We start from the raw sequence: 57,671 nt of genomic DNA on the forward strand, positions 1-57,671 counted from the left end.
GGGCTGGAGATTGCACGCGGTGGGCGCGAGGCAAGCCGCTTCAAGCACCTGCGCCAGCTTGTCCTCCTCCACGGTATCAGGCTTATACGACCTTACGCTGTACCTTTTCTTGATTAACCCGGTAAACATCTTAACGCGACCTCCCTGGATAATTATTGGGGCTTTTGAGGATTTGCCCGTGCCATAAATATTTGATATGGTTATTACGTTTATTATATTTATTATATTATAGTAAAACACTATGTGCTGATTTATAATTACTCATAGTTACTATTTTAATTGTTGTTGAGGCATTGATGAAAATACAGTACATGATCTTTTTCGGGGTATTCTTTACGGTTTACGGTTCAATTAATCTGTATATAGGGGTTCGAGGCTGGCAGGCTTTCGGCAGGTTTTTCCCGCATGGGTCCGGGGTAATCTACTGGGCGGTATTCACTGTGCTGGCTTTGTCATTTATTGCCGCCAGGTTTGCTGAGAATTACCTGCCCGGCTCCCTTGCCGGCTTTTTAACCGGCGTTGGTTCATACTGGCTGGCGGCCATGAACTTTTTGTTTTTGGCTTTAGTCCTGGTCGATTTAACCAGGCTTTTGCACCGGTGGCTAAATTTTATTCCCGCGCCGGCTATACAGCGCCCGGAACTAACCGGCCTGGCTGTCTTATTGCTGGTCGCAGGCATTATTGCCTATGGCGCCTGGAACTCCAGGCACCCCCGGCTTGTCCACTATGACATAACCATCCCAAAATCTGCCGGGAGTTTGACTAAACTGCATGTCGTAGCGGTTTCTGATATTCACCTGGGAAAAATTATGCACAACGGCAGGCTCCTGCCTTTAGTACAGCAGGTCAACAAACTTAACCCCGACTTGATCCTGCTGCCGGGCGATACTATCGAGGAGAGCGTCAGCACCTTTGTGAAGCAGAACATGGCTGACAGCCTGCGCATGTTAAATTCAAAATACGGTTCCTTCGCTGTCTTCGGCAACCATGAATATATCGGGGGACAGCCGGAGGAAGCAAACCGACATCTGCGGGATGCCGGTATAACAGTCCTGCGCGACGAGTACCGGGAAATTACCGGCAGTTTTTACCTGGTGGGACGTGACTACCAGTCCGGGGAAAGATTTGGGGGAGCGGCCCGTAAGGAACTGTCGAAACTGATGGATGGCCTGGACCGTTCGCTGCCGGTGATCATGATCGACCACCAGCCTTCAAACCTGAAGGAAGGACAGGAGCAGGGGGTCGACCTGCAGGTCTCAGGACACACCCACCTGGGGCAGTTGTTTCCCTTTAACCTTTTTACAGGGCGGCTTTTTGAGACTGACTGGGGCTACCTGCGCAAAGGTGATTTTCAGCTCATCGTCTCCTGCGGGTTCGGTACCTGGGGCCCGCCGATCAGGGTGGGCAACGTGCCTGAAATAGTGGATATAGACGTACACTTTACCGGCTCCGGGGGACAGAGCGGGCGTAACGTTGAACCGGTGATACGGACGATGGGCAGGCTGTATTAAATAATAAGAGGAGTAATCAAAAATGCTGAACACTGAAGAAGTTGTTTCTATTTTTAAAAAAACCGGGGCGATGCTGACAGGCCATTTCAAGCTTACTTCGGGAAGGCACAGCGACCGTTACTTCCAGTGCGCCATGGTCCTGCAGCACCCTGAACATACCGGGGCGCTATGCCGCGAACTGGCCGCCAGGTTTGCCGGGGAGGATGTTTCAGCAGTCATCGGCCCGGCCACGGGCGGGATCATTGTCTCCTACGAGACAGCCCGGGCGCTGGGTGTGCGCGGTATTTTCACCGAGCGGGAAAATGGCGTAATGTCCTTAAGGCGCGGTTTTTCAATTGAACCCGGCGAAAGGGTGCTGGTGGTGGAAGACGTAATTACGACCGGCGGCTCGGTCCTGGAAGTTATTGATGTTGTGCGCAGCCTCGGCGGTGTTGTAGTGGGCGCCGGTGTGCTCGTTGACAGGAGCGGCGGCAAGGTCGACCTGGGAGTAAGAAAAGAAGCGCTGCTGGTAACCGATGCTGTATCCTACGATCCGGAGCAATGTCCTCTCTGCAGGGACGGGATACCTGCTGTTAAGCCGGGCAGCAGGAACATTTGATAACCGGCAAGATTTTTTACGCGCCTTTCTCGTAGATTTCAGCGATTAAGTCAAGGGCGTCAACTGTACCTGTACAGGTATTATCAATCTCAGATACAATAACTTTTGTATGCTGTTTTTCGATCATCCTGCTTAATACCGCCTGTAAATCATCATCACACTTCACGATCACCGGCGCCTGGGGAGGCAGGTCTCCGATCCTGCAGTCCGCCAGGCGTTTTTGCAGGCTTACGGCAGCCTGGCCGCCTGTTGTATTATCCCCGGACGCCTCTTCTCTCAGGCTCCTCAACTCTTCCTGCAGCTTTCTCAGCAGATCAGCGCATGTAATAACTCCTTTAACCTCGTTTTTATCCCTATCGACAACAGGTAATATCGAAATCCTGGAGGATATGATGTCGTCGAGAGCCCAGGTGAAAGGAGTATCTTCATAGACCACGGCGCCGCTGCGGATTTTTGTTTTAATAGTGGCGCTGCTCATTTTAATGTCCTTCAATTTATTTTCCAGGATGGTCTTGAACGGCAGTTCCTTTGCCATGATCGCCCCACGCGCGTAACCCGCCGTTGCCGCGATCAGTACCAGAAGATAGAGCGCCACGAAAGGCACGCTGGCCAGCAAAGGGAGTATATCGCCGTTGATTTCAGTTTGAAAATTGATAAGATTATTTATTTGCAGCAGCCACAGTGATCCCACCAGCAAAAAGTAGGCGCACAGCAAAATAAAAAATGCCCCGATCACCTGCTTTGAGTATTCCCATTTCATGGGGCCCACCCCTCCTTAAGCCATAAGACAGGATATTGTTCTTCAGATTACCCGGTTTAGTTATTATATTAATCAATAAAGAAGGTGCTCACCTGGTGAGCACCTCAAACAAAAAATAATCATATTGATTTAGTTTGTAATTATGGTTTGAAACCTGCTGTAGGGTCGGCTTTAGCCGACCAATGTGCGGTTAAAAGTTAAATTTTTTCAGCTGGAGGAGGGCTCAGCCTTTCTGCCAGTTCTTCATCAGGCGACGCCATTATTGTTTTCTGGTGTTCGTAGATCACCATCCCCGGCCTGGCTCCGTTTGGCTTGTGCACGTGTTTTTTCAGTGTGTAGTCTACCGGCACGTTTTTAGACTTCCTGGCCTTGCTGAACAGCGCCGCCAACCCGGCCGCCTCCGATAATGTTGACGGGGGCGTCTCTTTCCCTTCAGTCCGGATTATTACATGGGCGCCCGGGATATCTTTGGCGTGCAGCCAGATGTCTTCCCCGCGGGCTATTTTTGTTGTCAGGACGTCGTTCTGCCTGTTGTTTTTGCCGACGAACAGCTGGAAACCGTCAACGGATACAAATGACAGCGGTTTCGTTATGTGCTTTTCCTTTTTTTGTTTAGCAGTAACCCTGCCGGGCGGGGGCTGTTTAAGGTAACCCTGCTCGACCAACTCCTGCCTTATTTCGTCCAGCTCACGCAGATCGGACGCGTAATCCGCCGCCGCTTTTATGCCTTCCAGGTACGCCAGTTCGTCCCGGGCCTGCCCCATGAGTGATTCTAAGGCTTCCCGGGTCCTTTTAGCCTTGCTGTATTTTTTAAAACAAGCCTGGGCGTTTTCCACCGGTGTTCGCTGCGTGTCTAAAGCGATAGTGACAGGGGGCGAACTCTCTTCATAGTAGTTTTCCAGGGTGATTTCAGCCATGCCTTTCGCCAGGCGGTATAGGTTTGCTGTCAGCAGCTCGCCGAAAAGCCTGAGTTTTTCAGCCCCGGCGGTGTTGTCATAGTCTTCGGTGTAGAGGTTGAGCTTCTTTTCCAGCTTGGCCGTTTCTTTATTCAAAAGTGAAGTGACAGCGTTCTTTGCTCTAACCAGTCTTTCCTGGTTGTCCCTGGCCGTGAAAAAAGTGTCCAGCAGGCTGTTCATTTCACCGTGCTTGTTTGTTTGTTCCAAATGGATGAGGTCTAAGGCCGCAAAATCAAGCGGCTCCCCTTTTTTGCCGGCGGCCAGGCAGGGTTCAAACACACCGCGGCCGGCCCGGCTGATGATTTTATGGAAAGCCTCCCAAATAACCCTGAATTCGTAGTCGCCGCAGTGGTCCAGGATGATATCCGGTGAAAGGCCGGCGCGGTAGATTATTTCCCTGCAAGTTACAGTGCTTAATCCCTCAAACTGCTTTTGCAGCACGTTTGGCAGCGGGGTGTTTAAGTTTGCTTCCAGGCAGGCCCGGCGAAACTGATCTTCTTCCAGAGCCAGCGGGTTTAATTTGCCCTGGGAGGGAGGGGACAGGTAGGGCCGCCCCGGCAGTACCTCCCTGAACCTGCTCACGGCGTGTGAGTAACGTTTAATACCGTCAACCACTGTGTCTGACGCGGGATCATACAGTATAATATTGCTGTGCTTGCCCATGATCTCACAAATAAGGTGTTTCTCCGAAAGGAAGCCCAGTTCGTCCCGCGACTCAATTTTTATAACGATCACCCTTTCCAGTCCAGGCTGAAAAAACCCTGTAATCCTCCCGCCCTCAAGGTGTTTGCGCAGGACCATGCAGAAAAGAGGGGGGGTGGACGGGTTTTCCCTGGCGGCGGTTGTCAGGTGTGCGCGGGCGTTTTGGGGGTCTGCCGAAAGGAGCAGTTTCTGGCGTGCTCCGGGTTTGTATACCAGGACCACCAGTTCCATTTTACCGGGCTGGTAGATCCTTTCGATCCTCCCGCCGGCAAGTTTATTTTTAAGTTCGCCGCATACCGAGGCAAGGACGAGACCGTCAAAAGGCATTATTATCCTCCGCTTGAAGCAGTTTTTGTGTGCCAAAAGTGATTACGCGTCTGTTGATTTGATTCTGTTTCATTATATACAAATGGATCAGCCATTAAAAGCAGTTAAAAAAAAAGAAAGCCCTGATACCAGTCATTATGATAGCTGCTTGATGTGTAAATTTGGAGATAGCATCTTTTTTGTCGGCAAAGCAGGAATAAGGGTACAAAAAGAAAAATACTTCTGTGTGGAGGTAATACAATGATTGAAATTAAAAACCTCAGTAAAATCTATGCCGTATCAGGACAAGAAGTATTAGCGCTGGATGATGTCAGCCTCACAGTGCCAAAAGGTGAGATATTTGGAATTATCGGCCTCAGCGGGGCAGGCAAAAGCACGCTGATCCGGTGCATCAATATGCTGGAAAAACCTACTCGGGGCTCTATCGCGGTCGATGGCCAGGAGATTACCACGCTGGGCCAACAAGAGCTGCGTTTAGCCCGGCAGAGGATCGGCATGATCTTTCAGCAATTCAACCTGTTGTCTTCGAGGACAGTCTTTGATAATATCATGTTTCCGCTGGAGATCGCCAGTATCCCGCGGCCTGAAGCGGCCAAGCGCGTCCAGGAGCTGCTGGATCTGGTGGGCCTCACCGATAAAGCCGGGATGCACCCGGCCCAGCTGAGCGGCGGTCAAAAGCAGAGAGTGGGCATCGCCCGGGCGCTGGCCAACGGCCCCAAGCTTCTTTTGTCCGACGAGGCCACCTCGGCCCTGGACCCTCAGACGACCCGATCGATCCTCAAACTGCTCAAAGATATCAATCGACAGCTCAATTTGACGATTTTATTGATCACCCACGATATGAACGTAATTAAAGAGGTGTGCGACCGGGTTGCGGTTATCGACAACTCCCGGATTGTAGAGGTCGGCGACGTCCTGGAGGTTTTCTCCAACCCGCGGACGCCTACCTCGCATAGTTTTGTCAATGCGGTAATCAGCAGGGATGTCCCCGGCGAGCTGCTGCATAGTTCCACCGGGCGCAACGGCGGCACTGTCAGCAAACTGATCCGTGTTTCATTTATCGGCGCTTCTGCAGGAAAGCCCCTGATATCCTCCATGGTCCGGCGCTATAACCTGGATGTCAACATTATTTATGGCAACATCGACCGGATTAAAGATACCCCCTTTGGCAATTTGACCCTTGAAGTAATCGGTCATCCCGATTTATTGCGGGAGGCGTTGGATTACCTTCGCGATCAGGGTCTGGAAATAGAGGTGTTGAGTAATGCTTGAGCTTTTGGGGGATAATTCCTGGATGGCCGGGAAGGTACTTGTAGCCACCTGGGAAACCATCTACATGGTCCTGATATCTACTTTTCTAAGCTATGTGTTTGGCCTGCCCCTTGGGATTATCCTGGTTACCACCGCCAAAAACCACATTATGGAAAACAAGGGCTTAAACCGGGCTCTCGGGTCGATTGTCAACGCTGCCCGGTCCATCCCGTTTATCATTTTCCTGATCTTGCTCATACCGTTTACCCGCTTTTTGATCGGTACCTCCATTGGCACGGTGGCGTCCATTGTGCCGCTTACGCTTGCTGCCATACCCTTTGTTGCCCGCATGGTGGAGACTTCGTTAAAAGAGATTGAACAAGGGCTTATTGAGGCGGCTATCTCGATGGGGGCTAATGCCCGGCAGGTCATATCCAAAGTTTTGTTGCCCGAAGCAATGCCTTCCTTATTGCTGGGGGTTGCCATAACCGCCATTAACCTGGTCGGCTATTCAGCTATGGCGGGAATTGTGGGAGGAGGTGGACTGGGTACCCTGGCTTATTATTATGGCTACCAGCGTTATGAGGACACAGTGATGTGGATTACCGTTATCGTCCTGATCATCGTGGTCCAGGGGGTGCAAATGCTCGGTGACAATCTTGCTAACAAAATAGTAAACAAAAGGAGGTAAAAAATGAAAAGATTTTTGGTGATCATAGGTTGTTTAATATTTACCGCCGGTATTTTAGCAGGCTGCGGCAGCAAGCCGGCCCAGGAAAATGCAGGGAAATCCAACACTCCTGCCAAATTGGTGGTGGGCGCTACCGCCAAACCTCACGCTGAAATATTGGAAGTCGTAAAGCCCATTTTACAAAAAGAGAATGTTGATCTGGAGATCAAGGTGTTTACTGATTACGTGCTGTTGAATCCCGCCCTGAAGGACAAGCAAATAGACGCTAACTATTTTCAGCATTTACCCTACCTGGAGGATTACAACGCCAAAAATAACGCCAACCTGAGCTGGACAGTGAAAGTCCATACCGAGCCTATGGGCGTGTATTCCAAAAAAATCGCTAAACTTGACACGCTGGCCAACGGCGCCAGTGTGGGCATCCCTAATGACGCCACCAACGGCGGGAGGGCATTGGCGGTCCTTGAGCAAGCCGGACTGCTTAAACTTAAGGACGGCGCCGGCGTAACTGCCACGGACAAGGATATCGTCGAGAACCCAAAAAATCTTAAAATCAATATGATGGACGCGGCGATGCTGCCAAGGGCGCTGGAGGACTTGGACGTCTGCGTCATCAACAGCAATTACGCCCTTGAAGCGAATCTCAATCCTGTCAAGGACTCTATTTTCACAGAAGTAAAGGATTCGCCTTTCGCCAATATCCTGGCGGTGAGGCCTGAAGACAAAGAAAAAGACAGCATCAAGAAGTTGAGCCAGGCCCTGCAGTCGCCCGAAGTTAAAAAATTCATTGAGGATAATTACAAAGGCAGTGTAATTCCAGCCTTTTAGGGCGATCGGGGACATTTAAATCGGGGACATTCCTCGCGTGCAGGAATGCCTGTGAGAAAGGGGTGTCCCCGTTCCTTATTCCGACGCTCCTCATTTGGGTCGTGAGATATGTGACGTGTGACGTGACTTACGACTCATGTCCAACGGCTCAAATGCCAAGCGGTTTCAAACCCCATGGAGACTTTGTCTACAACCTGACCCCGGATTTCTCCGGGGTTTTTTTGCTCGCGAAATGGCCAAGGGAGGAAAAGTATCGGGGTATTCTGCCTTAAGATGCGGATACCCCAAAGAGCACTTCTGAAAGACATATAAACCTGCTGCGCAGTACATTTTGTCCTCTTACATAATATGGTAATTTATTGATTGCCATTAATGAAAATGGTTATATATTAAACCACCGGCGAATATGATTGGAATAATCAGGAAAAATGTTACAAGAGGTGAATGGTTATGTCCAGCCGCTGGTATACTCTTAGCGTACAGGAGGTTTTAGCGAAACTTAAAACAGATCCTCAAAAAGGTTTGTCTGATAAGGAAGCCAAAGAACGGGCGCTGAGATTTGGGCCCAATGAATTAGCCAAAGCTCCCAGAGAGCCCGCCTGGAAGCTTTTTATGGCCCAGTTCAAGGACTTTATGGTACTTGTGCTCTTGGCCGCGACCGCTATCTCAGGTTTTCTGGGAGAATACGCCGACGCCATAACCATCGCCATTATTGTGATAGTCAACGCCATACTGGGTTTTGTCCAGGAGTACCGGGCCGAGCGTTCCCTGGAAGCGCTGAAGAAACTGACATCGCCGGAAGCAAGGGTAATCAGGAACGGCCAGGAGCGCAAAATGCAGGCTGCGGACCTGGTCCCGGGCGATATCGTCCTCCTGGAAGAAGGCGACAGGATCCCGGCTGACATGCGGCTGCTTAAAACATCAAGCCTGGAAATAGAGGAGTCCGCCCTTACCGGCGAGTCCCTGCCGGTATTGAAGCTGGCAGGAGCCCTGTCCGGGTACGGCCTGGCGCCTGGCGACGCCTCGAATATGGCCTACCTGGGCACTGTCGTTACCAGGGGGCGTGGACGGGGTGTCGTGGTGCACACCGGTATGGCTACCGAAATGGGGCAGATTGCAGGGATGATCCAGGAAGCGGCCAGGGAAGAGACCCCCCTCCAGCATCGCCTGGCCCAGTTGGGCAGGTGGCTGGTAGCATTTTGTTTTTTAATCTGTGCCGTGGTAATTTTATTGGGGATAATGAGAGGCGAGGAAGCCTACCAGATGTTTTTGGCGGGAGTCAGCCTGGCCGTCGCCGCCATACCGGAAGGCCTGCCGGCCATAGTAACAGTGGCGCTGGCCCTGGGCGTGCAGCGGATGATCAAGCGCCAGGCCATTATCCGCAAGCTGCCCGCGGTGGAAACTTTGGGCTGTTCAACGATAATCTGCTCCGATAAAACCGGGACACTTACGCAGAACGAGATGACGGTGCGAAAAATAATCATTAACGGGCGTGTCATAGACGTAACGGGAGAAGGGTACGACCCCAAGGGTGAATTTACAGGCGGGCTGGACAAGCATGACCAGCATTTTAATTTAATGATGAAAGCTTCCGCACTCTGCAGCAATTCAGTCCTTGAGCGCGGCAGCGTCAGCGTTACCGGCCTTTTCAGGGGCCTGGCCAAGGGCCAGCCGGCCAGGGAGTGGTCCGTTTTAGGAGATCCCACCGAGGGAGCGCTTATGGTAATGGCCATGAAAGCCGGCTTGTGGCGGGAAAAGCTCGAGATGAAAGAGGTAAGGGAGGCTGAAATCCCCTTTGATTCCGACCGTAAGCGGATGAGCGTGTTATACCGCCAACCTGCCGGAGAACTGGCTGTATATGTGAAAGGCGCGCCGGACGTGATCCTGGATCTGTGCACCCACAGCTTAAAGGGAGGCCTGGCCGTACCGCTTTCAAAAAGGGAGCGGGAGGAAATACTGAACCAGAATTCCGAACTTGCCGATAAAGCCCTGAGGGTAATAGCCTTCGCCTACAGGGAACTTCCAGCCGAGACCACGGACTTTTCGGAGGAACGTGTTGAACAAAGGCTTATTTTTCTTGGCATGGCCGGCATGATCGACCCCCCCAGGCCGGCGGCCGTCAGGGCGGTGCTGACCTGCCGCAGGGCCGGCATAAATGTGGTAATGATCACCGGTGACCACAAACTTACAGCGCGCGCCATCGCCAGAGAGCTGGGGATCCTCTCCAAGGGCGGTGAAATCCTTACCGGCCGGGACCTGGACGGTATGTCTGACGAAGAGTTTGCCGATCAGGTAGAAAAAGTATCGGTTTATGCCAGGGTTTCGCCAAGGCACAAGCTGAAGATAGTAAGGGCGCTGAAACAGGCGGGCCACGTGGTAGCCATGACTGGTGACGGGGTAAACGACGCTCCGGCGATCAAGGAAGCGGATATCGGCATTGCCATGGGTATCACCGGGACTGACGTCACCAAAGAGGCCTCGGCGATGGTCCTCGCCGACGACAACTTCAGCAGTATCGTGGCCGCGGTGGAGGAAGGGCGCGGTATCTACGACAACATACGCAAATTTATCCGCTACCTGCTTTCCTGTAACGTGGGCGAAGTGCTTACCATGCTCATTGCCGTCATGGCCGGCCTGCCTCTCCCGCTGGTCCCGATCCAGATCCTGTGGATGAACCTGGTTACCGACGGGCTTCCCGCCATGGCCCTGGGAGTTGACCCCCACGACAGTGACATAATGTCCAGGCGCCCGCGCCATCCAAGAGAAAGCGTCTTTTCTCACGGTATGGCCTGGCGGATTATTACCAGCGGGACCATAATCGGTCTCGGCACTCTGGTCGCTTTCCGGTGCGGGTTGTTCATGGGAGATGTTGAGCTGGCGCGCACCATGGCTTTTAATACGCTGGTCTTTTTTCAGCTGTTTTACGTGTTTGCCTGCCGCTCGGAGTCTCATACCATCCTTGAGATAGGCCTGTTCACCAACCTCTACCTGGTGGGAGCGGTGTTTATCTCGGCCGCCCTGCAGTTGTTGGTCAACTATGTGCCGTTTCTGCAGGCTGTCTTCCACGTGGTACCCCTGAACGGGCTGCAGTGGATGACAATACTGCTCATTTCCTCCGCCCCCACGGTCCTGGGCACCATTTATCACCACTTTATCGGGGGGGCAAGGAAAAAAGTTATGTACCTCAAGGTCTAGGTGGTATAAAATAGTGTTGCTATCTAAATAAAGTAAACTGCCTGGCCGCAGGCGGTGAATGGAGGATCAAAACTTGCGTTTTACTAAGGTGCACGGTCTGGGCAATGACTTCATCCTGGTCAATTGTTTTGAAGAAAAGATAGATATGGGCAGAGCGCCGGACCTGGCTGTGAAAATGTGCAGCCGCTGCTTTGGGGTCGGGGCGGATGGCCTGGTCCTGCTGATGCCTTCGGAGCAGGGCGATGTGCGGATGCGCATTATTAATTCCGACGGCAGCGAGGCGGAGATGTGCGGCAACGCCATCCGCTGTGTGGCAAAGTATATGTACGAGCACGATATGATAAAAAAAGAAAAAATTAGGGTGGAAACACTGGCCGGGATTATAATTCCGGAACTGATCCTGGAAAACGGCCGCATTAAGTCGGTGCGCGTCGATATGGGCCAGCCAAGGTTTGAGCGTTCGGAGATCCCGATGGCAGGTGCGCCGGGCCGTGTCGTCGGCGAGCCCCTGGCAGTGGGTGACTTAAACTTTAAGGTAACGGCTGTTTCCATGGGCAACCCGCACTGTGTAATTTTCGTGCCGGACGCGGAAAGCGTCGCCCTGCGTGAAATCGGCCCCCGCATAGAGAAGCATAATGCTTTTCCGCGTAAGACGAACGTGGAATTTGTCCAGGTGCTGAACCCGGGCGAGGTAATAATGAAGGTCTGGGAGAGGGGCGCCGGGGAAACCATGGCCTGCGGCACGGGCGCCTGCGCCACCGCCGTGGCCTGTGCGCTGAACGGCCTCACCGGGCGCAAAGTGACTGTGCGCCTGAAGGGAGGAGACCTCCTTATCGAATGGGCGGAAGACGACCACGTGTACATGACCGGCCCCGCCGCGGAGGTCTTCACCGGGGAGTACCCCGTATAGAGGGAAACACGGGGATATTTTTTGGGTTTCGTTATCTATCTTTCGTAGCGATGCGGGGGGATTAATATTTATTATGTGAAAAACGGGCGGGAGCCATATGCTTTCTCCCGTTATTTGTTCTCATAAATAGGGTTTGAAAAAGTTCACCGTCTTATAGGAGATGTATATACATGTTGCAAGCAAGGAGGTGCATTTATGGCTTGTTTATGAAAGGTTATACCCCGGAGGGATTTAAGGGTCAGGTTTATCACGTTCATGTGAGATACAGCGGTGACTGGGACGAACTCTATTTTAGAGATTACCTGATATCTCATCCGGATGTTGCTGATGAATATGGAAAGCTTAAGCTTGAGCTGAAAAACAGGTTTGAATTTGACAGAGACGCTTATACAGATGCAAAAACCGATTTTATCAAAAAGGCTACAAGGCTGGCAAAAGAAGAGATGCAGAATAAATACAAGACTCAAAACAAGGATTAAAGGAGTCCGTCATGAGTAAGGCTATTCACGTTGTTACAGGGGCATTCGGTTATTCGGGTAAATATATAGCAAAAAGATTGCTGGATGAGGACAGGGAAGTTATAACGCTGACAAATTCCTGGCAGCGCGAAAACCCTTTTGAGGATAGGGTTAAGGCTTTCCCTTTTAATTTTGACAACCCCGACAAACTTGTTAAATCATTAAAAGGCGCCGGTGTTCTGTACAATACATACTGGGTACGTTTTAATTTTTCCGATAACAAGATAAATTTCAAACATAATAACGCTGTTGAAAACACCCTGAAATTGTTCAGCGCCGCCAGGGCCGCGGGAGTCAGGCGTATCGTCCACGTCAGCATCACCAATCCGTCATTGGACTCACCTCTCGAATATTTCAGCGGTAAGGCAAAACTGGAAAAGGCCCTGATAGATTCCGGCCTTTCTTATGCCATACTTCGCCCCACTGTTTTATTTGGCAAGGAAGATATCCTGATCAACAATATAGCCTGGATGCTTAGAAAATTCCCCGTTTTTGGCGTGTTTGGGGACGGCAGTTACAGGCTGCAGCCAATTTATGTAGATGACCTGGCCAGGCTGGCGGTCGAGCAGGGCAAGAGCAGTGAGAACGTTATCATTGACGCTATTGGGCCTGAAACATTTACTTACCGTGAGCTGGTAAAAAAGATAGGTGAAATAATCGGTAAAGAAAGGCCCATTATCTCTGTGCCTGATTTTGCCGGCTACAATATCGGCCGGTTAATCGGGCGGCTTGTCGGGGACATAACAATAACAGAAGAAGAGATAAAAGGGTTAAAAGCAAATCTGCTTTGGACAAATTCACCACCAGCGGGTACAACCAGGTTAACGGAATGGACCAGGCAAAACGCTCATATGCTTGGTGTTAAATATGCAAATGAACTGGCAAGAAGAAAAGACAGGGAAAAACCATATGACAGGCTGTAAGATTCTTTACGCTTACAAATGATGTGAGAAAACAACTGTACATATGCGGATTAGGTTTAAAAAATTTTATCGAAAATATAAAGCGGGCGAATTTGTTTTGCTTTCGCCCGTTAATTATTGCAAGCCGATCTTTCCTGAAAAAGAGGGATTATTAGTTGATAAAGTATTATAATCCTTGAAAAGGGCGCGGGCTTATATTAAAATTTGTTGTAAGTTATTTTGAAATGTTTCAGAAAAAAGCAGGCTTAGAAGCTGTATTTTTTAATTTATTTTATACGGGAGGCAGACATGAACAAAGCATTACCTTTCTCTAAGGCCGAAATTGAGCGGATAATAGAGAAATACCCCACCCCCTTTCACATTTATGACGAGAAGGCTATACGCGATAATGCCCGCAAGCTCCTGGCTGCCTTCGCCTGGGCGCCCGGATTCAAAGAATTCTTTGCGGTGAAGGCCGCGCCAAACCCTTATTTAGTGAAGATCCTCCAAGAAGAAGGGTTTGGGGCGGACTGCAGCTCACTGGCGGAGTTGGTCCTGGCTGAGAAAGCGGGGCTTACGGGAGAAAACATCATCTTTTCTTCCAATAACACCCCGGCCAATGAATATATCAAGGCCAAAGAACTCGGAGCTATTATTAACCTTGACGATATAAGCCACATTGAGTACCTGGACCGATATGCAGGTATGCCGGAATTGATTTCTTTCCGTTACAACCCGGGGCCCCTGCGCGGCGGCAACGCGATCATCGGCTTGCCCCAGGAGGCTAAATACGGGTTTACGCGCAAACAGCTCATTGAAGGGTATGGAATGGCAAAGGACATGGGGGCCAAGCGGTTCGGCCTGCATACTATGGTGGTCTCCAATGAGCTGGACCCTTACAGTTATATTGCCACAGCGGAAATGCTCTTCGATTTAGTAACAGAAATTTACCAGACCACCGGGATCAGGATGGAGTTTGTTAATTTTGGCGGGGGTATCGGCATTCCCTACCGGCCGGAGGAAAAGCGGGTGGACTTAAACCTCCTGTCCAGGGAAATTAAAAAGGCCTATGAAGAAAAAATAGTCAAACAGGGTTTGGCGCCGCTGCGTATTACCATGGAACTGGGCCGCATGATCACCGGTCCTTTTGGCTTTTTAGTCAGCACCGTCCTGCACAAAAAGGAGATCTACAAAAACTACGTCGGCCTGGACGCCTGTATGGCCAACCTGATGCGTCCCGCCCTGTACGGCGCGTACCACCACATCACCGTGCTGGGGAAAGAGGACTGGCCCCTCGACCATGTATACGATGTAACCGGTTCGCTGTGCGAGAACAACGACAAGTTTGCCATTGACCGCAACCTGCCGGAGATCGAGCCGGGGGATATCCTGGTTATCCATGACGCCGGCGCCCACGGCCACGCCATGGGGTTCAACTATAACGGCAAGCTGAGGTCCGCCGAGCTTTTGCTGAGACCGGACGGGGAGGTCAAACTCATCCGCCGGGCCGAAACACTTGATGACTATTTTGCAACAGTGGACTTCTGCGGTTTTAATTTGTGATAAATAGAAATTATAAACAGCTAGGGCCAGTTTATGAATGTCATAAAATGTCGCGATTTGTCGAATTAACAAGAGGATAATTGGATAATCTGAAGAAGAATTATATATTAAGATACTGCCGGGGAAGGCAGCCTGAATAAGGCATGCAGATTAACGTGGCGGAAAAAGGCATAGCCCTTCCAAAGCTGATGCCGGGGGTATAACGTGAACAAACGCGCCGAAAGGAGTAATCTAAGATGGATGAGAAAGTCTTGGAAGAGCAAATAACTGAAGATCCTCTTATTCTGGAGGATATCGTTATTGAGACAATGGCCATTGACGGGATATGTGGTGTCTACTAGTGGCATGGCCTAAAACTCCGAACACCTTCAACCGTGATTTTGGAGTTCTTTTTTTAATTAATAATGCTTCACAACAGGCCCCATTTATCTAATCAGTCCCCATTCTTAAAACCCTTTAAGTGCCTCATTATTAAAGTTCCTTGTTTAATTTAATACTAACTTTTAATAGTTTCTTTGTGCGAGGCTTATATGCCGCTGCACCAGGGAGGTTTTGCCATTGGGAAAGCTTGACGGGAAAGTGGTGTTTATAACCGGCGCCGCCAGAGGCCAGGGCCGCGCCACAGCGCTGGCCATGGCCAGGGAAGGAGCTGACATCGCCTGTTTCGATATCTGCAAAAATCTTACATACCCGAGCTATGAACTGGCCAGCAGGGAAGATATGGAACAAACCCTGGCTGAGCTTAAAGCCGTGGGAATTAGAGCCATGGCTCTGTACGGCGACGTCCGGCGCTTTGACGAGATAAAGAACGCGGTGGACGAGACGGCCAGCTCTCTGGGAAAGATTGATGTTATGGTCAATAATGCCGGTATTGCCGGGATAAGCGCGGCCCACGAGCTTAGGGAAGAGGAGTGGGACGCCATGCTGGATATCAACCTGAAAGGGGTCTGGCACGGCTGCAAGGCTGTGATTCCGCATATGATCAAAGGCCAGGGCGGAAAAATTATCAGCACCTCCTCCGTGAACGGTGTTAAAGGACTGCCTTACTCGGTCCATTACTCCTGCGCCAAGTGGGGGGTCGTCGGGCTGACCAAGACCCTGGCCCAGGAGCTGGCCCCTTATAATATACATGTCAACTGCATCAGCCCCGGCACCGTTGACACAAGTATCGTGGCCGGGCTGGCCAGGGAAGTCGGCCTGGAATATGAAGAGGCTGCCAGGCAGTTTTCTTCCGGGCACCTCATCTGCGGCCTTATCCCGCCTGAGGCCGTGGCCGCCGCTGCCCTGTGGCTGGCCTCGGACGACGCCCGCTATATTACCGGGCACAACCTGATGGTCGACGGCGGCTGGTCCTGCGCCTGATTAAATGCCATATCGGGAGGGGAGCGCGTACTTGGATCTGAACAGCCATTATGCCGTGCCGAGCGGAACCATGTTCCGCCGCGAAGATTTTGGCGGGATCGTGTACCAGCGTACCGGTGACCGGCTTCACTTCATAAAGTCCCGCCTGGCCATGGAACTGCTTGAACTGGCCGGGACCGGGACGGTGCTTGAGATAGCGGCAAGGATATCAGCAGGAGCGCCCGCTGAGCAGGCGATGCGGGAACATATCCTGACCACCCTGCGCCGCCTGGAGGAGATGGGAATCGTCCATGAGCTGGAATATCAGGACGGAGCGGCTGAGAGCGCCCGTGTGCCTGACCTGGCAGATAACCGGTAGATGTAACCTGGCCTGCGCCCACTGCCTGGCCGGCGGAGGCGGCAACAGGCTTGATGAACTGCATATGGATGAAATCAAAGACTTCCTGGATGACCTGGCCAAAATGAAAGTATTTTATATAAACGCCGGTGGCGGGGAGCCTTTGCTTCACCCGCGCTTTTTTGAAATCACGGACTATGCCGCCGAAAAGGGCATATATGTCCAGTTCAGCACCAACGGCACCCTGATCGACAGTGCGCTGGCGGGAGAAATAGCCGCAAGAGGCCTGAGGGTCCAGGTCAGCCTGGACGGCTGGCAGCCCTCCGTAAACGACCCCATCCGGGGTGCGGGAACATTTAAAAAAGCGGTTGAAGCCCTGCGCTGCCTGAAAGAAAAGAACGTAACCACAGCGGTGAACTGTGTTGTGACCAGGGAGTCCGTGGCCGGGCTGGACAAAATGCTCATACTGGCCGCCTCATACGGCGCCGGCCTGCGGTTATCACGGCTGCGCCCGGCCGGCCGGGCCAGGGAGCGGTGGCGGGAGATGGCGCCGGACCAGGAACAGTACCGGCATCTGTACCGCTGGTTGGAAAAGCATCCGGAGGTAACCACCGGGGACTCGTTCTTTTTTCTCTCAGCCCTGGGAGACCCCTTGCCCGGCCTGGGCTTCTGCGGGGCGGGCAGGCTTACCTGCTCGGTAGACCCGCAGGGTTACGTGTATCCATGTCCTTTTACAAACGACCCTTCCCTGATTGCGGGAAATGTCCGGGAAACACCATTGTCCCGGCTGTGGCGGGAGGCGGACTTGTTCAACCAGATACGGACAGACAGGCCCGAGGCCTGCCGGGATTGTTCCGGCTACGAAAAGTGCCTTGGCGGTTGCCGGGGCGCCTCTTTTTTGGCGTACGGCAGCTGGGACATGCCGGACCCCGAATGTGTGCGAGGAAAAGGGATGGTTAAAAACGACTAAGTTAAGACTTTTAGATAAAATTAAGATTGGGCCTGCAGAGCTGCCGAACCGGATTGTTCTTGGATCTCACCCCACAAACTTTGCGGCCAAAAACCTGCTTTCGGAGCAGCACGCGGCTTATTACCGGGAGCGGGCTAAAGGCGGTGCGGGTATGATCGTGCTGGAGGAACTGCTGGTCCACCCATCCGACCTGCCCTATGAAAAAGCTCTCTTCGGTTATCTGAAAGAGATTGTCCCCGGCTGCCGCCGGGTAGCGGAGGAGGTCCACCGGTACGGTGCGGTGGCTGTAGCGCAGCTCAACCACAGCGGCCTGCAGTCGGACGGGTCAGCCGCCATGCGGGAGCTGTGGGCGCCCAGCGCCGTACCTGATGTAGTGGCGCGGGAAGTACCGAAATCAATGGAAGTAAGCGACATCCTGGAAGTGGTGGACGGCTTCGCCGCTGCGGCGGGCCATGCCGTGGAAGGCGGGCTCGACGGTGTTGAAATAAACGCAGCCCAATTTTCTTTGATCAGGCAGTTCATGTCGCCCCTGACCAACCACAGGGCAGACGATTACGGCGGCGTACTGACCAACCGGTTGAGGTTTTGTACACTTGTGCTGCAGTCGGTGCGGGAAGTTATCGGCGCAGACAAATTGCTGGGCCTCAGGCTGTGCGGCGAGGAGTTTGCGCCGTGGGGGGGCCTGACTCCTGATGACGCGGTGGAAATCGCCTGCATACTGGTAAAATTAAATGTCCTCGACTATATAACGGTCGCTGTGGGGAGCCTTTATACACCGCATCTGTCCGCGGCCACTCATTACAGCGAGCCCGGCCTGGCGCTGGCTGCCGCCGCCGCCGTTAAAAAAGCAGCAGGCCTGCCTGTATTCGCCGAGGGAAGGATACACCGGCCGGAGCTTGCGGCCAGGGTAGTCGACGAACAACTGGCGGATGGAGTATATATGGACCGGGCGCTGATCGCCGACCCTGATTTGCCCCGCAAAATCGCCGGCGGCGGGATTGGCCAGGTGATGGAGTGCCTTTCCTGCAACCAGGGCTGCCAGGTCCGCCACGGCATGGGCCGTCCCCTGTCATGCCTGCTCAACCCGCGGGCCGGGGTGGAGTCGGACCAGGATATGATGATCATCAAACCAGCCGGGGCGCCTAAAAAAGTCCTGGTGGTAGGCGCTGGTCCCGCCGGCCAGGAGGCCGCCAGGGTCGCGGCGGCGCGCGGGCACCAGGTCACTGTCTGGGAGGCGGGGCCCGCGCCGGGCGGCGCCATGGCGGCCAGCGCGTACATCGGTGAGGTCGCCAGGGTGATCAGCACCTGGCAGAAGGAGCTGGCTGCATGCGGGGCGCGCCTTGTCACCGGCAAGCGGTGCCTGCCGGAGGATATTCTGGCCTGGGCGCCGGACGCCCTGGTCCTGGCCACGGGCGCTAAAACCGATAAACCTGCTTTCCCGGTTAAAGGCTGTGCTGCGGTATCAGCGCGGGAGGTAGTAACAGGATTTGAGCAGGCGGGAGAAAACGTCCTTTTTTGGGATGAAACAGGGGACCAGCTGATGGGCCGGGCTGTGGAAAAATTGCTGGCCGCGGGTAAAAAGGTCTACCTGGTCACGCCCGATTTGTTCGCGGGGAGCAAAATGGCCGGCACTATGGAGCTTTCTTCCTGGAACCAGCGGTGCATGTCGGTTTTAAAAGGGATCTTTACTTCCTGCCAGGTTAAAGAAATAAACGGCGGGCGGGCTGTTATCGCCAACCGGTTCAGCGGTAAGACGACAGCCCTGATCGGTATAGACACACTGGTGTACAACTGCTGGCCCCAGCCCGAGGACAGCCTGTACCTGGCTTTGCGCGGCCGGCTTAAAGAGATTTACCAGGCGGGAGACTGCCTGGCGCCCAGGGGTATCGGGGCGGCGGTCAGAGAGGGATACCTGGTGGGAAAGAGGATCTAAAGACTATTTTTCATATAAGGAGTTACTTATCTTGCATGTAGATTATAAATTCCTTTTCTCCCCGGTGCACGTAGGCCCGGTAACGCTGCGCAACAGGATTGTTTTTCCGGCGCACCTGACCAATTTTGCGGCAGATAACCTGCCCACATCGCGGCACGCTCATTATTACGGAGAGAGGGCGCGGGGGGGAGCGGGCCTAATCATCACCGAGGAGCAGTCGGTGCACCCGACCGACTGGGCTTATGAAAAACTGATCCATGCTTTTGACCCGGCAGTCATTCCCGGATACCGGAAAATTACGGGCATGGTCCACCGCTATGGCGGGAAAATATTCGCGCAGCTCAACCACAACGGCCAGCAGGCCTCAGGCGCTTATTCCAGGCTGCCCGTGTGGGGGCCTTCCGCTGTCCCCGACCCTTTATTCAGGGAAGTACCCAAGGCGATGGAAAAGAACGACATTTATGAAGTCATCCGGGGCTACGGCCTGGTGGCCGAACATGCCAGGCGGGGCGGTTTTGACGGGTTCGAGGTCCAGGCCTCCCACAGCTCCCTGCTCAGGCAGTTCATGTCACCGCTGACCAATAAACGCCAGGATGAATACGGTGGCAGCTTTGAAAACCGGATGCGTTTCCCGGTTGAGGTAATGAGGGCTTTGCGCCGGGCTGCCGGCAGGCACCTGGCCCTGGGCATCCGGCTCAGCGGGGATGAGCTTGTAGACGGCGGGCTGACTTTTGAGGACATGAAAAAAGCGGCCGCCTACCTCTGCGAATTGAAACTGGTTGACTTTATCAACACCAGTATCGCGAACTTCCACAACCTGTACCTGGTCATGGGGTCGATGAGCCTGCCCCCGGGCTACAGTACTTATATTTCAGCGGGATTGAAAGAAGTTTCAGATGTGCCCGTCTTTGCATCCGGCCGTATTAATTCGCCGGCTCAGGCGGAGCGGGTCCTGGCCCAGGGCCAGGCAGACCTTGTCTGCATTGCCAGGGGGCAGATCTGTGACCCGGAGTTTGCCGGCAAAGCGCTGGAGGGCCGGCCGGAAGAAATCCGGCACTGTATCGCCTGCAACCAGTGCTGCGCCGCCAGAACAGGCCTGAACAGAGACCTGGGCTGCCTGCAGAACCCCGCTTCCGGCAGGGAGGAGAATTTTGGCCGCAACAACATAACCAGGCCGGCCAGGCTAAAAAAAGTGATGGTGATCGGGGGCGGGCCAGCCGGGCTGGAGGCCGCCAAGGAAGCTTCCCGCCGGGGCCACGAGGTTACATTGTACGAACGGGAGAGTTCCCTCGGCGGGCAGGTTAACCTGCTGGCCAGGCTGCCCAACCGGGAGGAGTTTTCCGATGTGGTCCGCAACCAGACCATAGAGATGGAAAATTTCCCGGTGAAAATATTACTCGATACAGAAGTGACACTTGAACTGGTGGAAAGGGAGAAGCCCGACGCAGTGGTTGTAGCCGCTGGTTCACAAGCCGGCCCCTGTTACCTGCCGGGCGCTGGTTTGCCCCACGTGCTTACCTTTTACCAGGTTTTGGCGGGCCATGAAATACAGGGAGACAGGGTGCTGGTAGTCGACGACACCGGTTTTCACCAGGGCGCCGGAACTGCCGAATACCTGAGCGTTCTGGGTAAAAAAGTGACGCTGCTGACCCCGGGGCTCTACCCGGGGCAGGACCTGATGCCTACCATGGACCTCCCTTTATGGTACAGGAGAGCCCTGGACCAGGGCATTGAGGTGGTTACCAGCAGTATTGTCAAATCGATAGAGCAAAATTCCGTTACCGTGTTTAACCACTACACCGGCCAGGAGGCTGTCCTGGCCGGCATAACCGCTGTCGTCCTGGTGGGGCAGCCCAGGCCGAGAGAAGAGATATACCACCAGATTAAAGATAAGGTCCCTGAAATATACCGCGTCGGTGACTGCCTGGCCCCCCGCAGGGTGGAACACGCCATCTATGACGGGTTCAAAGTCGGGCGGAGCATATAGGGGGGCTGGCTTATGGACAGAAAAATCCTGCTTGTTTTGGAGCATAACGGTAAAGATATCACCGCTTCCTCCCTGCGCCTGTGCGCAAACCTGGGCAAACTTACCGGACGCGCCGGCGGTGAGGTTGCGGCGGTCCTTTTCAGCCTCTGCGCGGAGACATCCCTCGAACAGCTTAGCGGCTGCGGCATAGGGAAGGTCTTCCTGGTGCCGGGACCGGAGGAGCGCTATTACTCCGCGGGGCAGAGAGCCGCTGTGCTGCTGGAACTGGCCGCCGCCTGGCGGCCTACCCTGATTATGCTGCCCGGCGGGCTGCAGGGCAGGGAAACCGCGCCCCTGCTGGCGTCTGAATTGGACGCCGGGCTGCTGTCCGAATGTGTCCAGGTGAAATTGGACGGTGAAAGAACAGAAGCCGTCGTCAATGTTTACAACGGCCAGTACCAGATGGTCTGTGAAATGACCGGCAGCCCCAACGTGCTGGTAATGGCCGATGTAAATTGCGGCCCCGCCAAACCGGGCCTTCCGGCTGAGATCGAAGCCGTTGAACTGGCGGTGGGGGGCGGGGTGGAGCCGGCCTTAACCCTGCTTGAAACTTTTGCTGTGCCGGCCGCTGAAATGAATATCGGGGAAGCGGATATCGTGGTCGGCGCGGGCCGGGGAGTGAAGAGCCGGCATGGCCTCAGCCTGGTGGCTGAACTGGCGGGCGCGGCCGGCGCGCCGCTGGGTGGGACCAGACCGGCGGTCGACGCGGGCTGGATCCCCCCGGACAGGCAGATAGGGCAGACCGGCCGGAGCATTAACCCGGTTTTATACCTGGCTGTCGGGGTATCGGGGGCGCAGCAGCATATATCCGGGGTGGCAGGGGGAAAAATTGCGGCCATCAACAACGACCCCGGGGCGCCTGTATTTCGCGTGGCCGACCTCGGCGCGGTGGGAGATTTCGAAAAAATTGTGCCCCTGCTGACCGAAAAACTCCGTTCGCTGGGGAGGGACAAGCGTGAGCCAACAGACATTTGACGTAGTTGTCGCCGGAGCCGGACCGGCCGGGACGACCGCCGCGCTGCTTTTAGCCCGCCGTGGCTATAAAGTGGCGCTGATCGAGCGGGGTGAATTTCCGGGCGCCAAGAACATGTTTGGCGGGGTCCTTTACAGCAGGGTGCTGGATGAAATAGTGCCGGGATTTTATAACAGGGCGCCGGTGGAAAGGTTTGTCAACCGGAAAATTGTTTCCCTGCTAAGCGAAGATTCGGTGGTATCACTGGACTTTAACTCCTCTGCTTTTAAAAATCCACCCTACAACGGGTTTGTGGTGCAGCGTGCTTCATTTGACCGCTGGTATGCCGGTGAGGCGGTAAAAGCGGGAGTTTTATTGCTCAACCAGACCATTGTGGACGACGTTATCCGCGAAGGCGGGCAGGTGGCCGGGGTGAGAGTCCGCCGGGAGCGGGGCGAAATCAGGGCCAGGGCCGTGATCGCGGCCGACGGTGCGGTATCCCTGCTGGCGCGTCAGGCGGGTCTCCGCCAGGCGTTTGCGCCTGACCAGTTTTCGCTGGGAGTAAAAGAAGTTATCCAGCTGCCGCCCCGCGCCATGGAGGAAAGGTTCAGCCTGAACGGAAACGAAGGGCTGTCCAGCGAGTTCTTGGGCCGGATGGGCAACGGTCTGCACGGGGGAGCTTTTATATACACCAATAGGGACAGCCTGTCTGTCGGCGTCGTGGCCCAGGTCCATTCCCTGAAAGCGCGCGGGGCCACCATTTATGACGCCCTGGACAGCTTTAAGTGCCACCCGGCCATCGCTCCCCTGCTGGAAGGCGGCCGGTTTTTGGAATATTCAGCTCACCTGATACCAGAAGCGGGGGCAAAAATGGTCCCCCGGCTTTACACCGGCGGCATGCTGGTGGCGGGTGACGCGGCGGGCCTGGTGCTGGCGGGGGGATTGTTCCTGGAAGGAGTAAATCCGGCCGTCACCTCCGGCAGGCTGGCGGCCGAAACAATAATCGATGCTTTTGAAGCCGGAGATTTCAGTGAAAAGATGATGGCCCGCTACGAGTCGAGATTAAAAGAGAGTTCCGTGCTCCAGGATTTGAAAAGGTATAAGGGAGCGGCCAGGATGCTTTTGAACGAAAGGCTGTACGAATACTACCCCTCGTTTGTGTGCCGGACGCTGGAGCGGTGGTTTACCGTCGACGGCGCCGGTCACCCGAAGCTGGCCGGTATGGTTAAAAAACTCCTGGATCAGGATATTGGTTTATGGCAGGCGGCAAAAGACGGCTACCAGATGGGGAGGGCCTGGCTATGGTGAATGTTTCAGTACGTTTAAGACACAACCGCTACCGTCTGGACCGGGAGGCCCATATCCTGGTCAACAGTGAAGAATGCCTTAACTGCCCCCACCGGGCCTGCCTGACTGCCTGCCCGGCTCAGTGCTACCTGCCCCACGCGGAGGACGGGGTGGCTTTCAACTACGAGGCCTGCCTGGAATGCGGCACCTGTCTGCTAATCTGTGACCAGGGCGCCCTGATCTGGCGTTACCCCAGGGGCGGCTGTGGGGTTAGCTTCCGCTTCAGTTGATTTGGTCCGCTTAAAGGGGGGTACAATACTGAAAGTAGTGGTCTTGATCAGAAACACCGTAGACTGCCGGGTACCGCTGCCGCCTGGGCCGTACGGTGAAGTTCCGCTGCCTGAGGGGATGGCGACAATTTTCAACCCGGCTGACTGGCAAGCCCTGGAGCAGGGGCTCGGCCTGTTTGACAGTAATGATCGCCATCAGGTAACAGCGATTTCCCTCGGCGGCCCGGAAGCGGAGGAGTCCCTGCGCTGGTGCCTGGCGGCGGGAGCTCAGGAAGCGCTGAGGATCTGGGACGACGACCTGGCCGGTGCGGACGAGCTGGGCAGAGGCAGGGCGCTTGCGGCCGCCGTATTAAATCTAAAGCCGGACCTGCTCCTGTGCGGGGACGGGTGTCTGGACCAGTTGAACTCTATGCTGCCGGGAGTGATCGCGGCCGGCTCAGGCATGGCTTATGTGCCCGGTGTGACTATTCTGGAAAAGGTGGAAGAGGGCCGGGCCCAGGTAGTCAGGCGCCTGGGTAAAGGCAGGCGGGCGAGGATGATCGTTAAACTGCCGGCGGTGCTGGCCCTGGAAAGCCAGGGAGATATCTCTCCCTGCGCTGCCGGCCTGCCCGAACTGGTTGCAGCCTTTACGTCGACAGTGCCCTGCCTTGACCTGGCCGGCCTCGGCCTGGCCGCGGAGTGGTGCGGCAGCCGGGGGGCTAAAATCCATTCTATCACAGTCAAAGCTCCCGTACCGGTAACAGTAGGGCTGGCCTCACCGGATTCCCGGCTGCCGGCTGAGCAGCGGATAAGGCAAATCCTGGCCGGGGCACAAATGAGAAAACAGGGGGAGGTCGTCACAGGCACGCCGGAAGAGTTGGCGGAGAAGATCTATCAATTCATCCGGGCTAACCTGTAAGTGTCACATGCAGCAGTACCGCCTGGCGGATGGAGTAACCCTGCAGGAACAGGACGGGCGGGACGGGGGAATATTATCCGTTGCCTGCCCCAAAAGGATAATTCGCCTCAGTTCCGGCGGCCTGAAGACTGTCAAAATATTATGCGGCCAGATTTCCGGGCCTGAGACGGCGGGCGGGAGGACAGCGGACTTTGCCGCCGGTCTGGAAAACTCGGGCATCCTGACCAGGCTGTTTCCCGGCCTGCGGGATGAAGCGCTGCCCCGGATGAGCGTGGTAATCCCCACTTATAACCGGCGGGAAATGCTGGCCGGCTGCGTCCGATCTTTGCTCGACATGGATTACCCGCGGGAAAAAATGGAGATTATTGTTGTTGATGACGCCTCTCCGTTACCGGTAGAGGTCGGGTACAACGGACCTTCCCTGCGGGTGGTCAGGCTGGACACAAACGGAGGGCCGGCAGCTGCCAGAAACCAGGCGGTGAAGCTGGCCAAAGGTGAAATTATCGCTTTTCTGGACGATGACTGCCTTGCCCACAGGGGATGGCTGAGGGCCCTGGTCCCATGTTTTCAGTATCCGGATGTGGCCGCCGCCGGAGGGCGGGTTGAGCCTGCCGGTTTAACCCGGCCCCTGGACAGGTATGAGCAATTCCAGTCACCGCTGATGATGGGGCAGCGGCAGCGAAAAGTCAGGAAGGGCAGTTCTTTATCTTACCTGGCCACCTGCAACCTGCTGGTCAAAAAAGATTCTTTCACCGCCGCCGGTGGTTTTGACCCGCGCTTGCGGGTGGGCGAAGATGTTGACCTGTGCTGGCGTCTCCTTGAAAACGGAGGCCATATATACTATATACCCGGGGGGTCTGTGCAGCACCACCACCGTTCCGGGCTCCTGCCCTTTTTAAAGAGGAGATACGATTACGGGCAGTCGGAAGCCATGCTGCAGGCCAGGCATCCCGGCGAAAAGCGAAGGCTGGTTTATTTTCCGGGCAACGGCCTGACCGCGCTGGCGGCAATAGCAGCCTGGCTGCTGTCCGGCCCGCTGACAGCCCTGGCGGCGGGCACGGGTTTGGCTGTGCTGAACCTTATCTGGCAATCTGCGCTCAAGTGGAAAACCATAAAAAAAGCCGGATATAATGCCGGTCTCCCGCAGGTGACAGCGGCTGTGGCCAGGTCCCAGGCCGCGGGGTTGTATCACTACTGCCAGCATTTTTCCCGCTACTACTCCCTGCCTGTCATAACAGCCGCGCTTTTTACCGATCCCCGGTTGGCCCTCATATTTTTGGCTTTTCTTTTGCTGCCAGCCGTTGTTGACTTTACAATAAAGAAACCTTCCTTGCCTCTTCTTTTATTCATCTTTTATCACTTATTGGACGATATCTTTTACCAGGCCGGAGTACTGCGCGGCTGCTTCGCGGCTAAGAACTGGCGGCCGCTCAGTATGACCTTTGTCAAATCTTAAAGCGTGTCAAGGGGACGGTTCTTTTGACACGTTTTTTAGTTAAATGATACCGCGATGGCCCTGACTATAAGGACTGCTTTCAGTTTAACCGCACTTAACTTAGACGCCCTTTAATCGTATTGACAAAATGTAAAGCGCACTATACAATATGTAATGTAAGCTTAACATTGGGGCGACAGGTGGTATAAATGGTGGTTAAGGTCCAAAACAAATTGAGGATGCTGCGCAAAATGAATGACCTGACCCAGGAACAGCTGGGTGAAGCGTTAGGGGTCACCAGGCATACAATCCTGGCCATCGAAAACGGCAAATATGAGCCGTCTGTTGCTCTCGCTTTAAAAATAGCCTTGTTTTTCAAGATGCCTCTGGAAGAAATATTCTGGCTGGCTTAAAAAAGGGGGAATGAATTATGATTCATACGGGTAAGAAAAAAAGCGCCACAACAAAAGTTACATTAATCAGATATGATAAAAACAGTTATCAGGAACAAGCGCCGGAGACAGATGATGATTATCTTCTGCATAAAGATAAGCCCGGTGTGTTGTGGATTAATGTTGATGGCCTGCACCAGGCAGAGGTTATTGAAAAGATAGGCAGGGGTTTTGGGCTGCACCACCTCCTTTTAGAAGACATATTAAATACCGGCCACCGCCCCAAGATGGAAGATTTAGGTGACTTCATTTTCGTTACCCTGAAGATGCTGTTTTTTGATTGTAAAACAAATAGGATAGACCGGGAGCAGGTAAGCTTAGTCCTCGGTAGGAATTATGTCCTTTCTTTTAAGGAAAGAGAGGATGAGATTTTTGATCCGCTTAAAGAGCGTATCAGGAACGGGTTGGGCCGCCTTAGAAATATGGGGGCTGATTACCTTTTTTATTCTATGCTGGACTCAATAGTCGACAACTATTTTGTGGTGCTTGAGAACCTGGGTGAAAGAATAGAGATCCTGGAAGAAATGCTGGTTACCAACCCTTCGCCTGTTACTTTAAAATCAATCCACAATTTAAAAACAAGCATGATCTACCTGGCCAAGTCGGTGTGGCCCTTGAGAGAAATCATAGCGGGGCTCGAGAAAGGGGAGTCGCCGGTCATCGAGAAATCCACAGGTATTTATCTCAGGGATATTTACGACCATACGATCCAGGTGATTGACACAGTGGAAACATACCGCGATATGATCAGCGGGATGCTGGACATCTACCTTTCCAGTACAAATAACAAGATCAGCGAAGTAATGAAAGTCTTAACCATGATCGCGACAATATTTATTCCCCTGACTTTCATAGTCGGTATATACGGAATGAACTTTAAATACATGCCGGAGTTGGAATGGCGCTGGAGTTATCCCGCAGTCTGGCTGATTATGATTATGATCGTGGTGTCCATGGGCGCCTACTTTAAAAAACGGAAATGGTTTTAAAAGCTGGCAATGGGTATGACTCCCCTGATTTTTGATTCCACTCAGGCTTAGCCCGGCACTTTTTCGAGGCGGACAGACCAGGAAGACACCTTGCCCGCGGCGCTGTATAAAACGCCTTTCCCGATGTACTCCGACTCGCTGACCTGCGTTAAAAACTCGGTGCCGAAGTATTCGCCGCTCTCGGAGCTGTACAGGGAAAGAATAGAGTCATCAATCACCGCAAACCTGCCTATCAGCGTCCCCAGCCCCGGGTTGACCGACTTCCACCCGGTCACATCATTAACAAAGGGGGCAATTTCGTAGTCGTTGCTTAATACTACCGGGTTGTCTCCCGGCAAGGTCATGCTGCTTTTGTTAATCCACAGCTTCTTTTTGTGGGTTATTTCGGACCGCCCTTCAACATTTAACTTATTGTTGTTTTCGTCGTAATAAGTCCCCTGTGAGATCCAGACTCCTTCTTCAAATAAAAAGGTGTGTTTCATAAGGCCCTCCCGCTTTCTAGTATTGCAAACATAATTATTACATATAATGAACAATTTTATCACGAAATAAGGTGTAAGTATTATATAATTTAACAGGGTGTCACAAATAGTTGTCTTAAATTGTTTATATATAAGGCAGCTTTTTTAAATCTTGTCAACTGGCTAATTGTTTAAAAAAATAGTGAAACAAAATAAGCTGCCGGTTCGTCTAAGTTTTATATAAAAGAAAATTTTCTGGTGTTAAGGGGGCTTGTGTTTTGGGGATAAACTTGCAGAAGCTGCGGAATATTTCAAGAAAAAAAATGGTTGCCGGGGCGCTGGTCCTCGGCCTTATTGTGTTTGTCGCCGCTTTTAGTGCGGCCAAAAGCAAAAACCAGGGCATTCCTGTTAAAACCGCTACAGCTGAGATCAAGCCCATACAGGATAACGTCTTCGCCGCCGGCAGGGTGAGGCTCCGTGCCAAGCAGGAGTTTTACGCCTTTAGCGGCACCACGGTGATGGAGCTCAACGTGTCGCCCGGCGACCGGGTGAGCAAGGGGCAGGTCCTGGGTTTGCTCAACCCGGAGGAAATCGAGGACGATTACAACGAGGCCAAGGCGAATTTTATCGCCACGGAGGCAAACTTAAACAAGGCCATCTACCCCAGAGAGGAGGAGGTGGCCCAGGAAAGGGCAAATTGCCGGAGGGCTGAGGCGGAATACACAAACGCCCGGAAAGACTTTGAGCGCCAGAAGCTTTTATACGAGCAGGGGGCTATCAGCCAGCAGGAGTATGACGAGGCTGAGCTGGACATGTCTGTCAAGGAAGCGCAATACAGCATTGCCCTGGAAAAGCTGAAAATAATGGAGTCCGGTCCGGTCGGCCATGAGCTGACCGCCCTCAATGCCCAGATCGAACAGGCCCGTTACCGGTTGGAACAGGAGGAGAACAAACTTAGCAAAACGGTCCTGCGCGCTGAGATGGACGGCGTGGTGACCGCGGTGGAAGTGGCATTGGGCGATTACCTCCAGCCTGGGACGCGGCTGATCACCATCGGAGATACCACGGAACTGGAGGTCACCGCGGGAGTGAGTGAGGCCGACAGCGGCAAGCTGAAGCCCGGGCAGAAAGTGAAGGTTACCACCGCGGCGCAGCCAGACCGGGAGTACGGCGGCATACTGCAGAGTGTTTCTCCCGGCGCCGTGGCGGCAGCCAAGACCACAGACCGGGGCAGCCAGATCGAAGTGCCGGTTATCGTAAAGATAGAGGGTGACGCCGAGGGGCTGCGTCCAGGCTACACTGTTGACCTGAGCATAACAACGGTCGAATTGGACAGTTCTCTGGTGGTGCCGTACGAATCTATTGTGGAAAAGGAAGGTATGACCAAGGTTTTTGTGGTTGAAGACAAGGTGGCGAAATTAAAGGAAGTAACTATCGGGGTCGATACGGCGCTGTTTACAGAAATAACGTCAGGGCTGTCGGAAGGTGAAACAGTCATTGTAAGCCCTCCGGAGGGGCTAAAGGACGGCGGCAGGGTAACAGAGGTGAACTATATGTCACCGGCCGCAGGGGAGGCCGGCGCCCAATGATCAGGGTAAAAAATCTGTGCAAGGTATACCAGAGAGGAGCGCACCAGGTAACTGCCCTGGCAGACGTTAATATAACCGTCAAGCCGGGAGAGTTCACAGCGGTAATGGGCCCGTCCGGATCAGGCAAATCCACCCTCTTAAACCTGCTGGGCTGCCTTGATACCCCGACGTTGGGCTCTTACCACCTGGACGGCATGGCAGTCAGCGGCATCGGTGATGCTGAACTGGCGAAAATCCGCAATCGGAAAATCGGCTTTGTCTTTCAGGCTTTTAACTTGCTGCCCCGTATCAGCGCCATGCGCAACGTCGAACTGCCCATGATCTATGCCGGGGTGGCCCCCCGTGAAAGGGTCAGTCGGGCGGAGGAAGCGCTGGCAAAGGTCGGCCTGGCGGAACGAATGCACCACAGGCCAAGCGAGCTGTCGGGCGGCCAGGTGCAGAGGGTGGCAATAGCCCGGGCGCTGGTAAATAACCCTGCCGTTATACTGGCTGACGAGCCTACCGGGAACCTGGACACCCGCTCCGGCGAGGAGATCATAGCCATTTTCCAGGAATTGAACAGGGGCGGCGCTACCATTGTAATCGTGACGCATGAGCGGGATATCGCCCTGCACACCTCGCGGATCCTCCACTTCAGGGACGGCCGCCTGCTGGATGACGAGCCTGTCGCCGAACCGCTGCGCGCTATGGTAAACGCGGACCTGGCCGGACAAACGGGGCAGCAAGGCAGCCGCGCTGACAGCGGGGAGGTGGCGCGGTGAATTTGCTGGAGAGCATTAGAGTAGCCCTGGAAGGCATCATGGTGAGCAAGCTGCGCTCGTTCCTGACCACGCTGGGCATTGTAATCGGCATCGCCGCCGTGATCGCGGTGGTGGCAATCGGCCAGGGCGGCAGGGCAGTCCTGATGTCGGAGATGGAAAAGATAGGCACAAATATTTTTGCCATTTATATTAACTGGCGCAGCGACAAACAGATCACAGGCCGGGAGTTTAGCCTAAGTGATGTGGCAGTGATCAAGGATAAGGTCCCTGATGTCACCCACCTTTCCCCCAGCAGCCAGACCATGGGTGACATAAGGGGGACAAAGGACAATAAATATTCCCAGATATCAGGAGTTTCATCTGATTATTCATATATCAGAAAGCTGAACATGAAAGAGGGCCATTTCTTTACAGATGATGACGACAACGGCAAGCGCCGGGTGGCCGTGCTTGACGAGGACCTGGCAGCCCAAGTGTTCGGCAGGTCACAAGCATTGGGGAGTAAAATCACTCTTGAAAACACCCCTTTCCAGGTTGTGGGCGTGATTGCAAAGGGCGAATCAGCACTGGGGTTCAGTGAAAATCCCAGTGTGTACATCCCTATCCAGACCTGGCAGGTAATGTTCGGAGATCACATCGGTATGCTGGAAGGCAGCGCATCCGCCAAGGAAAAAGTGAACGAGGCTATGGGCCAGGCTGTGAAACTGCTGGAACGGCGCCACCACGATCCGGGCAAATATGCCAGCCAGAGCATGGAACAGGAAATGCAGACAGCCAATAAAATAACCGGCATCATGACTCTTGTCATCGGGGCTATTGCCGGGATATCATTACTAGTAGGCGGTATCGGAGTAATGAACATCATGCTGGTGTCGGTTACCGAGCGCACCCGGGAAATAGGCATCCGCATGGCCCTTGGCGCCAGGCGCAGGGATATCCTGGTCCAGTTCCTGATCGAGGCGGTGGTCTTATGCCTGCTGGGAGGGCTGATCGGCATGGCCCTGGGCACAGGCGGGGCTTACCTGATCGCCAAGATTGCCAAGTGGCCGCCCCTGGTTTCCTGGTGGACGGCGCTGCTGGCCTTCGCCTTTTCCGCAGCCGTGGGTGTGGTTTTCGGCCTCATGCCCGCCAATAAGGCGGCCAGGCTGAACCCCATCGAGGCCCTGAGAAGGGAATAATAAAGAGTATCGGGCGGATGCTATTAGTACGGTGTACTTTATTTTGACCGGGGGGCTTTAGCATGTCAGAGCAAGCCAGGCAAGCAGTCCTGAAGCAGTTCCGGCAAATACCGGGGGTTGGCCGGGCGGTCGCCCTTGATCTATATCATTTGGGCTATCGTTCCATTGGGGAACTAAAAAATCAGGACCCGGAAGAAATGTACCTGCGGCACTGCTGCCAGAAGGGCACGAAAGTGGACCGCTGCATGCTTTATGTTTTTCGCTGCGCGGTATATTACGCCTCCGCCGATACCCACAACCCCGACTTGCTCAAGTGGTGGAACTGGAAAGACAAATAATACCGGTATATACTACTCACAGCCCACTTTCAATAACTCAAACGGAAGCCAAGATGGTTCAACACCATGGAGACATTGTCTGCGACCTCAATTTACAATATAATTTCATTACAACCTTGACAAAAAATTTTTAACATGATATTTTGTATCTAGGATATTTCGTATTACGAAATATATTTGCGGGGTGTGGTGTTTGTACAGCAACGAAGAGTTATACGAATATGTACTTGATAACATTCAAAAAGTGATTTTCCCCGAGGAACTGATCAGGCTGAAATTATCTCTGTCCGTGTTTGAACTTTTAGCGCTAATGATGTCTGAGAAGCACCAGCCTGTTACCATGAGCAGCCTGGCCCAGGGCATGTCTGTGCCGATGAGCACGGCTACCGGGATTGTCGACCGCCTGGTAAAAAAAGGGCTGTTGGAAAGGGGCAGGAGCGAGGAAGACCGCAGGGTCGTGACAGTAATCCTGACTGAAAGCGGCAGGGAAGTGATTGGTGACTTAAAGGGACTCCTTTATTCTAATCTGGACAGGGTACGGGGTATTCTCACAGTTGAAGAGTTTGAAACAGCGCTAGAACTGCTGCGCAAATTAGTCCTGGGTTTCCAGAAGGATGAGCGGGCAGCGGAAGAGAAGACGACGCTAAGAAGGATAATTGAAATAGAGTAAAGGTAGGACATTAAAAATTTTTGCTTAGATATTTCGACATACGAAATATTGGCCGGCGGGATTTTATGTTAGGCGTAATAACTTAGGGAGAAGGGAAAGGAGTTATAAAATGAGGGTAATTCTTTACACCGGCAAGGGAGGCGTCGGCAAGACCAGCCTGGCAGCGGCAACCGCTGTGGCCTCAGCCACGGCGGGGAAAAAGACCATTGTGGTGAGCACGGACGCCGCGCACAGCCTGGGAGACTCTCTTGACCTCAGGTTAAAAAATGAACCAGAAAAAATACGTGAAAACCTGTGGGCTCAGGAAATCAGCACCCTGCTCAGCGCTGAAAAGAGATGGGGCAAGGTGCAGGACTATTTATCCGCGCTGCTCATCTCACAGAACATTAAAGACATCACCGCCGAAGAGCTGGTCGTTTTCCCGGGCCTGGAGGAGCTTTTCAGCATGCTGGAAATACTCAACCACTGCAAGAAGGGCGATTATGATGTCGTGATCGTCGACTGCGCCCCCACCGGCGAGACGTTAAGGCTTCTCAGCTTTCCCGCTGTCCTCAGCTGGTGGCTGGAAAAGATGTTTCCGGTCCAAAAAACGCTGATCAAAATTGCCCGGCCAATATCCAGGCCACTTTTAGGGGTGCCCCTGCCCGGTGATGACACTCTCGACAGCATCGCGGAGCTGTTTCAAAAACTCGGTGAAATGCACGCCCTTTTGACCGACCAGGAAATCACTTCGGTCAGGATAGTGGTGAACCCCGAGAAAATGGTGATCCGGGAAGCTGAGAGGAGCTTTATGTATTTGAACCTGTATGGCTTCTATACAGACGCCGTGATCGTCAACCGCCTGCTGCCCGATGTGGACCTGGGACGGTATTTTGAAAAATGGGGTGAGCTGCAGCATTCATACCTGAAGTATATCAGGGATCAGTTCAGCCCCATCCCAGTGTTCACTGTTCCGTTATTCAGGCAGGAAGTGGCAGGCTTCGCAGCTCTGGAAAAAATGGGCGGGGAGTGTTTCGGGGAGGAGCCACCCGAGCAGTTCTTCTACCGCGGGCAGTCGCAGAAGCTCAGCCAGGATGGTGACGGGTATGTTTTAGAAATGGCACTGCCCTTTGCGGAAAAAGGAGATATTACGCTCTCCCAAAGAGGTGACGAGCTGACAGTAAGGGTGGGAGATTACAAGCGCAATATCCTCCTGCCCCGCATACTGCTGGGGCGGGACGCGCTGGGCGCCAAACTGGAGTCGGGTGTGTTGAAAATTAGATTCGGAGGTGTGAACAATGACAGCTAGGACATGTGATGAGTGCCCGGTCAAAGACCTGCAGAGGCTCAAAAACTTGTTGGAGAAAAGAGCGCTGGCAAAAATGCCGGAAGAAGTACGTGAACCGCTGCTTGAGGCGAGGAAACAGGTGAGGCTGGCGGTACGGGGTTTTATCGGGCATGCGCTGGGGGAAGAGAAAACCGGCAAGGCAGATTGCCGTGACAAGCATCGCCAAATAAAACTGGACTAAGGCCGGGGCAGGGACCCTATTTAAATTTTGCTATCTTTTTCAACCGCAAACAGGGAGGGTATTATGGAAGTGACAGACGGGCAGAAAAAAGAAAAGCTGCAGTTGATATTTTTAGCTCTTGCGGCGGGATTTATTTTTGATTACTTATTTTATGACAAAGAACCCGGGATATCATATCCGGTTTATGTCCTTGTTTTACTCTGCCTCTTCTGGTGGGGCACGCGTCAAACCATATCGGTGAAAAAGAGTTTTGGCTGGTTTGTTTTGATCCCGGTGTTTCTGCTGGCCTCTGCCTTTGCGATTTATTCCAACCCGGTGCTGCTGGCGCTTAATTTTTTACTGATACCGGTGCTGCTTGCCGCACATACGATTTTAGCGTCCAACAATAATATTTCCTGGTCGGACTTGAGTATAATCGGTCACATTGTCAGGCGGGCTGTTCCACTGACTTTCGAAAACTTCCCCAAGCCTTTTATATTTTTAGCGGAACAATTAAAGCCAAAGGAAAGCGGCCGCGGTATGCCGACTGTGAAGAAGGTTGCCGCAGGACTGTTGATTTGCGTGCCGATTTTACTGATTGTACTGCCGCTGCTGTCTTCCGCCGACATGGTGTTCAATCATTACCTGAACAATTTTTCAAGATTTTGGGAGTTCATCGATCTGAGACCCGCCGCCAGGCATGGTCTGATCATTCTGCTGGTCTTTGTTTACCTTTTCAGCTATACCTGGAGTTTTTATAGCAAGCCTCCCCAGGCCGCAGCCAGGGCCGAGGCGAAGCAGGCGGCCTTTGACCCTGTCATAGTACTCACCGTTTTAATTGTGATTAATCTCGTGTACATCTTTTTTTCAATAATACAGTTCTCTTACTTGTATGGCGGCCAAGGCCACCTGCTGCCCGCCGGTTTTACCTACGCGGAATATGCCCGCAGGGGGTTCTTTGAGCTGGTTGCCGTGGCTGTAATAAACCTGAGTATACTGCTGGGCAGCATCAAATATGTTGAAAAGAAAAGCCGGGGAGCTGATTTGGCTGTCCGCTGCTGCCTGGGCCTCCTGGTTCTATTTTCATTGAACATGCTCTTTTCCGCCCACTTCAAGATGTCTTTATATGAGGAAGCCAGCGGCCTTACCTACCTGCGTGTCTTTGTGCATTACTTTATGGCCATGTTGTTTGTATATTTTGTGATTGCCCTTGGCCGCGTCTGGCTTGAAAGAATACCGGTAATCAAAGCCTATATTGTAATTGCCCTGGCGTTTTATACAGTCCTCAATTTTATAAATGTGGACAGGATCATCGTCCGCAGCAATATCGACAGGTACGTAAGGACGGGTGAGATCGATATCGACTACCTGCGCACGCTGTCCTATGACGCAATACCGGATATGGTCCGCCTGTCGGAAGACAACAACCAGGAGATTTCCCGCCAGGTTAAGGATTATTTGCTGCAGGAAAAACAGCGGCTGTCCAAAGCCGAACCCTGGCAGTCTTTTAATTATTCACGCTATAAAGCAAAAGTAGCGCTGGAGAAATCCGGAGGTGAAAACTGATGAAGCTGGATTATTATTTGCCCCAATATCACTTTGTGGAGAGACACAGCATCACTGTTGATTCAACGCCGGAGAAAGTTTATGAAGCGTTCTGGCAGCTTGATATGGCTGAATCAAAGGTTATTAAAAACCTGTTAAAAATGCGGGGCACCTACGGCCTTGTATCTAAAGGAAAGTTAAATAAGCAGCCGTCACTTGGATTATCAATTAAAGACATGATAAATTCAGGTTTTATCCTTCTCGAAAAAGTTGAAAACAAAGAGGTTGTAATGGGTTTTGCGGGCAGGTTCTGGCAGCCGTCCGGCGGCATAGTCCGGAATGTAAGCATGGAAGACTTTGTCAGGTTTAAGAATAACGGGTATTGTAAATCAGCCTGGAATTTTTACATAGGACAAGGAAACGGTGATGAGCTGAGGCTTTCCACAGAGACCAGAATTATGTGCTGCGGTCGCAGCGCCAAAATACCGTTTTCACTTTATTGGGCGGCGATCAAACCTTTCAGCGGCTGGATTCGCCTCGAAATGTTGAGGATGATAAAGAAGCTGGCTGAATAAACAAAAAATGCTATTGTCGCACAAAAGATATTTTGCACCTGGGGACTTGCAGCACATCAAAACCAATGACTGTCAGTTCCCCGTTGTCACGCAACGCTTCATTAGCCGGTGCAAGCAAAAGCTTTCCTTTGAAAATCGGGACAGCTTCTGTCTGTATGGTTTCAAGTTCTTTTGCAATTGCTTCTTTTGAAATCCAGTTGCCCATGTTTTGCGGGGTCGAGTTTATCCACTGTTTCAATTTGGGCAGTAAGTCCATAATGTCCGGGACCCGCGTTTCCCGGGGGTAGCTGAGGCATACAACACCGGCTGTAAAATCGCCGGAACCGGGATCAGCCCGGTAAAAACGAAGTGAGTTGATGTCAGGTGAGTTTAACAGGATCGCCAGGTCGCTTTCCTGAAGATCTGCAACTCCATATGAGCCCAGGTCGGTGACGCCAAGTTCAGGAGATCCCCATAAGTACTTCTGACGGTCGTGTGACAGAGCTCCGGCAATATCCAGCAGTGATATCGCGTCGCCTGTTCCGTCAAGAGTCGCCGCCTCTGAACCGGGATAATAAGTGAACGCTCCCTCCTCCTCGAGGTAGAACTTTTCAAACTTGCCCTTTACAATACCCTCCATAAACGTCCTGGCTGTTTTTTTATTTTCAATAGCAGCTCCGTTCCACAGGTATGAGGTAAGCAGCTTTAAACCGTGGTACCTTGTCAACTGCCATTCGTGCATTTCGGCCAGGTCGGCGTCTTCGGGCATAGGCTCGGAAAGCTTGCGCAGGGTTGTTGCCAGCATCTCGTCTTTATAGCGCAGGGGGAATTCGGGGTGGAGGTTGTTGCCTTGCTCATCCACAAACATTTTAACGAGTTTATAGGTGGGGCTTAAATCGCCCTCGTTCAACAGCTCGCCGGTGCCGCGCAGCCTCGGTCCCCAGTACCCGGTCTTACTGTCCTGGTTGGCGTAAAACCACTCCAGGAGCGCCTGTTTCCACTCCGGAGAAAAAGCATAGAGCCCGCTTTGCTCCAGATCACCGTAGTTATGGTAACAGGATGCCATCATGTAATTTGTTTTGGGCAATTTTGAGCCGAGCCATCCCACTGTGGACAGATCGTCCAGCAGCGCCTTTAACCGATCCGGGGTGTTGATCTGGTCCAGGAATTTGAGCTGGTATTTCAGCCGCAGCGGCTGGCCTGTCTCACCGGCCAGCAGTTCCAGGTGCTCCACCACGTTCAAGGTGGGCTCCAGATAAAGATAAGAGGGGTAAGAACTGTCCATGAAGGCGCCTGTTTCAGGATTCTGCAGATTTAAATAAAACTCCATCTCATCTTTTTTGTCGGCAAATTCCGGCACCTTGACCAGTCCTTCCCTGGTCTTTAACTGCCTGTGCAGCTCGTTCAACCTGGAAAGGGCGGTGAAGTAGTGCCCTTTGTCCAGGTAATAGGCGCACCCGAGCATCTTAAACTCGAATTCGGCCATGTAGAAACCTTCCGCCTGCAGCTGGCCGTTTAATTTAAACATTTCTGATATTGAGGCCATGCTGCGATAGACATACAGTCCTGAGCCGATAATAAATAATACGGCGATGAAAGCTATCGCGGCAATGATGGTCCTTCTTTTCACCTGCAGACCCCCTTTTACCAGGTGCTTTTTAGCGCGCCCTACTCTTAACTTATTACTTTTTATCTGTTTTTTAACATTTTCCTGCAGGGTACATAAAAAGAAGTGATCATGTTCTTAATGACCAAGGTCTAAAAACCAAAATCTTTGGCGAAAGATGGAAGGATAAATCGAGTTAACTGTGGAAGAAAAACATTATGCTATCATGGATAATCTTAGTCTTTAAAGACACCCTAAGCATGACAGAAAAACAAAAAAAGTGAGGAGCAGCAGATGGACGAAGAAAAAAACAAGATTGAAAAGCTGTGCATTAACAATTTACGTATGCTGGCCGCGGATATGGTGGAGAAAGCAAAATCCGGCCATCCGGGGATGCCCATGGGAGCCGCCGCGATGGCCTTTATTCTTTGGACCAGGTTCCTGAGGCACAATCCGGGAAACCCGGCCTGGCCAAACCGGGACCGCTTTGTCCTTTCAGCCGGGCACGGCTCATCATTGCTGTACGCTTTGCTCCATCTCACCGGTTATGACCTGCCGCTGGAGGAGCTAAAGAATTTTCGCCAGTGGGCCAGCAAGACCCCGGGGCACCCTGAATTCGGGCACACCACCGGGGTGGAGGTTACCACCGGGCCTCTGGGGCAGGGTGTCGCCAACGCTGTCGGCATGGCCATCGCCGAACGGTTCCTGGCGTCTTATTTCAACCGTCCCGATTACGATATAGTGGACCATTACACCTACGTTATCGCCGGCGACGGCGACCTGATGGAGGGAGTATCGCACGAGGCCGCGTCACTTGCCGGGCACCTGAAACTGGGCAGGCTAATCTGTCTTTATGATGATAACCATATTTCTATTGAAGGTTCTACCGACATGGCCTTCACCGAGGACCGGGCGGGGCGGTTTGAAGCATACCAGTGGCACGTGCAGAGAGTCGACGACGGAAACGACACGGAGTCCCTGGCCGAGGCCATCCAGGCGGCGCGGGCGGAGAAGGAGAGGCCCTCGCTAATCCTAGTGCGCACCCATATCGGTTACGGCAGCCCGAACAAGCAGGATTCCCCTTCGGCCCACGGCGAGCCCCTGGGCGCGGAAGAAATCAGGCTTACCAAAGAAAACCTGGGCTGGCCCGAGGATCCTTTCTACATCGATAAGCAGGTCAAAGATTATTTTGGCCGGGCTGTGGAAAACGGAAACTCCATGGAAGCTGAATGGCAGGAGTTATTTGACTCGTATGCCGGTTCTTTCTCCGACCTGGCTGATGAATACCGGCAGTGGATGAAAGGATATCTTCCGGAGGGATGGGACAAATACATACCGGCGTTCCCCGCAGATGAAAAAGGCATGGCCACCAGGGCGGCATCGGGGATGGTGCTGAACGCGGTCGCCGCCAGCATGCCCAATTTAATCGGAGGGTCCGCGGACCTGGCCCCGTCAACAAAAACAATTATAAAGGGCGCGGGTGATTTCGGCCCCGGCAGCTACAGCGGCAGAAACATGCGTTTTGGCGTGAGAGAGCACGGGATGGGATCGATCCTGAACGGCATGTCGCTGCACGGCGGCATCATTCCTTATGGCGCTACCTTCCTGGTCTTTTCGGACTACATGCGCCCGCCGATCCGCATGGCGGCCATGATGGGCCTGAAAATTATTTATGTGTTCACCCATGACAGCATCGGGGTCGGCGAAGACGGCCCCACTCACCAGCCCATCGAACACCTGGCTGTACTCAGGGCGATTCCCGGCCTGACAGTGATCCGCCCGGCGGACGCGAATGAAACTGCCGAGGCCTGGCGCTGCGCCATAGGCCAGGTTAAAGGGCCCACGGCTTTGATTTTAACCAGGCAAAACCTGCCCACACTGGACAGGAAAACGGTGTCATCGGCTGGCAAACTTCCCCGCGGCGCGTATATTCTTTTCGAAGCTGAAGGGAGAAAGCCGGATGTGATTTTGCTGGCCAGCGGCTCGGAAGTCAACCTGGCCCTGGAAGCGGCGGGCAAGCTGCAGGCAAGCGGCATCGCCGCCCGCGTGGTGAGCATGCCCAGCTGGGAACTGTTTGAGGCACAGCCGGAAGAGTACCGGAACAAGGTGCTCCCGCCGCATATAAAGGCGCGGGTAGCCGTGGAAGCCGGACTTACCCAGGGGTGGCACCGTTATGTCGGTGAGGGGGGCAAAGTCGTCGGCATCGACCACTTCGGCGCATCCGCTCCGGCCCCGGTACTGTTTAAAGAGTTCGGTTTCACAGTGGATAACATCGTTGTAAGCGCTCTGCAAACAATCGACATGACACCGTGCGGCTGATAAAATATGATGTTTAGGTTAATGGCGCCTTTCTATGACAGGTTTATCCGGTTTGCCGGGGTGGATAACTCCAAGACGATTCCTGAATGGCTGGCGCCGGTAAAAGATATGGAAGTACTGGACCTGGGCGGCGGTACCGGCATAAACGCCGAAACCCTGTCCAAAGCCGGGGCGAAGGTGACTTTGGCCGACGCCTCTTATCCAATGCTCAAGCGGGCCTCGGCCAAAAAAATGGCGGTTAATCTAATCCAGGCTACAGCGGAAAGCCTGCCGCTACCGGACAGCTCCTTCGACATAGTCCTGATTTCAGACGCGTGGCACCACTTTCGAGATCAGGCAGGCGCGGCCGGCGAGGCGTCCAGGGTGCTGCGGCCGTCCGGCCGTCTGTATATCATCGACTTTGATCCGGGTAAGAAAATAACAAAAACAATAACCTTTTTTGAGAAAATGCTGGCCGAGCCAGCCGCTTTTACCCCGCCGGATGAACTGGTGAGGATAATGCGGCGGGTCGGGATCGAGGGCGCCTGCCGCGGCCTGAACTACGCTCAATTCATATACGAAGGCAGGAAAATATAAAGGTATATACCCATTCCTTAAGCCGGCGCTGCCGCAAGGGAACAGCTGGATTCAACACCATGGACGTTGCAGGATGAATATGTTGAAAACTCTAAAATCGCCTCCGGGCGATTTTTATTTTTAAAGGTAAAAATTAATCAGGATTTAATAATTTTATTATTTTTTATTAATAACTTTTCATTAGAATTGGGGTATGCTACCAAGTAAATCGGGCATATTTATTAATTCTAAAGATACACAGGGAGGGTAAAGCAGTGGGAAAAACCGTGGGCATTGACCTTGGCACGACAAACTCAGTAGTAGCCGTAATGGAGGGAGGAAAACCAACTGTTATTGTAAACAGCGAGGGCGATCGCACCACGCCTTCAGTTGTTGCTTTTAAGGAAGACGGGGAGAGGCTGGTCGGTAAGGTGGCCAGGCGCCAGTCCGTATTAAACCCGGAAAACACGCTTTATTCAGTGAAACGCTTTATCGGGCGCCGCTATTCCGAAGTAGCTGAAGAGCGGAAACTGGTCCCATACAAAGTTAAACCCGGACCAAACGACGCTGTCCGGTTTGATATTCGCGGCAAAGACATGGCGCCTGAGGAGATCTCGGCCCTGGTGATGCGCAAGCTTATTGACGATGCTTCCAAGTACCTGGGAGAGAAAGTGACAGACGCCGTTATCACTGTGCCGGCTTATTTTAATGACTCCCAGCGCAGCGCCACCAAGGACGCGGGCAAAATTGCCGGGCTGAACGTCCTGCGTATTATTAATGAGCCTACGGCGGCGGCGCTCGCCTATGGCCTCGATAAAAAGGCGAACGAGACTATCATGGTTTTTGACCTGGGCGGCGGGACATTCGACGTGTCCATCCTGGAGGTGGGGGATGGAGTCTTTGAGGTAAAGTCTACCAATGGCGATACCCACCTGGGCGGCGACAATTTCGACAAGGCGGTTGTCGACTGGCTGGCTGACGGATTTAAGAAGGATTACGGAATTGACCTGCGCAATGACAAACAGGCCCTGCAGCGTTTGATCGAGGCATCGGAAAAGGCTAAAATGGAGCTTTCCGCGACTATGGAAACCGCGATCAACCTGCCTTTTATCACTGCCGACGCCAACGGCCCCAAACACCTTGATATGAAATTAACCCGCGCCAAGTTTGAAGACCTTACCGCTCACCTGGTGGAACGCTGCCGCGGGCCTGTCACGGCCGCCCTGGCGGACGCCAAACTGACTGAAAAGGATATTGATGAAGTTATTTTAGTGGGCGGTTCAACCCGTATACCGGCGGTACAAAAGCTGGTGCGCCAGCTGACAGGCGGCAAGGACCCCCATATGGGAGTGAACCCCGACGAGGTCGTGGCCGTCGGCGCTGCCATCCAGGGCGGCGTGCTGGCGGGAGAGGTTAAGGATGTGCTGCTGCTTGATGTCACACCCCTTTCTCTGGGCGTGGAAACACTGGGCGGGATCATGTCCAGGGTGATTGAACGCAACACAACTATTCCTGTGCGGCGCAGCCAGATTTTCAGCACCGCTGACGACAACCAGCCGGCAGTGGACATCAATGTCCTGCAGGGTGAGCGTGAAATGGCCCGGGATAACCGGTCCCTGGGCCAGTTTAAACTGGACGGCATCCCGATGGCGCCGAGGGGAGTGCCTCAAATCGAAGTGACCTTTGATATTGACGCCAACGGCATACTGAAAGTCGGCGCCAAGGACAAAGGAACCGGCAAAGAGCAGACCATTACCATAACCGGATCGACCAGCCTGGACAAAGCTGAAATTGATCGCATGGTGAATGAGGCAGCCGTGAACGCGGCTGAAGACAAAAAAAGAAAACAGGAAATAGAAACCCGCAACGAGGCCGATTCACTGGCATACCAGGTGGACCGCCAGCTGAAGGACTTGGGAGATAAAATTCCGGTCCATGAGAAGGCGCGCGCTGAGCAGTTGCTGAGCGACCTGAGGGCCGCCCTGAAAGAAAACGCGCCGATCGACCGCGTTCGCACCCTGCAGAGCGACCTGCAGCAGGCGGCATATTCACTATCCCAGTCAGCGTACGGGCAGGCCGGCGCCGCCCCGGGCGGCGCTCCCGGCGGCGGAGGCGGGGCAGCACCGCACAGCGGTGAAGATGTCGTTGACGCTGAATTTGAAGAAAAATAAAAACAATTCGTGGATTTTTAAATAGATTAACAGGAGTCGGGAGAATGATATGAACAAAGAAGGGACCAGCGGGCAGAAGGATATAGTTTCCACCTTGAAACAGGAGCTTGATGACGAAAAGAAGCGGCACCTGCGGACGCTGGCTGATTTTGATAACTACCGCAAGCGGGTGGAACGGGACATAGAGTCCAGTTCCGCCCGCGGTAAAAAAGAGCTGATTAAGGACCTGCTGGCTGTGCTTGACAACCTTGAGCGCGCCCTGGCACAGATAGCTGACGAAAGGTACAGACAGGGGCTGGAGATGGTCTACCAGCAGTTGTTAGGCCAACTGCGGCAGCACGGCCTGGAAACAGTGGATAGTCTGGGCAAACCATTCGATCCATGCGAGCACGAGGGTATCGGCTACCTGGAAAACGCCGGTTTCCCGCACGGACATGTAGCGGAAGAACTGTCCAGAGGATACCGGTTTGGCCGTGATTTGCTGCGGCCGGCCCGGGTTAGAGTGTCTAAAGGTTCGGTGAAAACATTATGAGCGTATCATTTCGCGATTACTACGAGATACTGGGAGTAAGCCGCGGCGCAACAGAAAAAGAGATAAAAACAGCCTACCGGAAATTAGCCCGCAAGTGGCACCCTGACCTGCACACCGGCAAGGACAAGGAAACAGCCGAGGAAAAAATCAAGCAGATCAACGAAGCTTACGAAGTGTTGAGCGATAAGGAGAAGCGGGCCAAATACGACCAACTGGGCCAAAACTGGCGTGAAGGACAGGATTTCCGGCCGCCGCCCGACATGGACGGTTTCCAGTTCTATACCAGTACCGGCGCCGGGGCAGGCGACAGCGGCTTCAGCGACTTTTTCGAAACACTGTTCGGCGGGGGATCGCCTTTTGGGCGCCAGCCCAGGACTGCCCGCCGGACCGGTCCGGTGCGCGGCCAGGATATAGAAAGCGAGATTGAACTTGCACTGGAGGAAGCGTACCGGGGCGGGGAAAAATCGCTGCAGTTCACCACCAGGGAAGCCTGCCGGGATTGCGGCGGGACGGGTATCCAGAATAACGCCTTTTGCCGGCGCTGCGGCGGGACCGGTGAAACTTCCGGCTCCAGGACCCTGTCCGTTAAAATTCCGCCGGGTGTCCGCGACGGCAGCCGGATCCGGCTTAAAGGCCAGGGCGGAGAAGGTTCGGGCGGCGGGGCCAGGGGCGACCTTTACCTGCGGGTGAAACTGCTGCCGCACTCGGTATTCAAAGTCCGCGGCGAGGACCTGGAAATAGAGGTGGTCCTGCGTCCGGAGCAGGCTGTGCTGGGAGACCAGGTTTCTGTGCCCACCCTTGACGGGCCTGTTTTGATGAAGGTGCCTCCGGGAGCTCGGGCCGGAAAACGGCTGCGCCTGAAGGGCAAGGGCCTGCCTCACCATAAGGGCAGGGGAGATGAATATGTGGTTGTCAAAATAGATATTCCTGAACACCTTTCAGCTGAAGAAGAAAGGCTTTACCGGGATCTGGCCTCGCTGAGGAAAGGGGTGTGATGGAGTGGAAAAATATTATATGCAAATTTACCACCATGTTCAACACACCGGTGAAGAAGATATCTGGGTTGACCTGGGCAGCCTGGAAATTCACCCGGAGATGGCCCAGCTGCTGGCTGAGTTCGGCATCCTTGAGATCAAGGAGGGCCTGGTCAGGCTTAAGCACGCGGCGCGCCTGTTAAAACTGCAGCGCCTGCGCGGCAGCCTGGGAGTTAACCTCAGCGGCGCGGCCATAATCCTGGACCTGCTGGAAAGGATCGAGTCTATGCAGGAGGAGATCGACCGGTTGAGAAGAAGGTAAAAAGAATATTTTATAGTATAATGCAGAACCCGTAAGCGTAAACAGGCTTGCGGGTTTTTACTGCAGGTAATGAAATATTCTATTAGTATTGTTGCTTAATTTTCTGAAAATATTTTTACATATGACATAATGCGACAAATTATCGGAAGGATAAATGTCGTTAATTGTATAAATTACCTTTTTATAAAAATTATTTCAATGAGTATTTAGACCTCAGGAGGTTGTCCTGTGGACCAGATCCATAATTTAATGAGACGCCAGATCAGAAAACACTTTGGGAATGCATTCATTGTTCCGGAAGATTTTCAGAGTTTCTTCAACGCGGTCAACAGCGCGTATTGGGAATCAGATACCGACCGCGGCATGCTTGAACGGGCGCTGGAGTTAAGCTCACAGGAACTTCTGCAAACCAACTCGGAAATGATGGCATTAATTAAGACCTTCCCGGATGTTTTGCTGTGGCTTAACGCTGACGGCGCCGTCACCGGTTATAAAGCGGGAGGGGCTACCGATCTGGATATTAAGATTGGGGAGATGGTGGGCAGGCGGGTTGAAGACGCTTTGGGAGACGCCGGTATTAAGCTTAATGAAGCAAATAAAAGGGTACGCTCCGAGGGCCGGCCGACAAGTATCGAATACTCCGTGGTATCCGGCAACAACGAGCTTTTTTATGAAGCGAGGCTGCTCCCGTTATTTAACGACCAGGTTTTTGCCGTAATCAGGGACATCACCCAGGCAAAAAAGATGCAGGAAGAATTGAGGAAGCACCGCGTCCACCTCGAAGAAATGGTGGAAGAGCGTACAAGGGAACTAAAAACGGCGAACGAAAAGCTCCAGCGGGAAGTAGCCGACCGTAAACAAGCCGAGGAGCGTTTTTCAAAAGCTTTTAACGCCAATCCAAATATTATGTTTATACTTACTTTCACTTACCAGCAAAAGGACGCCGTCTTCATTGATGTAAACAAAAGCTTTGAACAAATTACAGGTTATAAGCGGGAAGAAATAATAGGGCGCAAAATCTTGGAATTTGATATATGGGAAAAGCCGGCAGATTCAAAAAGAATTGTCGATATGATCAGGGGCAATAAAGAGATCCGCAACCTTGATCTAAACTGTAGAATCAAGTCGGGCGAGGTCCGGACCTGTTTGATTTCAGTAGAGCCCATAGAGTTTGGCGGGTGCGCAAGCCTGCTTGTCAGCGCTAACGACGTCACCGAGCGGAAGAGAATAGAAAGTGAAATGGCCCGCCTTGAACGCCTGAACCTGGTAGGGGAAATGGCGGCCGGGATCGGCCATGAGCTTAGAAATCCAATGACCGCGGTGAAGGGTTTTCTGCAGCTTCTCAACGCTAAACAAGAGTACGCCAAACATAAGGAATTCTTTGACTTGATGATAGATGAAATGAACAGGGCCAATTCAATAATTACCGAGTTCCTCTCCCTGGCCAAAAACAGGATGGTCGAATTAAAAACTCATAATTTGAACAAAATCATAAAAGCCATATCACCATTAATAGATGCGGACGGAATAGTTACTGACAAGCAGATTGTATTAGAGCTGGGTGACATACCGGACATGTCGCTAAACGAAAAAGAAATCCGCCAGCTCATTTTCAACCTGACGCGCAACGGGCTGGAGGCCATGTCACCCGGCGGCATAATGACAATTAAGACCTTCAGAGAGGGCGGCGAGGTGGTCCTGGCAGTCCAGGACCAGGGACAAGGGATTGAGCCTGATGTGCTTGAGAAAATAGGCACACCTTTTTTCACGACCAAGGACCACGGTACAGGCCTGGGTCTGGCAGTGTGTTACAGTATAGCAGACCGGCATAATGCCAAAATAGATGTAGTAAGCAGCCCAACCGGTTCTGTCTTTTATGTCAGATTTAAAGTCTTCAGGTGAAGTTTCTGTCTATTTAACAAGGGGAATAACTTACCTGTGTCGAAATTATATCCAGGAGGTGGCATAATGGATAAGCAGCAGAGAGTAGAATTGAAGATTCCCTGTCCAAACTGTGGCAGTAAAAATTTCGGGACGATGCCTGATCTATATTGTTTATTACCTACGCTGGTAAAAGATGAAAATGGCTATCAAATTGCGCCCGATCAAGGGTTGGCGGTCATGCCGATCATATGTAACGAGTGCGGCTTTATCCTTTTCTTCCATCCATTGCCAAAACAAAACTAAAACCTTCCACAGCTAAATACAGGAAAAAAAGACTGATCTGAGTTGTTAAGACCAGTCTTTTTTGTATTAAGATTTTATTCTTAATAATCGTTGGTTTTTTCGGTATTCAACAACTTATTAGATAAAGCAGCCTATGCCAACGACCAGCAGGATCAGGATCAGGAAAAGGATAAATCCCCAGTTGGCAAAGCCTGTGCCGCCGGTTCCCACTCCAGTGCCAAAAGCCATTAATACGACCTCCTTTTATCAGCTTTACACGAGAAGAACCTGGAGTCTGATCCATCAGAAGGGCAGAGCTGACTTTTAGTCCCCGCAATGATGTGGTCTTCAAAAGGTTCTTTTCATTGTGTGTTTGTATTATCGTATGATAATGGAAATATTTTGGTTACTGTCGATATTTGATGTTGCCAAATAGATGAAATTAAGTTAAACTGTACGTAGTAAATATTTATACGACGTTCAATATTGATTATTGTATAATATGGTACTTCGTATAAGGTGGTGCGCGAGTGAACAAAAAAGACACATCAAGCGGCAGCAGAGTTGAAAGAAAAAAAGAGGTAACCAGGAACAAAATCATAAGTGTGGCCTTGAGTTTGTTTAAAAAACAAGGTTTCAATGAGACCACCATGGAGCAGATAGCAAGGGATGTCGATATCGCCAAGGGCACCTTATATAATTACTTCCCCGTCAAGGAAGCAATCGTCGATGAATACATCAAGCGGAATTTCAGGGAAAAGAACCAGGAAAGGATCCGGGAACTGCGCAGGCTTCATGACACCAGGGCCAGGCTGACCCTGGTGCTTGGCGAAATGTTTGAAGGGGTGCGGGCGCAAAAAGATCTTTTCGAAAAATACATTATTTACAGGACGAAGGTTTTACTTTCTTTCCACCAGGACGATAGTGAGAAAAGCGGTTTTCACCTGGCGGCGGCCGAAATAATCGAGTTGGGACAAAAAAGCGGCGAGATCAGGAATGATTTACCGAACTATGTCCTGGTTGAGTTATTTGAGTTTGCTTTTATAGAGGCTGCAAAGCAGTTTTACCTTGAGCCGGAAAAGTTCAATGTCCGCGAAACAGTGGAGCTGTGTGTTGATCTCTGTCTAAACGGGATCAGGCCTGTTGTTGGAAAAGAATAATTTATCATAAGGAGTGATTTTCCATGCCTTTCGCCAATGTCAACGGCATCAAAATCAATTATGAAATGCAAGGTTCGGGCCCGCGCCTCCTCTTCATCCACGGCATCGGCGCCGACCTGAAAAATCCCATCAGTATTTTTAAGACGCCTCTTCCGGACTATTTCACAATACTCGCTTTCGACCCCCGTGGGCTCGGGGAAACGGACTGCCCCGACGAGGCTTACAGTATGGCGGACCTGGCGGATGACGCCGCCGGCCTGGCGGCGGCCGTAGGCTGGGACCGCTACCACGTTTTGGGTACTTCTATGGGGGGAATGGTAGCCCAGGAGCTGGCTCTGCGGCATCCAGCCGTGGTAGACAGGCTTGTCCTGGGTGTCACCAATGCCGGCGGCGCTTCCGCCGGGCCTTCAGTGATAGACAAACTGGACTGCATGTCGGTGACTGAAAAGCTCAAACTGTCCGACACCCGGCAGGACGAGGCCTGGGCGGCGGCCAACCCGGAAACCGTCAGCCGCTTCGAGGCGCAGTCACGCGCCGCCGGGGAAGCCCTGCATGCAAATCCGGCAGTTCTCCGGGGCTTCAACTACCAGGTCAACGCCGTGCTGAAACACGCCGCTTTCGACCGCCTGCCGCAGATTACCGCCCCGACCCTCGTGTTCGGCGGTCTCTACGACGGCAGCAACCCGCCGGAGGTAACCCGGGCCCTGGCCGGCCAAATCCCGGGAGCGCGCTGCGAATTGCTCGAATCCGGACACGGCAGCTGGTACTTTGACCCCGCGTCATGGGAAATTATTGCCGCTTTTCTGCGCTGTTAAGGCGCCTTATTATGGCAATAAACATTAAGCATTAATAAGAGCAAACAAACGAGGGTTTTGCCCTCGTTTTACTTTTATGACGTGAGTTTTACTGCTTTTGTCAGGCTAAATTTACTAGTTGTGTCTCTATAGTGCTAATCTGTCAATACTGCTGTTTAAAACTGAGGAAAGAAATTTATCTTTAGCTTGTTCAAAGGCATCCTGTGCTGCATTCCATTGTTGTACAAAATCCAAGAATAATTTAAGAGTTGGCGGCGTGTCGGAGGTATTTCGAACAGCAAGAGAAATCCTTCTTTGTATGGTGGGATTTAGTTCTATAATACTTATGTTGTCGTCCTTCTCCGTTTCGGCTACTTTGTTTGAAAGCACACTAATACCGAGTCCCTCGCTCACAAAAGATACAATATTTTTAGCCACATAGCTGGTCATAACCACAATGGGGCTAAAACCTGCGGCCTGACAGGCATAATTAAAATCATAAAAATGTCCGGAAGAAGAAGGGGTTAAAATAAACTTTTCGCCTTGTAATTCTGAAATGTCTACTGATTCTCTGTTAGCCAAACGATGCTTTTTATTGGTCACAACAACCATTTTGTCAGTCAATAATTTGTAATACTTCAGGTTTGGATCCGGTTTGTTTATCTGAACAAAAGCGGCGTCAATTTTTCTGGTAGACAACATGAATAAAAGTTTTTCACACTGGTCTTCAACAATATCAATATTTATTCCTTTAAAACTTTCATGGAAAGACGATAACAGGTTTCGCAAACTATAATACCCGATTACTGCCATAGTACCCAGCCTGAGCTCTCCGTCGACAACGGGCAAATGCTCCATGTCGGTCCGTTTGACTTTGTTTATATCCGTCATTATGCGTTTGGCGTTGATGATAAACTTTTCTCCTGACGGAGTAAGCCGTACTGAACGGTTGCTCTTCAGGAATAGACAGATCCCCAGTTCTTCTTCGAGCAGGCTAATTTGATGTGATAATGAGGACTGGGAAATTTTGATTTCCTCCGCGGCACGTGTGAAATTACGGTATTTTGACACAGCCAGCACGTATTCCAACTGATGCATTTCCATTTTGCCATCTCCTAAAGATTAATATTACATCTGTCGAAATCCTCATTATAATTTATATTAATTTTATCACAAAAATAATGGAATAATCGATTATTTTCTACAAATTAAATATTTATAAGTATAATGTATTAATCGATTTTAGCCTGTTTCCACAGTTCTCTATTTTCTATTATGATGTTGGCTTGAGGTAAGGTATTAGTGGCTCAAGAGTCTGACGGATTTACCTGAGAGTATGACCATGCAGAGTTACATTTTTTATATAACCATAACCAACACCCAAATTTTACACCCATTAGGTTAAGTAAAATTTGGTTTTTTGTTACTAGATGCTGGAAAGTGGAAGGAAACTTATGAAATTATGTAGTATAAATTCCATTTAGTGAAGGTGTTATGGAGTTTGTTTTGAAAATGGACAAAAAATATCGAAGTAATGAAGTTCTAATTTATTGCTTAAATTTTAGGGAAGACGATCTTCCCTTTGAAACTGACTTTTATATTCGGAGGGAGAAAGAGCATGTTGGAGAGCAATACCGAGGTAAATAAAAAATGTCGTATCTTTTTATGCTACCGTAGTTTTGGCTATGAAGTTGCAAAGAATTTTAAAATCTTTCTGGATTCATCGAGTCAGAACTACGGTAAAGTATGGTATTCCGACTTTGAACAGGGAAATTATAAATTTGATATACGGCCTCTACTGGAATCTGTACGTTATGTTTTCCTGTTTCTCACATCAGATTTCACGGAGGGTTTTTTGACACCGGAGGGCAAGGTAAATATCAACAACAGGCAAGAATGTATTACTGTACAGGAAATTATTGAAATAGAACGTCAACGCCAAGCAAGAAGTATCATACTCTACGCAGTAAACATCAACGGCTATTACTTCAGTGATAAGGACCTTGAGATTCTTGAAGAGGTATTTCGTCAGGCTGACATTCTCCGTGAAGATACCATTGATGCCTTTGCTAACATCAACCACAAGACCTACGGCCGGGGTACAAACTGGAAACATTTCTTTCCTGAACTGGCACAAGTCATCAAGCCATGCAGTACATATAACAATCGTATGACCGTTCTTGATGATAAAAGTTTAAGCGGATATGATTCCTGCGTAACCTGGGAGGATGTAAGCGCTTATTACAATGGAGGTCCCTGTTCTTTTAAAATGGTTTTGTCCGGGCGGTCAGTAAAAAGAGACATGTCCAATCAGATAGTAGATAAAATCGAGAGGCATGTCCAACGTATTGTAGCCGTGTTGAACGCCGGTGGTGAGGGAAAAACCACGATTTTGCAGCAGACGGCTATCGAGCTCGCAAGAAAAAATTATACTGTCTACTACTGCAATTCAGGCACCAGTCTTGAATTGGAGGATGAAGTATTCGCTCCGAACCCGGTGTTGATTATCGACAACGCCAACCATGTGAAGAATATTTTTGATATACTCCGGGTCTGCCTTGAACGTGATGTGCCGGTTGTCTTGGCGGCAAGAGCTAATGAATGGAAAGCTTTGAACTGCCCTAACGACGAAATCCGGCGTTCCATATTTGAAATTCCGTTTACCGGCATCAGCCAATATGAGATTGAGTGTTTTGCAGAAGCTCTAGGGCCTTATTCCGAACTCGAAAAGGATCAGATCATAGACATTTTAAAACCCCTTTCCAACCGGAACGACGACAGTTTTCTTTTAGGATGCATGCTGACTATTATGAATAACGGTCAGCCTCTGGTAATTATTTGCGAGAGCATTTTGAAAAGGACTTTTGAGCTTCCTTTTGCAACAGAGATCATTGAAAGAGCCAAAACTCTACTGGCGCTTATCTGCCTGATTGAACAGGCTCAACAGAAGATGCCAACCTTTTTAATGCGAAATCTCTGCAAAAATTATTTAGATATGCCTGAAATAAAACTTCCTGTGCTTATTGACAATGTGCTGTACCGCGAGCTGCAACGAACTTCAGAATATATTGAAACCAGACATCCTCAGATCTCAAGTTGTTTTCTTGAAATTCTCCTTCGTAATTATGTAGATATTGCTTCGGTAATTAACGAATTTGAATACTATGAACGAAATATGCACCGTATTGAAGATCGACAGCCTAAATATGCCGTTATCTACTGTAATATTTTTAAAAGTGTATTAAAATACCTCTACATGTATCATAAGGATGCCGTATATGAAGCCGATTGGTGCGCATACTGTACTCTCGAAAAAATGAGCAAGGGCATTAACGAAAAAACCACCATAGCTAACACATGGGCCAAGCTTAAATATGAAAGCGACCCGGGCGGTTCCATCGACACAGAATATTCCTGGAAATGGATTTGTAATAAAGCCGTTTTCGAGAGTGCATGGCATATCAATTCTGAAGGTTTGTACTTTTGGTGGGTAGGTGTTGAAAGTATCCATAATCCCGGAGACATCGATACTCTCTACTCTGCCAGGTGGCTGTACAACGAAGGGTTAAAGAAAAGTGTCTCCAACCTGACTGCACTGCTGATTCCCTGGGCGGCGCTGGAGGAAAAGGAAGGCAACACCGGGACGGTCGACCAGGCTTATTCCGCCCGGTGGATATATCATCAGGGATATCTGAAATCCGCACCCAACCTGTCCGCGCTGTTGATTCCCTGGGCGGCGCTGGAGGAAAAGGAAGGCAACACCGGGACGGTCGACCAGGCTTATACCGCCCGGTGGATATATCATCAGGGATATCTGAAAACCGCAACCAACCTGCCCGAGCTGCTGATTCCCTGGGCGGCGCTGGAGGAAAGGGAAGGCAACATTGGGACGGTCGACCAGGCTTATTCCGCCCGGTGGATATATCATCAGGGATATCTGAAATCTGCAACCAACCTGTCCGCGCTGCTGATTCCCTGGGCGGCGCTGGAGGAAAGGGAAGGCAACATTGGGACGGTCGACCAGGCTTATTCTGCCCGGTGGATATATCATCAAGGATATCTGAAAACCGCAACCAACCTGTCCGCGCTGCTGATTCCCTGGGCGGCGCTGGAGGAAAAGGAAGGCAACACCGGGACGGTCGACCAGGCTTATTCCGCCCGGTGGATATATCATCAGGGATATCTGAAATCCGCACCCAACCTGTCCGCGCTGCTGATTCCCTGGGCGGCGCTGGAGGAAAGGGAAGGCAACATTGGGACGGTCGACCAGGCTCATTCCGCCCGGTGGATATATTATCAGGGATATTTGAAATCCCCTACCGACCTGTCCGCGCTGCTGATTCCCTGGGCGGCGCTGGAGGAAAAGGAAGGCAACACCGGGACGGTCGACCAGCCTTATTCCGCCCGGTGGATATATCATCGGGGATATCTGAAATCCGTACCCAACCTGTCCGCGCTGCTGATTCCCTGGGCGGCGCTGGAGGAAAGGGAAGGCAACATTGGGACGGTCGACCAGCCTTATTCCGCCCGGTGGATATATCATCGGGGATATCTGAAATCCTCAACCGACCTGTCCGCGCTCCTTTTCCAATGGGCCCATTTGGAAACCGGAAATGGCAATATAGGAAATATGTCTATAAAGTATACATCAAAGTGGATTCTGGCACAGTTGATGACACAGTATGAAAAAAAGCGCTACGCTAAGGCAGCAATGACCTGGATGTATTTAGACCACGGCTTCTATGCCAGGGATGAAGGTATCCTGTGCCTCGATTTGGATGACTGCATACTTGAATATGACAAAAAGTTACTACACTGGAAAGATAATTCGATCACTGATCTGGAATGTGTCTCCGTCCTATTGACAGACCACAACACTCGTCTGACTATGATCCTAAATCCCGTGCATAACAGTATTTTCTGCGGGATCTGCAAATTTTTTGACACCTTGGAAGAGGCAAAGCTTATCTGCGATACACTGGAGGCTTCGGGCATGAGATGGAGTGAGGACAACAAAGTCATAATCTACACATTTAAAGAATGGAATGTTGGCGATGATAGTAATGCTATTCTGTCATGGATCCGCATCAATGTTAAACAACTAAGCAAAGAGAGTGCGTGACAAGAGATTCATGAAGATTAATTTCCTGGCAAGATAACTGGGACATTTATGTTAGTTCAGTACAGTCCATACAGTCTTTGATTTGCAATTGATTTGCAAATAAAAGAAATTCTCAAAAAAAAAAGCCCCTAAGGGCTTTTTTTTTGGTGGACCTAAGGGGATTCGAACCCCTGACCTCTTGAATGCGAACCAAGCGCTCTCCCAGCTGAGCTATAGGCCCATGAAGTTATAATTTCTGAAGCATTTTTTATATTACCATAACCGTGCCGGGGATGCAAGGGAGGAGTAATGAAATAAAGAGGAAAGAAAAACCGCCGTTTCCGGTATAATACAGGTAGGATTTTAGCCGGGCAGCGGTGAATCCTACTTAAAACCACATTTTGGGGAGCTGGCGCGGTGTTAATTTTTAACCCGTTTGACCATGTAGACAGGAAAAATATTATAAAGCGGGTCGCCAAATTAAAGAGAAAAAAAAGCAGCCTCACCAACGATGAAATTTCCCGGATTTTAATAAGAAAAAAAAGCAGGTGGTGTGCCGCGGCGGGCGCTTTGACCGCTCTGCCGGGCGCTGTTCCCGTGCTGGGGACTCTGGTTGCCATAATCGCGGGGACGGTTCTCGATATTACCGCCATGGGTTTTTTTATTACCGAATTAATCCTTGAGATAGCTGCCGCCCATAACCGCGACCTGGATAAAGAAGGCACCGCGCGGGAGGCCGTCTGGGTGCTGGTGTCGGCGGTAGGCGCCGGAGCGGCAAGCAAAGGCCTTACAGGCATGACAGTGAGGCGGCTCTCGGGGCGCGCGTTTAACCGCCTTATTGAACAGGCGCTGCTGGCCCTGGGCATCCGGGCGTCTCAGCGCACCATCCTCCGTATTATACCTGTTATCGGCATGTTCATAGCCGGCGGGGTAAACTTATATACCTGCAATAAAGTCGGAGATTATGTAATAAAATATTACTCGGAAAACTCGTACGCGGACAAATGGGACGGTGAAACAATAGAGGCGGAAGTAATAGCCAGAGGCGAGTAAAGGATCGACCCGCGCTGAATTACAAACCCCGCGGCCGGGCCACGGGGCTTTTTTTATGATATTATTTTTTGCATCTGTTCCTGGAGCTTGTGCCTCTTGCCGGCTATCTCCTCGGCATAGTCAGATGAAATCAAGTAAACATTGACCCACAGGTCGTGTTCGTTTGCTTTGCCTTCCAGCTCTCTGGATAAATCTTTAAATTTTTTCATAACCCTGTCTTTAAAAGCAGAGAACTCACCCAAAATTTCAACAATGTCCCGCTGGGTATAAGAAGCGCCTTCACGTAACATTTTTGCCACCTGCCTACCTCCTCACAACTGCCGTTATATAGGTTAATTATAGGCAAATTGGAATATACTGTTAAGAGGTGATAAATGTACTTTTATTAGAAAAATAATCGAAAAAGTTAAGGGGCCCTTTGCGAAGGCCCCTTATACTTGGTTTATTTAGAAGCTGCTGTAAGCCATATTTTGAGGAGTTGACAACTGAAACTGGTTCTGAGGGGTTGACAGGTGTGTCTGACTACTCAGAAGGCCTGTGCTTGGCAGGGAGCTGATCTGGCTGGACACATACGGCGCGTACGTGCTGCCGGACGCCAGCCCGCTCGTGCCAAACTGCTGCTGGCTGGTATAAGACGGCATCACGCTTAAGCTGCTGGCGCTGGTCATTGGGCTGATGCTGCTTCTCAATGTGTTCATTGTGCTGCCGGGCATTATGCCGGAAGTAAACGGCATGGACTGACTCATCCCGGTGTATTGCTGGGCCACGGCATAGTCCGGTATGTTAAGGCTCTGGCCAAAACGGCTGGTTGTGCCGGCGCTCATATAAGGTGAAAACTGAGCGCCAAACGCCCCGAACTGGGAGGGACTGTACATGCTGGTCGCGCTCGGTGTAAAAGCCCCGTACTGTCCGGTCATGGGCTGGCTGAAGTTTTGTGCGCCAAACTGGCCGCTGGACACTGGCCTGTTGAACATCTGTGAGGTAACCTGCTGGGTGGCATTGCTGATGGCGTTTACATCCTGGCTCAGGTGGTGGCACAGCTGCTGAATTGTATTCAACTGCTGGGTAGCAACTGATTCATTTTGCTGCAGTCTTTGCAGTTGTGCCGCGTTGTTCGCTTCCGCGCGCTGCAGCTGGCTTGCAACCTGGCTGATGGTGTTGATTTCGTTCCGCAATTCCTGGATTTGTCTGTGGAGCTGATAAATTTGATCCATTATTTCTCCTCCTTGCTAGTTTTAGGCTTAGTTAAGCCTTTTGCAAATATTATTCTACAGACTCCAACAGGTTATTAGTGGTAGATTGTGGAATTAGAAATTTATTACGATTTTCTCAATTTTTTAAGTTATTGTAAGTTGTTTTTTACTGAGTTAAGCGGGGTGAAACCTGCAAAATGAGGAGTGAAACCTTCCACTCTTGTTGAGGTGGCGTACAGTTTAAGGCTGTGGTTGAGGAAAATCCACGGCGCGTCTTTGGTAATAATTTCGATGGCGCTGCGGTACATCCGCTCCCGCAGGGCGGGTTCAGTTTCCAGCTGTGCTTTTGCCAGGAGGAGGTCTACCTCGTTATTGCGGTAACGGGCGGTATTAAGCCCGTTTTCGATCTGTGATGATGAAAGCAGGGTATAAAGGAAGTTGTCCGGATCTCCGTTGTCGCTGATCCAGCCGTAAAGGAAGGCATTTCCTTCTTCATTTAATAGGGCTTCCTTGTACTGGTTCCAGGTGTATGATTTAATTACTGTTTCCACGCCGGCGCCGGCAAGCTCTCTCTGGATAAATTCAGCCAGCATATCCCCGCCGGCAGGGTTGTAAGGCCTTGGGTTAGAATAAGTGATAATTTCAAACTTCAAACCGTCGGCGTAGCCTGAGCCGGCCAGCAATTCCCTGGCTCCCTCCGGATCATAGGAAACGGGAAACAAGCTGGAGTCATATCCCAGTACACCGGGCGGCAGCGGGCCGTTTGCCTCTATCGCTGATCCCTTAAAAAGTTCGGTAACATGCTTGCGGTCGATCAGCATGCTGACAGCTCTTCTAACTGAGGGGTCGTCAAAAGGTTTTTTGTTAGTAAAAAAGCCAAGGTAATTAAGGTCCAGGCCTGGCATCTGCAATACCGGGAACCCCTTTTGTTCGAGATAACGGGCGTCAGGCGGCGCCAGGCTGTCTACAATGTCTGCGATTCCAAGTTTCAGAGCCAGTGAGCGCAGCCGGTTGTTTTTAATTACGCTGAAGACCAGCGTTGGGCATTCCGGCATCTTACCCCAGTATTCCCTGTTTTCCTTCAGGATGATGCTTTTACCCTTGACCCAGCTGCTGAAGCGATAAGGTCCGGTACCGACCGGCTTGTCGCCAAAATTCTCACCCAGGGCGGTTACAGCGGAGGGGCTTACTATAGGAGCGGATGCAGGCATGGCCAGGTTGTTTAAAAAAGGCGCATAGGGATATTTTAGTATAAATTTCACGGTGTAAAGGTCTGGAGTTTTGATGCTTTCCAGCATGCCAAAAGTAAAAGAGGCATAGGAGGCGCCTTCTGTGCGCTGGGGCGGCAGCTGCCTTTCGATACTGAAGCGGACCGCTTCGGAATTAAAAGGTGTCCCATCGTGAAACTTGACGCCCCTCCTTAAAAAAAAAGTCCATTCCCGCCCATCCGGAGATATACGCCAGTCTTCTGCCAGGCAGGGCTCTATTGTAGTAGTGCC

54 protein-coding genes and 1 tRNA gene (2 of these 55 running past the window's edge) are annotated in these 57,671 nt (G+C 51.8%); 45 read left to right on the forward strand and 10 right to left on the reverse strand.

Going from position 1 to position 57,671, the window contains the following annotated elements:
- Positions 1–129: the 5' end (the start) of a nitroreductase family protein gene (locus ACOBQJ_RS04640; RefSeq protein ID WP_421070564.1), read on the reverse strand. It extends 378 nt beyond the left edge of the window; 129 of the gene's 507 nt are visible here — the first part of the coding sequence; it begins with the start codon at positions 127–129; its stop codon lies off the left edge, out of view.
- A gap of 167 nt (positions 130–296) precedes the next feature.
- On the opposite strand from ACOBQJ_RS04640, the gene ACOBQJ_RS04645 reads away from it, so the two are divergent.
- Both ACOBQJ_RS04645 and pyrE read left to right on the forward strand, forming a co-directional pair.
- Complete coding sequence (locus ACOBQJ_RS04645; RefSeq protein ID WP_421070565.1) at positions 297–1,511, forward strand: metallophosphoesterase; 1,215 nt, start codon at positions 297–299, stop codon at positions 1,509–1,511.
- A 22-nt stretch (positions 1,512–1,533) separates the two neighbouring features.
- On the forward strand, positions 1,534–2,109 hold the full coding sequence (gene pyrE / locus ACOBQJ_RS04650) for an orotate phosphoribosyltransferase (RefSeq protein ID WP_421070566.1): 576 nt from the start codon (positions 1,534–1,536) through the stop codon (positions 2,107–2,109).
- A gap of 16 nt (positions 2,110–2,125) precedes the next feature.
- On the opposite strand, the gene ACOBQJ_RS04655 is transcribed toward pyrE, so the two are convergent.
- Positions 2,126–2,869, reverse strand: coding sequence for a CBS domain-containing protein (locus ACOBQJ_RS04655; RefSeq protein WP_421070567.1), 744 nt, complete (start codon positions 2,867–2,869; stop codon positions 2,126–2,128).
- 197 nt (positions 2,870–3,066) lie between these two features.
- Positions 3,067–4,854, reverse strand: coding sequence for an Rqc2 family fibronectin-binding protein (locus ACOBQJ_RS04660; RefSeq protein ID WP_421070568.1), 1,788 nt, complete (start codon positions 4,852–4,854; stop codon positions 3,067–3,069).
- Between the two features lie 13 nt (positions 4,855–4,867).
- Between ACOBQJ_RS04660 and ACOBQJ_RS04665 the strand changes: the two genes are divergently transcribed.
- From ACOBQJ_RS04665 to corA, 22 genes are all read left to right on the forward strand, one after another.
- Positions 4,868–5,098 (forward strand): hypothetical protein, encoded by a 231-nt coding sequence (locus tag ACOBQJ_RS04665; protein ID WP_421070569.1) that lies wholly within the window; start codon positions 4,868–4,870, stop codon positions 5,096–5,098.
- Positions 5,095–6,126: a methionine ABC transporter ATP-binding protein gene (locus ACOBQJ_RS04670; protein ID WP_421070570.1), complete on the forward strand. Its 1,032-nt coding sequence runs from the start codon at positions 5,095–5,097 to the stop codon at positions 6,124–6,126. The genes ACOBQJ_RS04665 and ACOBQJ_RS04670 overlap by 4 nt, the downstream gene beginning before the upstream one ends.
- Entirely contained in the window at positions 6,119–6,796 is a 678-nt protein-coding gene (locus ACOBQJ_RS04675) for a methionine ABC transporter permease (protein WP_421070571.1), read from the forward strand. Before ACOBQJ_RS04670 ends, ACOBQJ_RS04675 begins: the two co-directional genes overlap by 8 nt.
- 3 nt (positions 6,797–6,799) lie before the next feature.
- Positions 6,800–7,624 carry a MetQ/NlpA family ABC transporter substrate-binding protein gene (locus tag ACOBQJ_RS04680; RefSeq protein ID WP_421070572.1) on the forward strand — a complete coding sequence of 275 codons (825 nt, stop codon included), beginning with the start codon at positions 6,800–6,802 and terminating at the stop codon, positions 7,622–7,624.
- 450 nt (positions 7,625–8,074) lie between these two features.
- Positions 8,075–10,819 (forward strand): calcium-transporting P-type ATPase, PMR1-type, encoded by a 2,745-nt coding sequence (locus tag ACOBQJ_RS04685; protein ID WP_421070573.1) that lies wholly within the window; start codon positions 8,075–8,077, stop codon positions 10,817–10,819.
- A gap of 73 nt (positions 10,820–10,892) precedes the next feature.
- On the forward strand, positions 10,893–11,729 hold the full coding sequence (gene dapF / locus ACOBQJ_RS04690; RefSeq protein ID WP_421070574.1) for a diaminopimelate epimerase: 837 nt from the start codon (positions 10,893–10,895) through the stop codon (positions 11,727–11,729).
- A 170-nt stretch (positions 11,730–11,899) separates the two neighbouring features.
- Complete coding sequence (locus ACOBQJ_RS04695) at positions 11,900–12,208, forward strand: GrpB family protein (protein WP_421070575.1); 309 nt, start codon at positions 11,900–11,902, stop codon at positions 12,206–12,208.
- An 11-nt stretch (positions 12,209–12,219) separates the two neighbouring features.
- Entirely contained in the window at positions 12,220–13,170 is a 951-nt protein-coding gene (locus tag ACOBQJ_RS04700; protein WP_421070576.1) for an SDR family oxidoreductase, read from the forward strand.
- 288 nt (positions 13,171–13,458) lie between these two features.
- Positions 13,459–14,712 carry a diaminopimelate decarboxylase family protein gene (locus ACOBQJ_RS04705; protein WP_421070577.1) on the forward strand — a complete coding sequence of 418 codons (1,254 nt, stop codon included), beginning with the start codon at positions 13,459–13,461 and terminating at the stop codon, positions 14,710–14,712.
- A gap of 236 nt (positions 14,713–14,948) precedes the next feature.
- Complete coding sequence (mftA, locus tag ACOBQJ_RS04710) at positions 14,949–15,053, forward strand: variant-type mycofactocin precursor (protein ID WP_421070578.1); 105 nt, start codon at positions 14,949–14,951, stop codon at positions 15,051–15,053.
- Between the two features lie 217 nt (positions 15,054–15,270).
- The gene (locus ACOBQJ_RS04715; protein ID WP_421070579.1) at positions 15,271–16,074 is read left to right on the forward strand and encodes a mycofactocin-coupled SDR family oxidoreductase; all 804 of its coding nucleotides are present in this window, start codon (positions 15,271–15,273) and stop codon (positions 16,072–16,074) included.
- 31 nt (positions 16,075–16,105) lie between these two features.
- Positions 16,106–16,432, forward strand: coding sequence for a mycofactocin biosynthesis chaperone MftB (gene mftB, locus ACOBQJ_RS04720; protein ID WP_421070580.1), 327 nt, complete (start codon positions 16,106–16,108; stop codon positions 16,430–16,432).
- The gene (gene mftC, locus ACOBQJ_RS04725; RefSeq protein WP_421070581.1) at positions 16,365–17,381 is read left to right on the forward strand and encodes a mycofactocin radical SAM maturase; all 1,017 of its coding nucleotides are present in this window, start codon (positions 16,365–16,367) and stop codon (positions 17,379–17,381) included. The genes mftB and mftC overlap by 68 nt, the downstream gene beginning before the upstream one ends.
- Complete coding sequence (locus ACOBQJ_RS04730; RefSeq protein ID WP_421070582.1) at positions 17,347–19,314, forward strand: mycofactocin system FadH/OYE family oxidoreductase 2; 1,968 nt, start codon at positions 17,347–17,349, stop codon at positions 19,312–19,314. The genes mftC and ACOBQJ_RS04730 overlap by 35 nt, the downstream gene beginning before the upstream one ends.
- 31 nt (positions 19,315–19,345) lie before the next feature.
- Positions 19,346–21,301 (forward strand): mycofactocin system FadH/OYE family oxidoreductase 2, encoded by a 1,956-nt coding sequence (locus ACOBQJ_RS04735; RefSeq protein ID WP_421070583.1) that lies wholly within the window; start codon positions 19,346–19,348, stop codon positions 21,299–21,301.
- Positions 21,302–21,313: 12 nt separating this feature from the next.
- Positions 21,314–22,315, forward strand: coding sequence for an electron transfer flavoprotein subunit alpha/FixB family protein (locus ACOBQJ_RS04740; protein ID WP_421070584.1), 1,002 nt, complete (start codon positions 21,314–21,316; stop codon positions 22,313–22,315).
- Positions 22,296–23,600 (forward strand): FAD-dependent oxidoreductase, encoded by a 1,305-nt coding sequence (locus ACOBQJ_RS04745; protein WP_421070585.1) that lies wholly within the window; start codon positions 22,296–22,298, stop codon positions 23,598–23,600. Before ACOBQJ_RS04740 ends, ACOBQJ_RS04745 begins: the two co-directional genes overlap by 20 nt.
- The gene (locus ACOBQJ_RS04750) at positions 23,594–23,869 is read left to right on the forward strand and encodes a ferredoxin family protein (RefSeq protein ID WP_421070586.1); all 276 of its coding nucleotides are present in this window, start codon (positions 23,594–23,596) and stop codon (positions 23,867–23,869) included. Before ACOBQJ_RS04745 ends, ACOBQJ_RS04750 begins: the two co-directional genes overlap by 7 nt.
- A 1-nt stretch (position 23,870) precedes the next feature.
- Positions 23,871–24,767 carry an electron transfer flavoprotein subunit beta/FixA family protein gene (locus ACOBQJ_RS04755; RefSeq protein ID WP_421070587.1) on the forward strand — a complete coding sequence of 299 codons (897 nt, stop codon included), beginning with the start codon at positions 23,871–23,873 and terminating at the stop codon, positions 24,765–24,767.
- A 7-nt stretch (positions 24,768–24,774) separates the two neighbouring features.
- The gene (mftF, locus tag ACOBQJ_RS04760; RefSeq protein WP_421070588.1) at positions 24,775–26,223 is read left to right on the forward strand and encodes a mycofactocin biosynthesis glycosyltransferase MftF; all 1,449 of its coding nucleotides are present in this window, start codon (positions 24,775–24,777) and stop codon (positions 26,221–26,223) included.
- 188 nt (positions 26,224–26,411) lie between these two features.
- The gene (locus tag ACOBQJ_RS04765; protein ID WP_421070589.1) at positions 26,412–26,615 is read left to right on the forward strand and encodes a helix-turn-helix transcriptional regulator; all 204 of its coding nucleotides are present in this window, start codon (positions 26,412–26,414) and stop codon (positions 26,613–26,615) included.
- Positions 26,616–26,632: 17 nt separating this feature from the next.
- Complete coding sequence (gene corA, locus ACOBQJ_RS04770; protein WP_421070590.1) at positions 26,633–27,643, forward strand: magnesium/cobalt transporter CorA; 1,011 nt, start codon at positions 26,633–26,635, stop codon at positions 27,641–27,643.
- Between the two features lie 47 nt (positions 27,644–27,690).
- Here the strand turns inward: corA and ACOBQJ_RS04775 are convergent, their stop codons facing one another.
- The gene (locus ACOBQJ_RS04775; protein WP_421070591.1) at positions 27,691–28,125 is read right to left on the reverse strand and encodes a hypothetical protein; all 435 of its coding nucleotides are present in this window, start codon (positions 28,123–28,125) and stop codon (positions 27,691–27,693) included.
- A 257-nt stretch (positions 28,126–28,382) separates the two neighbouring features.
- Here ACOBQJ_RS04775 and ACOBQJ_RS04780 point away from each other — a divergent pair, with 257 nt between their 5' ends.
- From ACOBQJ_RS04780 to ACOBQJ_RS04820, 9 genes are all read left to right on the forward strand, one after another.
- A complete protein-coding gene (locus tag ACOBQJ_RS04780) occupies positions 28,383–29,693 on the forward strand; it encodes an efflux RND transporter periplasmic adaptor subunit (protein ID WP_421070592.1) in 1,311 nt (436 codons plus the stop codon).
- Positions 29,690–30,454 (forward strand): ABC transporter ATP-binding protein, encoded by a 765-nt coding sequence (locus tag ACOBQJ_RS04785; protein ID WP_421070593.1) that lies wholly within the window; start codon positions 29,690–29,692, stop codon positions 30,452–30,454. The genes ACOBQJ_RS04780 and ACOBQJ_RS04785 overlap by 4 nt, the downstream gene beginning before the upstream one ends.
- A complete protein-coding gene (locus ACOBQJ_RS04790; protein ID WP_421070594.1) occupies positions 30,451–31,632 on the forward strand; it encodes an ABC transporter permease in 1,182 nt (393 codons plus the stop codon). The genes ACOBQJ_RS04785 and ACOBQJ_RS04790 overlap by 4 nt, the downstream gene beginning before the upstream one ends.
- Positions 31,633–31,694: 62 nt before the next feature.
- Positions 31,695–31,970, forward strand: a complete 276-nt coding sequence (locus tag ACOBQJ_RS04795; protein WP_421070595.1) for a helix-hairpin-helix domain-containing protein — start codon at positions 31,695–31,697, stop codon at positions 31,968–31,970.
- 193 nt (positions 31,971–32,163) lie between these two features.
- Entirely contained in the window at positions 32,164–32,640 is a 477-nt protein-coding gene (locus tag ACOBQJ_RS04800) for a MarR family winged helix-turn-helix transcriptional regulator (protein WP_421070596.1), read from the forward strand.
- 109 nt (positions 32,641–32,749) lie between these two features.
- Positions 32,750–33,928, forward strand: a complete 1,179-nt coding sequence (locus tag ACOBQJ_RS04805) for an ArsA family ATPase (RefSeq protein WP_421070597.1) — start codon at positions 32,750–32,752, stop codon at positions 33,926–33,928.
- A complete protein-coding gene (locus ACOBQJ_RS04810; RefSeq protein WP_421070598.1) occupies positions 33,918–34,148 on the forward strand; it encodes a hypothetical protein in 231 nt (76 codons plus the stop codon). Before ACOBQJ_RS04805 ends, ACOBQJ_RS04810 begins: the two co-directional genes overlap by 11 nt.
- Before the next feature lie 63 nt (positions 34,149–34,211).
- On the forward strand, positions 34,212–35,693 hold the full coding sequence (locus ACOBQJ_RS04815) for a DUF4153 domain-containing protein (RefSeq protein ID WP_421070599.1): 1,482 nt from the start codon (positions 34,212–34,214) through the stop codon (positions 35,691–35,693).
- Positions 35,693–36,247: a hypothetical protein gene (locus ACOBQJ_RS04820; protein ID WP_421070600.1), complete on the forward strand. Its 555-nt coding sequence runs from the start codon at positions 35,693–35,695 to the stop codon at positions 36,245–36,247. The genes ACOBQJ_RS04815 and ACOBQJ_RS04820 overlap by 1 nt, the downstream gene beginning before the upstream one ends.
- A gap of 10 nt (positions 36,248–36,257) precedes the next feature.
- On the opposite strand, the gene ACOBQJ_RS04825 is transcribed toward ACOBQJ_RS04820, so the two are convergent.
- Complete coding sequence (locus ACOBQJ_RS04825) at positions 36,258–37,856, reverse strand: hypothetical protein (RefSeq protein WP_421070601.1); 1,599 nt, start codon at positions 37,854–37,856, stop codon at positions 36,258–36,260.
- Between the two features lie 270 nt (positions 37,857–38,126).
- Between ACOBQJ_RS04825 and tkt the strand changes: the two genes are divergently transcribed.
- The 10 genes from tkt (at position 38,127) to ACOBQJ_RS04875 (ending at position 48,846) form a co-directional block, all read left to right on the forward strand.
- A complete protein-coding gene (gene tkt, locus ACOBQJ_RS04830) occupies positions 38,127–40,151 on the forward strand; it encodes a transketolase (RefSeq protein WP_421070602.1) in 2,025 nt (674 codons plus the stop codon).
- A 6-nt stretch (positions 40,152–40,157) separates the two neighbouring features.
- The gene (locus ACOBQJ_RS04835) at positions 40,158–40,727 is read left to right on the forward strand and encodes a class I SAM-dependent methyltransferase (RefSeq protein WP_421070603.1); all 570 of its coding nucleotides are present in this window, start codon (positions 40,158–40,160) and stop codon (positions 40,725–40,727) included.
- Between the two features lie 254 nt (positions 40,728–40,981).
- On the forward strand, positions 40,982–42,877 hold the full coding sequence (gene dnaK, locus ACOBQJ_RS04840; protein ID WP_421070604.1) for a molecular chaperone DnaK: 1,896 nt from the start codon (positions 40,982–40,984) through the stop codon (positions 42,875–42,877).
- A gap of 49 nt (positions 42,878–42,926) precedes the next feature.
- Positions 42,927–43,409 carry a nucleotide exchange factor GrpE gene (locus ACOBQJ_RS04845; RefSeq protein ID WP_421070605.1) on the forward strand — a complete coding sequence of 161 codons (483 nt, stop codon included), beginning with the start codon at positions 42,927–42,929 and terminating at the stop codon, positions 43,407–43,409.
- Positions 43,406–44,404 (forward strand): DnaJ C-terminal domain-containing protein, encoded by a 999-nt coding sequence (locus ACOBQJ_RS04850; protein WP_421070606.1) that lies wholly within the window; start codon positions 43,406–43,408, stop codon positions 44,402–44,404. Before ACOBQJ_RS04845 ends, ACOBQJ_RS04850 begins: the two co-directional genes overlap by 4 nt.
- Before the next feature lie 4 nt (positions 44,405–44,408).
- Positions 44,409–44,705, forward strand: coding sequence for a chaperone modulator CbpM (locus ACOBQJ_RS04855; RefSeq protein WP_421070607.1), 297 nt, complete (start codon positions 44,409–44,411; stop codon positions 44,703–44,705).
- 228 nt (positions 44,706–44,933) lie between these two features.
- Positions 44,934–46,607 (forward strand): ATP-binding protein, encoded by a 1,674-nt coding sequence (locus tag ACOBQJ_RS04860; protein WP_421070608.1) that lies wholly within the window; start codon positions 44,934–44,936, stop codon positions 46,605–46,607.
- Between the two features lie 66 nt (positions 46,608–46,673).
- Positions 46,674–46,892 (forward strand): hypothetical protein, encoded by a 219-nt coding sequence (locus ACOBQJ_RS04865; protein WP_421070609.1) that lies wholly within the window; start codon positions 46,674–46,676, stop codon positions 46,890–46,892.
- Between the two features lie 509 nt (positions 46,893–47,401).
- Positions 47,402–48,031, forward strand: a complete 630-nt coding sequence (locus tag ACOBQJ_RS04870; RefSeq protein ID WP_421070610.1) for a TetR/AcrR family transcriptional regulator — start codon at positions 47,402–47,404, stop codon at positions 48,029–48,031.
- Between the two features lie 23 nt (positions 48,032–48,054).
- Positions 48,055–48,846, forward strand: a complete 792-nt coding sequence (locus ACOBQJ_RS04875) for an alpha/beta fold hydrolase (protein ID WP_421070611.1) — start codon at positions 48,055–48,057, stop codon at positions 48,844–48,846.
- A gap of 126 nt (positions 48,847–48,972) precedes the next feature.
- Here the strand turns inward: ACOBQJ_RS04875 and ACOBQJ_RS04880 are convergent, their stop codons facing one another.
- Positions 48,973–49,929, reverse strand: a complete 957-nt coding sequence (locus ACOBQJ_RS04880; protein WP_421070612.1) for a LysR family transcriptional regulator — start codon at positions 49,927–49,929, stop codon at positions 48,973–48,975.
- A gap of 514 nt (positions 49,930–50,443) precedes the next feature.
- On the opposite strand from ACOBQJ_RS04880, the gene ACOBQJ_RS04885 reads away from it, so the two are divergent.
- Positions 50,444–53,947: a hypothetical protein gene (locus tag ACOBQJ_RS04885; RefSeq protein WP_421070613.1), complete on the forward strand. Its 3,504-nt coding sequence runs from the start codon at positions 50,444–50,446 to the stop codon at positions 53,945–53,947.
- Positions 53,948–54,091: 144 nt separating this feature from the next.
- Here the strand turns inward: ACOBQJ_RS04885 and ACOBQJ_RS04890 are convergent.
- Positions 54,092–54,167 (reverse strand) — tRNA-Ala (locus ACOBQJ_RS04890).
- 176 nt (positions 54,168–54,343) lie between these two features.
- On the opposite strand from ACOBQJ_RS04890, the gene ACOBQJ_RS04895 reads away from it, so the two are divergent.
- On the forward strand, positions 54,344–54,979 hold the full coding sequence (locus tag ACOBQJ_RS04895; protein ID WP_421070614.1) for a hypothetical protein: 636 nt from the start codon (positions 54,344–54,346) through the stop codon (positions 54,977–54,979).
- Positions 54,980–55,032: 53 nt separating this feature from the next.
- Here ACOBQJ_RS04895 and ACOBQJ_RS04900 read toward each other — a convergent pair whose 3' ends face one another.
- The 3 genes from ACOBQJ_RS04900 to ACOBQJ_RS04910 form a co-directional block, all read right to left on the reverse strand.
- Entirely contained in the window at positions 55,033–55,278 is a 246-nt protein-coding gene (locus ACOBQJ_RS04900; protein WP_421070615.1) for a hypothetical protein, read from the reverse strand.
- Positions 55,279–55,425: 147 nt separating this feature from the next.
- Positions 55,426–56,193, reverse strand: a complete 768-nt coding sequence (locus tag ACOBQJ_RS04905; RefSeq protein WP_421070616.1) for a hypothetical protein — start codon at positions 56,191–56,193, stop codon at positions 55,426–55,428.
- Between the two features lie 128 nt (positions 56,194–56,321).
- Positions 56,322–57,671, reverse strand: the 3' portion of a protein-coding gene (locus tag ACOBQJ_RS04910) for an ABC transporter substrate-binding protein (protein ID WP_421070617.1). 231 nt of this gene lie beyond the right edge of the window; the window shows 1,350 of its 1,581 coding nt (coding positions 232–1,581); its start codon lies off the right edge, out of view — the gene reads right to left on this strand; the stop codon is at positions 56,322–56,324.

Source organism: Pelotomaculum propionicicum, from assembly GCF_048984525.1.
Taxonomy (GTDB): domain Bacteria; phylum Bacillota; class Desulfotomaculia; order Desulfotomaculales; family Pelotomaculaceae; genus Syntrophopropionicum; species Syntrophopropionicum propionicicum_A.

Excerpts from the sequence above, each read along its gene's own strand:
- ACOBQJ_RS04705 (WP_421070577.1), top strand. The coding sequence starts at position 13,459 with ATGAACAAAGCATTACCTTTCTCTAAGGCCGAAATTGAGCGGATAATA.
- ACOBQJ_RS04655 (WP_421070567.1), bottom strand. The coding sequence starts at position 2,869 with ATGAAATGGGAATACTCAAAGCAGGTGATCGGGGCATTTTTTATTTTG.
- ACOBQJ_RS04750 (WP_421070586.1), top strand. The coding sequence starts at position 23,594 with ATGGTGAATGTTTCAGTACGTTTAAGACACAACCGCTACCGTCTGGAC.
- corA (WP_421070590.1), top strand. The coding sequence starts at position 26,633 with ATGATTCATACGGGTAAGAAAAAAAGCGCCACAACAAAAGTTACATTA.
- ACOBQJ_RS04670 (WP_421070570.1), top strand. The coding sequence starts at position 5,095 with ATGATTGAAATTAAAAACCTCAGTAAAATCTATGCCGTATCAGGACAA.
- ACOBQJ_RS04765 (WP_421070589.1), top strand. The coding sequence starts at position 26,412 with ATGGTGGTTAAGGTCCAAAACAAATTGAGGATGCTGCGCAAAATGAAT.
- ACOBQJ_RS04810 (WP_421070598.1), top strand. The coding sequence starts at position 33,918 with ATGACAGCTAGGACATGTGATGAGTGCCCGGTCAAAGACCTGCAGAGG.
- ACOBQJ_RS04865 (WP_421070609.1), top strand. The coding sequence starts at position 46,674 with ATGGATAAGCAGCAGAGAGTAGAATTGAAGATTCCCTGTCCAAACTGT.
- mftC (WP_421070581.1), top strand. The coding sequence starts at position 16,365 with ATGAGCTGGAATATCAGGACGGAGCGGCTGAGAGCGCCCGTGTGCCTG.
- ACOBQJ_RS04850 (WP_421070606.1), top strand. The coding sequence starts at position 43,406 with ATGAGCGTATCATTTCGCGATTACTACGAGATACTGGGAGTAAGCCGC.
- ACOBQJ_RS04835 (WP_421070603.1), top strand. The coding sequence starts at position 40,158 with ATGATGTTTAGGTTAATGGCGCCTTTCTATGACAGGTTTATCCGGTTT.
- pyrE (WP_421070566.1), top strand. The coding sequence starts at position 1,534 with ATGCTGAACACTGAAGAAGTTGTTTCTATTTTTAAAAAAACCGGGGCG.
- ACOBQJ_RS04785 (WP_421070593.1), top strand. The coding sequence starts at position 29,690 with ATGATCAGGGTAAAAAATCTGTGCAAGGTATACCAGAGAGGAGCGCAC.
- ACOBQJ_RS04660 (WP_421070568.1), bottom strand. The coding sequence starts at position 4,854 with ATGCCTTTTGACGGTCTCGTCCTTGCCTCGGTATGCGGCGAACTTAAA.
- ACOBQJ_RS04795 (WP_421070595.1), top strand. The coding sequence starts at position 31,695 with ATGTCAGAGCAAGCCAGGCAAGCAGTCCTGAAGCAGTTCCGGCAAATA.
- ACOBQJ_RS04805 (WP_421070597.1), top strand. The coding sequence starts at position 32,750 with ATGAGGGTAATTCTTTACACCGGCAAGGGAGGCGTCGGCAAGACCAGC.
- tkt (WP_421070602.1), top strand. The coding sequence starts at position 38,127 with ATGGACGAAGAAAAAAACAAGATTGAAAAGCTGTGCATTAACAATTTA.
- ACOBQJ_RS04740 (WP_421070584.1), top strand. The coding sequence starts at position 21,314 with ATGGACAGAAAAATCCTGCTTGTTTTGGAGCATAACGGTAAAGATATC.
- ACOBQJ_RS04815 (WP_421070599.1), top strand. The coding sequence starts at position 34,212 with ATGGAAGTGACAGACGGGCAGAAAAAAGAAAAGCTGCAGTTGATATTT.
- mftA (WP_421070578.1), top strand. The coding sequence starts at position 14,949 with ATGGATGAGAAAGTCTTGGAAGAGCAAATAACTGAAGATCCTCTTATT.
- ACOBQJ_RS04905 (WP_421070616.1), bottom strand. The coding sequence starts at position 56,193 with ATGGATCAAATTTATCAGCTCCACAGACAAATCCAGGAATTGCGGAAC.
- ACOBQJ_RS04875 (WP_421070611.1), top strand. The coding sequence starts at position 48,055 with ATGCCTTTCGCCAATGTCAACGGCATCAAAATCAATTATGAAATGCAA.
- ACOBQJ_RS04880 (WP_421070612.1), bottom strand. The coding sequence starts at position 49,929 with ATGGAAATGCATCAGTTGGAATACGTGCTGGCTGTGTCAAAATACCGT.
- ACOBQJ_RS04845 (WP_421070605.1), top strand. The coding sequence starts at position 42,927 with ATGAACAAAGAAGGGACCAGCGGGCAGAAGGATATAGTTTCCACCTTG.
- mftF (WP_421070588.1), top strand. The coding sequence starts at position 24,775 with ATGCAGCAGTACCGCCTGGCGGATGGAGTAACCCTGCAGGAACAGGAC.
- ACOBQJ_RS04645 (WP_421070565.1), top strand. The coding sequence starts at position 297 with ATGAAAATACAGTACATGATCTTTTTCGGGGTATTCTTTACGGTTTAC.
- ACOBQJ_RS04685 (WP_421070573.1), top strand. The coding sequence starts at position 8,075 with ATGTCCAGCCGCTGGTATACTCTTAGCGTACAGGAGGTTTTAGCGAAA.
- ACOBQJ_RS04775 (WP_421070591.1), bottom strand. The coding sequence starts at position 28,125 with ATGAAACACACCTTTTTATTTGAAGAAGGAGTCTGGATCTCACAGGGG.
- ACOBQJ_RS04675 (WP_421070571.1), top strand. The coding sequence starts at position 6,119 with ATGCTTGAGCTTTTGGGGGATAATTCCTGGATGGCCGGGAAGGTACTT.
- ACOBQJ_RS04695 (WP_421070575.1), top strand. The coding sequence starts at position 11,900 with ATGTTGCAAGCAAGGAGGTGCATTTATGGCTTGTTTATGAAAGGTTAT.
- ACOBQJ_RS04680 (WP_421070572.1), top strand. The coding sequence starts at position 6,800 with ATGAAAAGATTTTTGGTGATCATAGGTTGTTTAATATTTACCGCCGGT.
- ACOBQJ_RS04700 (WP_421070576.1), top strand. The coding sequence starts at position 12,220 with ATGAGTAAGGCTATTCACGTTGTTACAGGGGCATTCGGTTATTCGGGT.
- ACOBQJ_RS04820 (WP_421070600.1), top strand. The coding sequence starts at position 35,693 with ATGAAGCTGGATTATTATTTGCCCCAATATCACTTTGTGGAGAGACAC.
- ACOBQJ_RS04885 (WP_421070613.1), top strand. The coding sequence starts at position 50,444 with ATGTTGGAGAGCAATACCGAGGTAAATAAAAAATGTCGTATCTTTTTA.